The organism is Flavobacterium sp. AJR, assembly GCF_002156885.1.
GTDB lineage: Bacteria > Bacteroidota > Bacteroidia > Flavobacteriales > Flavobacteriaceae > Flavobacterium.
Window position 1 is genome coordinate 1 of the sequence record NZ_NCWQ01000027.1, and the last position, 42,779, is coordinate 42,779.

Annotated in this window: 38 protein-coding genes; 28 read left to right on the forward strand and 10 right to left on the reverse strand. The window is 32.2% G+C overall.

Going from position 1 to position 42,779, the window contains the following annotated elements; translation table 11 throughout:
* The 17 genes from B8T70_RS08730 to B8T70_RS08810 all read left to right on the forward strand — a co-directional run.
* Window positions 1-1,022: OmpA family protein (locus tag B8T70_RS08730; protein ID WP_165763199.1), on the forward strand; the 1,022-nt coding region annotated here is incomplete at its 5' end.
* A 257-nt stretch (window positions 1,023-1,279) separates the two neighbouring features.
* On the forward strand, window positions 1,280-1,705 hold the full coding sequence (locus B8T70_RS08735; RefSeq protein ID WP_039114892.1) for a CBS domain-containing protein: 426 nt from the start codon (window positions 1,280-1,282) through the stop codon (window positions 1,703-1,705).
* A gap of 180 nt (window positions 1,706-1,885) precedes the next feature.
* Window positions 1,886-4,177 (forward strand): NADP-dependent malic enzyme, encoded by a 2,292-nt coding sequence (locus tag B8T70_RS08740; RefSeq protein WP_039114890.1) that lies wholly within the window; start codon window positions 1,886-1,888, stop codon window positions 4,175-4,177.
* A gap of 82 nt (window positions 4,178-4,259) precedes the next feature.
* Entirely contained in the window at window positions 4,260-4,841 is a 582-nt protein-coding gene (ruvA, locus tag B8T70_RS08745) for a Holliday junction branch migration protein RuvA (RefSeq protein WP_035617819.1), read from the forward strand.
* A 30-nt stretch (window positions 4,842-4,871) separates the two neighbouring features.
* Entirely contained in the window at window positions 4,872-12,083 is a 7,212-nt protein-coding gene (gene sprA, locus B8T70_RS08750) for a cell surface protein SprA (RefSeq protein ID WP_086894627.1), read from the forward strand.
* An 87-nt stretch (window positions 12,084-12,170) separates the two neighbouring features.
* The gene (gcvH, locus tag B8T70_RS08755) at window positions 12,171-12,551 is read left to right on the forward strand and encodes a glycine cleavage system protein GcvH (RefSeq protein ID WP_086894628.1); all 381 of its coding nucleotides are present in this window, start codon (window positions 12,171-12,173) and stop codon (window positions 12,549-12,551) included.
* Window positions 12,544-12,930 (forward strand): VanZ family protein, encoded by a 387-nt coding sequence (locus tag B8T70_RS08760; RefSeq protein WP_242667446.1) that lies wholly within the window; start codon window positions 12,544-12,546, stop codon window positions 12,928-12,930. The genes gcvH and B8T70_RS08760 overlap by 8 nt, the downstream gene beginning before the upstream one ends.
* A 174-nt stretch (window positions 12,931-13,104) precedes the next feature.
* On the forward strand, window positions 13,105-13,848 hold the full coding sequence (deoC, locus tag B8T70_RS08765; protein ID WP_086894629.1) for a deoxyribose-phosphate aldolase: 744 nt from the start codon (window positions 13,105-13,107) through the stop codon (window positions 13,846-13,848).
* Between the two features lie 21 nt (window positions 13,849-13,869).
* Window positions 13,870-15,993 (forward strand): energy transducer TonB, encoded by a 2,124-nt coding sequence (locus B8T70_RS08770; protein WP_086894630.1) that lies wholly within the window; start codon window positions 13,870-13,872, stop codon window positions 15,991-15,993.
* 157 nt (window positions 15,994-16,150) lie between these two features.
* On the forward strand, window positions 16,151-17,053 hold the full coding sequence (gene cyoE, locus B8T70_RS08775; RefSeq protein WP_039118367.1) for a heme o synthase: 903 nt from the start codon (window positions 16,151-16,153) through the stop codon (window positions 17,051-17,053).
* Window positions 17,054-17,055: 2 nt separating this feature from the next.
* Window positions 17,056-17,643 (forward strand): cytochrome c oxidase subunit 3, encoded by a 588-nt coding sequence (locus B8T70_RS08780; RefSeq protein ID WP_039114879.1) that lies wholly within the window; start codon window positions 17,056-17,058, stop codon window positions 17,641-17,643.
* A 42-nt stretch (window positions 17,644-17,685) separates the two neighbouring features.
* Window positions 17,686-18,666, forward strand: coding sequence for a cytochrome c oxidase subunit 3 (locus B8T70_RS08785; protein ID WP_039114878.1), 981 nt, complete (start codon window positions 17,686-17,688; stop codon window positions 18,664-18,666).
* Between the two features lie 18 nt (window positions 18,667-18,684).
* Window positions 18,685-19,035 (forward strand): cytochrome C oxidase subunit IV family protein, encoded by a 351-nt coding sequence (locus B8T70_RS08790; protein ID WP_039114877.1) that lies wholly within the window; start codon window positions 18,685-18,687, stop codon window positions 19,033-19,035.
* 77 nt (window positions 19,036-19,112) lie between these two features.
* Complete coding sequence (locus tag B8T70_RS08795; protein WP_039114876.1) at window positions 19,113-19,754, forward strand: hypothetical protein; 642 nt, start codon at window positions 19,113-19,115, stop codon at window positions 19,752-19,754.
* Between the two features lie 12 nt (window positions 19,755-19,766).
* Window positions 19,767-20,456: an SCO family protein gene (locus B8T70_RS08800; protein ID WP_086894631.1), complete on the forward strand. Its 690-nt coding sequence runs from the start codon at window positions 19,767-19,769 to the stop codon at window positions 20,454-20,456.
* 1 nt (window position 20,457) lies between these two features.
* On the forward strand, window positions 20,458-20,997 hold the full coding sequence (locus B8T70_RS08805) for a DUF420 domain-containing protein (RefSeq protein ID WP_086894632.1): 540 nt from the start codon (window positions 20,458-20,460) through the stop codon (window positions 20,995-20,997).
* Window positions 20,990-21,256, forward strand: coding sequence for a hypothetical protein (locus tag B8T70_RS08810; protein WP_039114872.1), 267 nt, complete (start codon window positions 20,990-20,992; stop codon window positions 21,254-21,256). Before B8T70_RS08805 ends, B8T70_RS08810 begins: the two co-directional genes overlap by 8 nt.
* A gap of 8 nt (window positions 21,257-21,264) precedes the next feature.
* On the opposite strand, the gene B8T70_RS08815 is transcribed toward B8T70_RS08810, so the two are convergent.
* The gene (locus tag B8T70_RS08815) at window positions 21,265-22,674 is read right to left on the reverse strand and encodes a DUF4403 family protein (protein ID WP_086894633.1); all 1,410 of its coding nucleotides are present in this window, start codon (window positions 22,672-22,674) and stop codon (window positions 21,265-21,267) included.
* A 169-nt stretch (window positions 22,675-22,843) separates the two neighbouring features.
* On the opposite strand from B8T70_RS08815, the gene B8T70_RS08820 reads away from it, so the two are divergent.
* The 7 genes from B8T70_RS08820 to tsaB all read left to right on the forward strand — a co-directional run bounded on the left by B8T70_RS08820 (window position 22,844) and on the right by tsaB (window position 30,765).
* A complete protein-coding gene (locus B8T70_RS08820) occupies window positions 22,844-23,545 on the forward strand; it encodes an ABC transporter ATP-binding protein (protein WP_035617842.1) in 702 nt (233 codons plus the stop codon).
* Complete coding sequence (locus B8T70_RS08825) at window positions 23,538-24,782, forward strand: ABC transporter permease (protein WP_086894634.1); 1,245 nt, start codon at window positions 23,538-23,540, stop codon at window positions 24,780-24,782. The genes B8T70_RS08820 and B8T70_RS08825 overlap by 8 nt, the downstream gene beginning before the upstream one ends.
* A gap of 2 nt (window positions 24,783-24,784) precedes the next feature.
* The gene (locus B8T70_RS08830) at window positions 24,785-26,056 is read left to right on the forward strand and encodes an ABC transporter permease (RefSeq protein WP_039114867.1); all 1,272 of its coding nucleotides are present in this window, start codon (window positions 24,785-24,787) and stop codon (window positions 26,054-26,056) included.
* 40 nt (window positions 26,057-26,096) lie between these two features.
* Complete coding sequence (locus B8T70_RS08835) at window positions 26,097-27,212, forward strand: efflux RND transporter periplasmic adaptor subunit (RefSeq protein WP_039114865.1); 1,116 nt, start codon at window positions 26,097-26,099, stop codon at window positions 27,210-27,212.
* A gap of 84 nt (window positions 27,213-27,296) precedes the next feature.
* Window positions 27,297-28,733, forward strand: a complete 1,437-nt coding sequence (locus B8T70_RS08840; RefSeq protein ID WP_039114863.1) for a TolC family protein — start codon at window positions 27,297-27,299, stop codon at window positions 28,731-28,733.
* 6 nt (window positions 28,734-28,739) lie between these two features.
* Window positions 28,740-30,026 (forward strand): efflux RND transporter periplasmic adaptor subunit, encoded by a 1,287-nt coding sequence (locus B8T70_RS08845; protein WP_086894635.1) that lies wholly within the window; start codon window positions 28,740-28,742, stop codon window positions 30,024-30,026.
* Window positions 30,027-30,096: 70 nt separating this feature from the next.
* A complete protein-coding gene (gene tsaB / locus B8T70_RS08850; protein ID WP_086894636.1) occupies window positions 30,097-30,765 on the forward strand; it encodes a tRNA (adenosine(37)-N6)-threonylcarbamoyltransferase complex dimerization subunit type 1 TsaB in 669 nt (222 codons plus the stop codon).
* Between the two features lie 11 nt (window positions 30,766-30,776).
* Here tsaB and B8T70_RS08855 read toward each other — a convergent pair whose 3' ends face one another.
* The 3 genes from B8T70_RS08855 to B8T70_RS08865 form a co-directional block, all read right to left on the reverse strand.
* On the reverse strand, window positions 30,777-31,589 hold the full coding sequence (locus B8T70_RS08855; RefSeq protein WP_039114858.1) for a mechanosensitive ion channel family protein: 813 nt from the start codon (window positions 31,587-31,589) through the stop codon (window positions 30,777-30,779).
* A 103-nt stretch (window positions 31,590-31,692) separates the two neighbouring features.
* Window positions 31,693-32,139: a hypothetical protein gene (locus B8T70_RS08860; protein WP_086894637.1), complete on the reverse strand. Its 447-nt coding sequence runs from the start codon at window positions 32,137-32,139 to the stop codon at window positions 31,693-31,695.
* A 179-nt stretch (window positions 32,140-32,318) separates the two neighbouring features.
* Window positions 32,319-33,218 (reverse strand): NifU family protein, encoded by a 900-nt coding sequence (locus B8T70_RS08865; RefSeq protein ID WP_086894638.1) that lies wholly within the window; start codon window positions 33,216-33,218, stop codon window positions 32,319-32,321.
* Window positions 33,219-33,381: 163 nt separating this feature from the next.
* Here B8T70_RS08865 and B8T70_RS08870 point away from each other — a divergent pair, with 163 nt between their 5' ends.
* Window positions 33,382-34,371: a type IX secretion system membrane protein PorP/SprF gene (locus B8T70_RS08870; protein ID WP_039118374.1), complete on the forward strand. Its 990-nt coding sequence runs from the start codon at window positions 33,382-33,384 to the stop codon at window positions 34,369-34,371.
* 27 nt (window positions 34,372-34,398) lie between these two features.
* On the forward strand, window positions 34,399-34,914 hold the full coding sequence (locus B8T70_RS08875) for a gamma carbonic anhydrase family protein (RefSeq protein WP_039114849.1): 516 nt from the start codon (window positions 34,399-34,401) through the stop codon (window positions 34,912-34,914).
* 6 nt (window positions 34,915-34,920) lie between these two features.
* Here the strand turns inward: B8T70_RS08875 and B8T70_RS08880 are convergent, their stop codons facing one another.
* From B8T70_RS08880 to B8T70_RS08900, 5 genes are all read right to left on the reverse strand, one after another.
* Window positions 34,921-35,634: a LytTR family DNA-binding domain-containing protein gene (locus tag B8T70_RS08880; RefSeq protein ID WP_039114847.1), complete on the reverse strand. Its 714-nt coding sequence runs from the start codon at window positions 35,632-35,634 to the stop codon at window positions 34,921-34,923.
* Between the two features lie 131 nt (window positions 35,635-35,765).
* Window positions 35,766-36,875, reverse strand: a complete 1,110-nt coding sequence (locus B8T70_RS08885) for a sensor histidine kinase (RefSeq protein WP_039114845.1) — start codon at window positions 36,873-36,875, stop codon at window positions 35,766-35,768.
* Complete coding sequence (locus tag B8T70_RS08890; RefSeq protein ID WP_240474752.1) at window positions 36,876-37,235, reverse strand: DUF4907 domain-containing protein; 360 nt, start codon at window positions 37,233-37,235, stop codon at window positions 36,876-36,878. It abuts the gene before it with no gap.
* Window positions 37,219-38,214, reverse strand: coding sequence for a galactose oxidase (locus B8T70_RS08895; RefSeq protein WP_039114843.1), 996 nt, complete (start codon window positions 38,212-38,214; stop codon window positions 37,219-37,221). The genes B8T70_RS08890 and B8T70_RS08895 overlap by 17 nt, the downstream gene beginning before the upstream one ends.
* 15 nt (window positions 38,215-38,229) lie before the next feature.
* Window positions 38,230-39,075, reverse strand: a complete 846-nt coding sequence (locus B8T70_RS08900; protein ID WP_086894639.1) for a DUF6268 family outer membrane beta-barrel protein — start codon at window positions 39,073-39,075, stop codon at window positions 38,230-38,232.
* A 229-nt stretch (window positions 39,076-39,304) separates the two neighbouring features.
* Between B8T70_RS08900 and B8T70_RS08905 the strand changes: the two genes are divergently transcribed.
* Complete coding sequence (locus B8T70_RS08905; protein ID WP_086894640.1) at window positions 39,305-40,630, forward strand: DUF4270 family protein; 1,326 nt, start codon at window positions 39,305-39,307, stop codon at window positions 40,628-40,630.
* Window positions 40,631-41,869: an OmpP1/FadL family transporter gene (locus B8T70_RS08910; protein ID WP_086894641.1), complete on the forward strand. Its 1,239-nt coding sequence runs from the start codon at window positions 40,631-40,633 to the stop codon at window positions 41,867-41,869.
* Window positions 41,870-41,872: 3 nt separating this feature from the next.
* Here B8T70_RS08910 and murI read toward each other — a convergent pair whose 3' ends face one another.
* On the reverse strand, window positions 41,873-42,649 hold the full coding sequence (gene murI, locus B8T70_RS08915; RefSeq protein WP_039118380.1) for a glutamate racemase: 777 nt from the start codon (window positions 42,647-42,649) through the stop codon (window positions 41,873-41,875).
* Window positions 42,650-42,779 lie beyond the last annotated feature (130 nt).

The window sequence follows — 42,779 nt, forward strand, 5'->3', positions numbered from 1 at the left end:
ATTTGTATAGCGTAACGATAAACAGCGACAAAAGCTTTGGAAAACCAGAAAACCTAGGAAAAACAATCAATACCGAAGGCAGAGAAACCTTCCCGTTTATAGCAAACGACAACCAGCTATATTTTGCCAGCGACGGACGACCAGGACTAGGCGGACTCGATGTATACGTTACCAAAATCAATGATAACAACAACGATAACACCTTTACAACAGTACAAAACGTAGGCGCACCAATAAATAGCAAACAAGACGACTTTGCATTTATCATCGATAGCGAAACCCAAAAAGGATACTTTACCTCCAACAGAGAAGGCGGAAACGGCAACGATGATATTTACAAATTAACCCAAACAAGAAAACTAAACTGCGAGCAAACCCTAAAAGGAATAGTAAGCGACAAAGAAACCAACGCTATACTAGACAATGCCAAAGTAACCCTGCTCGACGAGCAATTTAAAACAATAGGCGAGATTACAACAGCAGCAAACGGAACATACAGTTTTAAAGTAGATTGTAACAAAACCTATCATGTACGAGCAGCCAAAGAAGATTATGAAACCATAGAAACTCCAGTAATCATAAAAGAGCAATCAGGAGAAACAGAGCTAAATATAAAATTAGAAAAACGCATCAAGCCAATCACAGTAGGAACCGATTTAGCCAAAACGCTAAACATACCTATCATCTATTTTGATTTAGATAAATCCATCATCCGCAAAGATGCCGCCTTCGAACTAGAGAAAATCCTGGCGGTAATGCAGCAATACCCAAAGATGAAAATCGATATCCGCTCCCATACCGATAGTCGTCAAACAGCCAAATACAATCTGGTATTATCAGACAGAAGAGCCAAATCAACCCAACAATGGTTGATAAAAAACGGAATTAAATCTAATCGATTAACCGCCAAAGGATATGGCGAGAGTCAGTTAGTAAACCACTGTTCCGATGGAGTTCCTTGCACCGAAGCCGAACACCAATTGAACAGAAGAAGTGAATTTATCATCATCTCGATGGAATAATATTCAGTACATCTAAATAATAAATACCATATTTAAAAGCAATGCTCTTTTTGAAATTTCAGAAAGGGCATTGTTTGTTTTTTATTCAGATGGTTGGTGTTGAGTAAATATTTACTAAATGTGTTATAAAAATAAATAAAATTCTTTGTTTCTCTAGTTTTGACAGCTGATTAAATAATTTTTTAAGTTAAAAAGATAAAATAATGTTATTCGTAACTTGTTTTTTTTTAAATTTATAGTTCTTAAAAATATCAGATATGACTGTTAATCAAATACTAAGCACGAAAGGAAAAGAAGTTTATTCAGTACTTTCATCGACTACCGTTTACGAGGCTTTAAAAGTAATGGGAGAAAAAAACATTGGTGCCATCTTAGTAATAGATGGAACAGAGCTAAAAGGTATATTGTCAGAAAGAGATTATGCACGAAAAATTGTCTTAAAGGATAAATCTTCAAAAGAGACATTTGTTCATGAAATCATGGAAAGCAATGTGATTACAATAAGTTTGTCGGATAATTTAGACTCCTGTATGGAGTTAATGAGTAGTAAAAGAATTAGACATTTGCCTGTTGTAGATAATGGTATTGTGGTAGGAATTATTTCTATAAGTGACGTTGTGAAATCAATAATAGAAATTCAAAAGGATACTATTAATCACTTAAATTCCTATATATCACAATAGAATATGGTGTGAAAGAATAGCAAAAAATAGCCTAATTAATTTCAGGTTATTTTTTTTGGATTAAAAATAAAGTTAGTTTTTTGAAAAAAGAGTAATATAAAAGAATAAAAGAATAATATAAAAGCTTCCTTTTTAAGCCAAGTCTTATATCTTTGTAAGCTAGAATAAAATCTAAAAACAATGAATAAAGATAGTAAAAGAAGCGAGGCGTTATTGTACCATTCAAAGCCTACTCCAGGTAAGATTCAAGTAGTTCCAACCAAAAAATATGCAACCCAAAGAGATTTATCTTTGGCATATTCACCAGGTGTTGCCGAACCATGTTTAGAAATTGCAAGAGATGTAAACGAAGTATATAAATACACTGCAAAAGGGAATCTTGTTGCTGTAATCACTAATGGAACCGCGGTTTTAGGCTTAGGAGATATTGGTCCTGAAGCATCAAAACCAGTAATGGAAGGGAAAGGATTGTTATTTAAAATATTTTCTGATATCGATGTTTTTGATATTGAAATTGGAACAAAAGATATTGAAGAATTCATTCAAACCGTAAAGAATATTGCTCCAACTTTTGGAGGTATTAACCTAGAAGATATTAAGGCACCAGAATCTTTTGAAATAGAAAGAAGATTGGTAGAAGAGCTTAATATTCCGGTAATGCACGATGATCAACACGGAACTGCAATTATATCTTCGGCAGCTTTGATAAATGCTTTAGAGTTAGCAGATAAAAAAGCAGAAGATGTAAAAATGGTAGTTTCAGGCGCAGGATCTGCTGCTTTGGCTTGTGCTGATTTGTATGTTTTATTAGGAGTAAAAATTGAGAATATCTTAATGTATAACAGTAAAGGGCTTTTAACTAAAAATAACCCTGCATTATCTGCTTTACAATTAAAGTATGCTAAAGATATTGAACCAATTGGTTTAGAAGAAGCTTTAAAAGGAGCGGATATATTTTTAGGATTATCGTCAGGAGATATTATGACAGCTGATATGTTATTAGGAATGGCTGAAAATCCAATCGTTTTTGCAATGGCAAATCCTGATCCGGAAATCAATTATAACCTAGCGATTACAACTCGTAAGGATGTTATTATGGCTACGGGACGTTCTGATTATCCTAACCAAGTAAATAATGTATTAGGATTTCCTTATATTTTTAGAGGAGCTCTTGATGTAAGAGCGACTAAAATTAACGAAGCAATGAAAATGGCTGCTGTTAGAGCGTTAGCTTCATTAGCAAAAGAGTCAGTTCCAGAGCAAGTAAATGTTGCTTACGGAGCGACTAAATTAGGATTCGGAAGGGAATATATAATCCCAAAACCTTTCGACCCAAGATTAATTACCGTAGTTGCGCCGGCAGTAGCCAAAGCAGCAATGGAGTCTGGAGTAGCTTTAAATCCAATAACTGATTGGGAAAAGTATGAAGAAGAACTTTTGGCTCGTTTAGGAAATGACAATAAAATGGTTCGTTTGATTACAAACAGAGCAAAAATGGATCCAAAAAGAATCGTTTTTGCCGAAGCAGACCATTTAAATGTATTAAAAGCGGCCCAAATTGTATATGAAGAAGGTATTGGTTTTCCAATCTTATTAGGAAATAAAGAAATCATTCTAGAGCTTAAAGCTGAATTAGGATTTGATGCAGATGTTGAGATTATTGATCCTAAAACGAAAGATCAAGAAGAAAGAAGAAACCAATTTGCATCTTCTTACTGGTCAACAAGAGAGAGACGCGGAATATCTTTGCTAGATGCTCAAAAATTAATGCGCGAAAGAAACTATTTTGCTGCAATGATGGTTAATGAAGGAGAGGCAGATGCATTGGTAACAGGTCATTCTAGAAGTTATCCATCGGTTGTAAAACCAATGTTACAGCTTATAGAGAAAGCACCAGGAGCTTCACTTGTAGCTACGGCAAACATGATGATGACGAATCGTGGGCCAATGTTCTTATCAGATACTGCGATTAATATCAATCCATCAGCAGATGATTTGGCTAAAATAGCTGTTATGACAGCTAAAACAGCTAAAATGTTTGGAGTAGAGCCTGTAATTGCAATGGTTTCATATTCTAATTTTGGTTCTTCGACAAATCCAGGAGCTGCCAAAGTGAGAGAAGCAGTAGCTTACTTGCATAAAAATCATCCTGAATTAGTTATCGACGGAGAAATTCAAGCTGATTTTGCTTTGAACCCAGAAATGCTACAGGAAAAATTTCCTTTTTCTAAATTAGCAGGAAAGAAAGTTAATACACTTATTTTTCCTAACTTAGAATCGGCAAATATTACTTATAAATTATTGAAAGAATTGAATAAAGTAGATTCAATAGGACCAATAATGTTAGGTATGGGTAAACCAGTACATATTTTCCAATTAGGGGCAAGTGTAGAAGAAATGGTTAATATGGCAGCTATTGCTGTTATTGATGCTCAGGAAAAAGAAATTAAAAAGAATAATTTGATTAAATAATTTCAGGTAAAAAAGTATTGTTTAAAAATTGTGGTATTTTTACTTCAAATTTTACTATATTTGGCGCTGTTAACATTATATTATGATTGCACATTTGCAAGGAAAATTAGTTGAAAAGACGCCTACCGAAGTTGTTATCGATTGTGGTGGAGTAGGATATCATGTAAATATATCTTTACACACTTATTCGTTAATACCAAATAGTGATTTTATAAAATTGTATACGCATCTTCAAATAAAAGAAGATGCGCATACATTATTTGGTTTTATAGAAAAATCCGAAAGAGAAATCTTCAGGATGTTGTTATCGGTATCAGGAATTGGAGCTAATATTGCCAGAACAATGTTATCTTCATTAGATCCGAAACAAATTATTAATGCAATAGCATCGGGAGATGTGGGTGTAATTCAATCAATAAAAGGAATTGGGAACAAAACTGCCCAACGAGTTATCCTTGATTTGAAAGAAAAAATTGTTAAATTGTACGATTTAGATGAAGTTTCAATGCTTCAAAACAATACAAACAGAGATGAAGCGTTATCTGCTTTAGAAGTTTTAGGATTTGTCAGAAAAACATCTGAAAAAGTGGTTGAAAAAATCATAAAAGAAGATCCTGAAGCGACTGTTGAGTCAATAATTAAGAAGGCTTTAAAAAGTTTATAAAAAAAACGTACTTTAAAACACACGGACTATATGCATAAAATTTGTATTTTTTTGCTGGTTTTATTTTGTGGGTTTGTATCGGAGGCTCAGGTAAAACAGGAAGCTCAAGATACAACTAAAACAGGGTATTCTGTTGGTAAAATACAAATAAAAGATCCACAAAGTATTCTTTCCGCATATACTTACGACCCTATTACAGATCGCTATATCTATACCAATAGCGTAGATGATTTTTCGATTAATTATCCCATTATTTTAACGCCAGAAGAATACGAAGCTTTAATATTAAAAGAGTCTAGAAGAGATTATTTTAAGAAAAAAGCAGATGCTATTGATGGTAAAAAAGATGGAAGTGAATTAGCCAAAAAAGATTTACTACCTAGATATTATATTAGATCTGGACTTTTCGAATCTATTTTTGGAAGTAATACCATCGATGTAAAACCAACTGGTTCTGTCGAAATAGATTTAGGAGTTCGTTATACCAAACAAGACAATCCTTCCTTTTCTCCTAGAAACAGATCAAATCTTTCTTTTGATTTTGATCAGCGTATCAGTATGAGTTTACAAGGGAAAGTAGGTACTCGATTAAATGTAAATGCTAATTATGATACACAATCAACATTTGCATTCCAAAATTTAATAAAATTAGAATACACACCATCAGAAGACGATATCATTCAGAAAATTGAGGTTGGTAACGTAAGTATGCCGCTTAATAGTACTTTAATAAGAGGAGCACAAAGTTTATTTGGGGTAAAAGCTCAATTACAATTTGGTAAAACTACAATTACGGGAGTTTTCTCAGAGCAAAAATCTCAAAGTAAAAGTGTAGTAGCCGAAGGTGGAGGTACAGTTCAGGATTTTGATTTGTATGCTTTAAATTATGATAATGACAGGCACTTCTTTTTATCTCAATACTTTAGAGGTAAATATGATTCGTCTTTAAGAAAATACCCTTTTATAGATAGTAGAGTTCAAATAACAAGATTAGAAGTTTGGATTACTAATAAACAAAATAGAGTAAGTACTACAAATAACAATTTAAGAAACGTTATAGCACTTCAGGATTTAGGTGAGGCACAATTATCAGGAGTTCCAGATAGTGAAGTTGTGGTGCTTAATCCTTCAGCGGGAATGTTTCTTAATCCAATAAATTCACCAGCGAATAATAGTAATAATAAATATGATCCAAAATTAATAGCAGGAGGAACAGGTTATTTGAATAGTAATATTCGTGAAATTGTTACTTCAAGCTCAGGATTTAATGGTATTACAGTAAGTGAAGGACAGGATTATTCGAAATTAGAAAATGCAAGAAAATTAAATTCTAATGAATATACTTTTAATCCACAATTAGGATATTTATCGTTACAACAACGATTGGCAAATGACGAGGTTTTGGCAGTTGCTTATGAATATACAATGGGAGATCAGGTATTCCAAGTAGGGGAATTTGGTAATGATGGTGTAGATGGTACAGTAGTAACAGGTAACAATCCTTCAAATCAAGCAATCATAACGCAAAGTTTGATTTTGAAAATGCTTAAAAGCAATTTGACAAATGTTAAGAATCCGGTTTGGAATTTGATGATGAAAAATATCTATCAAATTCCTGGAGCATATCAAATAAAACAAGAAGATTTCAGGTTTAATATTTTATATACAGATCCGTCTCCTATAAATTATATCACGCCAGTTTCAGGAACACCATTTCCCCCAAATCCTACACCAGATAATAAAGTAGAAGAAACACCTTTGCTTAAAGTGTTTAATTTGGATAAATTAAACTACAATAATGACCCACAAACGGGTGGTGATGGTTTTTTTGATTTCTTACCGGGATTAACAATGGATGCTCAAAATGGTAGAATTATATTTACAACTAAAGAGCCTTTTGGAGAATTGTTATTCTCTAAATTATCAAATAGTACAGGAGAAGACTATCGTAATACAAGTACTTATAATGCAAATCAAAGCAAGTATGTATTCCGTAATATGTATGCTAGTACACAATCTGCAGCTTTACAGGATAGTGATAAAAATAAATTCTTATTAAGAGGTAAGTATAAATCTACAGGAGGTGACGGAATTCCTATAGGAGCTTTTAATGTTCCTCAAGGTTCTGTAGTTGTTACTGCTGGAGGACGTGTTTTGGTTGAGGGGATTGATTATAGTGTAAACTATCAATTAGGAAGAGTTCAGATTTTGGATCCTTCGCTTCAGGCATCAAATACACCAATAGAGATTTCATTAGAGAATAATTCTATTTTCGGACAACAAACCCGAAGATTTATGGGAATAGATGTACAACATAAAATTTCAGAGAATTTTACTGTTGGAGGTACTTTTTTGCAAATGACAGAGAAACCGTTTACACAAAAATCGAGTTATGGACAGGAATCTGTAAATAATATGATTTATGGTTTCAATACAAACTTCTCTACCGAGATTCCTTTCTTTACCCGATTAGTAAATAAATTACCATTTATAGATACGGATGTTCCTTCTAATCTTTCGTTAAGAGGAGAAATAGCCTTCTTAAAACCAGGTACTCCAAAAGCAGATAATTTTGAAGGAGAATCAACTATTTACGTAGATGATTTTGAAGGGTCGCAATCAACAATAGATATGCGTTCGGCATATGCATGGAGTCTTGCATCTACGCCAGAGGAGAATGCTGTAAGTACCTATAATTTTAATGCCAAAGCCAATGATATGAGTTATGGTTTTAAAAGAGCAAAACTAGCATGGTACACAATTGATCCAGTTTTTTATTCTTCTAAACCATCAGGGATAAGTAATGATGATTTATCATTAAACTCGACCCGTAGAATTTATAGTGATGAGTTGTATCCATTAACTGATATTGCACAAGGACAATCGCAAGTGGTAAACACATTGGATTTAACTTACTATCCATCAGAAAGAGGACCTTATAATAATAATTTAAATTATGCCACAAACCCAAAAGATAATTTTGGAGGGATAATGCGTGCTTTGAGCTCAACCGATTTTGAACAAGGAAATGTTGAATATATTCAGTTTTGGGTATTAGATCCATTTGTGGGAGCAGGAGAAACAGATCAAACCAATACAGGTAAGGTTTACTTTAACTTAGGAGAGATTTCAGAAGATATTTTAAAAGATGGAAGAAAACAATATGAAAATGGTTTAGGACCAGGTCAGATTGTGGTTAATCCTCAGCCTATGTGGGGAGATGTTCCAGCATCGCAATCTTTAATTTACGCATTTGACAACGATAGCGGTAATAGAGCCAATCAGGATGTAGGTCTTGATGGTTTACCAGACGCTAGAGAAGGGGCAGTTTATAATAATTTTGCCTCAACAAATGACCCAGCTGCGGATAATTATACCTATTACTTAAATGCTGATGGTGGTGTTTTAGATCGTTACAAGAATTATAACGGTGTTGAAGGAAACTCGAATGTAAATATAAACGATGCAAATAGAGCTTCGACAACACTTCCTGATGTTGAGGATATCAACAGAGATAATACCATGAATACGATTAATGCTTATTATGAGTATAGCATCGATATTAAGCCAAATATGGAAATAGGGCAAAATTATATTACAGATATAAAAAATACCCAAGTGACTATGGTAAATGGAGCAGTAACTGCTGCTAGATGGATTCAGTTTAAAATTCCAGTTTCGCAACCTCAAAATACGATTGGTAATATATCAGATTTTAGATCAATCCGTTTCATGAGAATGTTTATGACAGGATTTGAAAGTGATGTTACAGTTCGTTTTGGAGCATTAGATTTGGTAAGAGGAGAGTGGAGAAGATACACAAATACATTAGATCCTGCTGATGTTAATGTAGAAGATGATAATACGACTTTCGATGTTTCTGCTGTAAATATTGAAGAAAATAGTACTAGATGTCCAGTAAATTATGTTTCTCCTCCAGGAGTAGCGCGTGAGCAATTATATAATAATAATACAATTATTAATCAAAACGAACAGGCATTAGCATTACGAGTTGCTGGAAATGGATTGCAACCAAAAGATTCCAGAGCTGTATTTAAAAACGTAAGTGTTGATATGCGTCAATACAACAGATTAAAAATGTTTTTGCATGCTGAATCATTACCAAATGAACAGGTGTTGCAAAATGGACAAATGGTAGGTTTTATCCGTTTTGGAAATGACTTTACTCAGAATTTCTATCAAATAGAAATTCCTTTAAAAGTTACTATTCCGGTTTCTACGTCAGGTTCAGATTGTTCTCCTTTAAGCCCTGAAGTTGTTTGGCCAGAAGAAAATAATATTGATTTGGCTTTGTCATTATTGACACAAATGAAAATTGAGGCGATGAAAATTGACCCAAATACACTTCCTCTTGATGGAATTTATTATCCGGATGATGATATAACCAAGCCAGATGGTGATGGAGATAGTACTTTGCGATTAGGGATAAAAGGAAATCCGAACTTTGGATTGGTTAGGAATTTAATGGTTGGTGTGAAGAATACAGAAACACATCAGGATATTAAAGGAGAAGTTTGGTTTAATGAATTGCGTCTTGCCGAGATGGACAATAAAGGAGGTATGGCCGCAATCTTAAATTTAGATACTAATTTTGCCGATTTTGCTACGGTTTCTGCAACAGGTAGAAAAAGTACTATAGGATTTGGATCTCTGGAACAAGGACCGAATGAAAGAAGTAGAGAAGATATACAACAATACAATATCGTAACTAATTTGAATTTAGGTAAGTTATTGCCGCCTAAATGGGGAATTAATTTACCATTTAATTACGCTGTTGGAGAAGAAGTAATTACGCCAGAATATGATCCGTTTAATGAAGATATTAAATTGAAACAGTTATTGGATGTAACGACAGATGCTGCCGAAAGAGATAATATAAAAAACCGTGCAATTGATTATACAAAGCGTAGAAGCATCAACTTTATTGGAGTTAGAAAAGATAGAGCGCCAGAGCAAAAACAACACGTTTATGACCCTGAAAACTTTACATTCTCGCAATCATATAATGAAGTGCAACGTCATGATTATGAAATTGCGAGTTACCGAGATCAACAGTCTAGTACAACTGTAAATTATGCATACAGCTTTCAGCCAAAGACAATTGAACCGCTTAAGAAAAATAAATTCTTTAAGAAGAGTGACTATTGGAAATTGTTAAGCGATTTTAATTTTAATTATTTGCCATCTAATATCTCGTTTAATACTAATATTATAAGACAATATAATCGTCAGGAATTTAGACAAGTAGAAAATGTTGAAGGTATTGGATTGGATCCAATGTATAGAAGAAACTTTGCTTTTAATTATCAGTATGGTTTTAATTTTAATCTTACGAAATCATTAAAAATAAATTATACAGCATCATCTAATAATATAGTTAAAAATTATATGAATGCAGATAATGAGCCAATTGAGAACTTTAGTATTTGGGATAGCTATTGGGACATGGGTACGCCAAATCAGCATATGCAACAATTGATTTTAAATTACGAAATTCCATTATATAAGATTCCTGTATTAGGATTCTTAAAAGCAAATTATTCCTATACGGGAGATTATAGTTGGCAACGTACTTCAGAGGCATTGTCTAGTTATGAGGATGGAAGTGGTAATTTTTATGATTTAGGGAATACAGTTCAGAATGCAAATTCGAATACATTTACGGCGACCATGAATATGAATACGCTTTATAAGTATTTGGGGCTTAATAATAAGGGGGGCGCAAAAGTTCCTAAGGCTAAACCAACTGTACCAAAACCAGGAGAGAAAGTAGTAAATACAAACCAACCATTGGTTGTAAATAGTGCATTTCATGATGGTTTAATGGGAGTACTAACTAGTATAAAAAATATTCAGGTAAACTATACTATTAATAGCGGAACTGTTTTACCAGGGTATACACCAAGCGTTGGATTCTTAGGTTCATCTCGACCATCTTTAGGTTTTATTTTCGGAAGTCAGGATGATGTACGTTATGAAGCTGCTAAAAATGGTTGGTTAACAAACTATCAGGATTTTAATCAGAACTTCTCGCAAGTAACAAACAAGATGTTTAAAGCTACTGCGAATATTGATTTATTGCCAGACTTAAAAATTGATTTGAGTGCAGATCGTGCCTATTCAGCAAATTTCTCTGAACAATATGATGTTGATGAAACTGGATTGTATCATGCAAGATCGCCATACAATTATGGTATTTTCTCAATCTCAACGATTTTAATTAAAACGTCATTTGCTACAAGCGATGAAAATTCATCATCGGCATTTGATGATTTTAGAAGCAATCGTTTGGTAATTGCAAATCGTTTGGCAGAGGGGTATTATGGTTCAGGAGTTGAAATTCCAAGATATGGAGATGCAAATAATCCTATTCCAGGGCCAACAGATCCAAAATATAATTTATTTGTTTCAAATCAAGGGTACCCAATAGGATATACAAAAAGTAATCAGGCAGTTTTGCTTCCTTCGTTTTTGGCAGCCTATTCAGGGGCAGATGCATCAAAAAGCTCGACAGGTATTTTTAGAAACTTTCCGCTTCCAAACTGGAGTATAAAATATAATGGATTGATGCGTTATAAATACTTTAAAGATAAATTTAAGCGTTTCTCTTTGCAGCATAATTATAGAGCATCTTATACGATTAACCAGTATCGTTCTAATTTTAAATATGATCAGAGTCCAGGAGGATTGGATCCGGATAGTGGTAATTTCTATAATGCGACAATCATGTCTAATGTCAATTTAGTAGAGCAATTTAGTCCGCTTATTAGAATGGATTTTGAGTTAAAAAGTTCGTTGAAAGTACTTACAGAAATTAAAAAAGACAGAGCATTATCTATGAGTTTCGATAACAATCTATTGACCGAAGTTAAAGGGATGGAGTATATAATAGGTTTAGGATATCGTATTAAAGATGTGATTTTTTCATCGACATTAGCTGATAGTCCTACAGGAGTTATAAAAAGTGATATTAATATAAAAGGAGATTTATCATATCGAAATAACCAAACGATGGTGCGTTATCTAGATTATGATAATAATCAACTTGCTGCAGGACAGAATATTTGGTCTGTAAAAATTACAGCAGATTATTCATTTAGCAAGAATCTAACGGCAATTTTTTATTACGATCATTCATTTTCTAAAGCAGTTATTTCGACTACGTATCCTTTAACGAATATTCGATCAGGATTTACAATTAGATATAATTTTGGAAATTAAATTTCAGATTCTAAAGTGGATTTGATTAGAAGATTGTTACATTTGCCCTATTAAAATTCAATTATCAATTATCAATAAGTATTTATTATGAATATACCAACAAATTTAAAGTACACAAAGGATCACGAATGGGTTAGCATTGAAGGTGACGTTGCAACAGTAGGAATTACTCATTTTGCTCAAAAAGAATTAGGAGACATTGTTTATGTTGAAGTAGAAACTTTAGATCAAACGCTTGATAAAGACGAAGTTTTTGGAACAGTTGAAGCTGTTAAAACAGTTTCGGATTTGTTTTTGCCATTATCAGGAGAGATTATTGCTTTTAATGACAGTTTAGAAAGTGCTCCAGAAACAGTAAATTCAGATCCTTACGGAGCTGGATGGATGATTAAAATTAAAATTTCTAACACATCAGAATTAGATTCTCTATTATCTGATGAAGCTTATAAAGAATTAATAGGTGCTTAAACAAATATTTTTTTTATGTTTGGCTTTATTGTGGACAGGGATTATCGTTTTTCTTTGTTTAACAGAGTCAAGTAATATCCCAACAATAAAAATTCCTTACATAGATAAATTAGTTCATTTTTGTTTTCATTTTGGTTTTACAATACTATGGTTTTTGTTTTTTAAAAAACAATTTAATAGCATAGATAATTATAAGCCGTTACTTGTTTCTTTTGTTTTTTCGATTTTTTTCGGACTTGCAATAGAGATTTTGCAAAGTAAATATACTTTAACAAGAAGTGCCGACATGATGGATTTTTTAGCGAATGCAATAGGAGCAACATCAGCAATAATTGCGGTGCTACTATTTAATAAGCTAATCTCTAAAATAGTAAATTAAAAAATCCCACTTCGGTGGGATTTTTTGTTTTTAATATTTTTGGTAATGTAATATTTATGTTAGTGATTGTACTTTGTTTAGGCTTAATTAAAAGTAACAGTTTATACCAAACTTATCTCAATATAAAATGTATTTTTGCCAACCAGGATTTAATACAATTAATTTATTATACCCATGAATATTAGACAATACTTAGATTCAACATATTTAAAAACTGCTGAGCAAGCTAATTTGACTGAAGCAGAAAATACACAGATAGTTAAAGATGCAATTGAAGAGGCTGTAACTGAGCGTTTCAAATTGATAATGATTCGTCCGGATAAAGTTAGTTTGGCGAAAGAAATGATCTCGAAGGCAGAATCAAATCTCTTGATAGGTACTGTGATCGATTTTCCTGAAGGGAAATCAAATTTAGAAGCAAAGCTTGCGGAAGCAAATGTAGTAATACAAAACGGAGCTGATGATTTAGATTTTGTATGTAATTATGAAGCTTTTAAAAACGGGGAAATTGATTTAGTAAAAAATGAGATTTTGCAATGTACACGTTTGGGATTGACCAATAAAAAAGTTGTGAAATGGATTATAGAAGTCGCAGCACTTAACGATACCGAAATTATACAGCTGTCGGCATTAATAAAAAACATAATCATTCAAAATTTTGATGAAAATGATTATTCTTCTGTTTTTGTAAAATCATCAACTGGCTTTTATAAAACAGAAAATAATTTGCCAAATGGAGCAACAGTTCCAACAATTATAATGATGCTTGAAAATGCTTCGCCGCTTCCTATAAAAGCTGCTGGTGGGGTAAGGTCATATAATGAGGCTGTCGAAATGATTAATCTTGGAGTGAAGCGTATAGGAACTTCAAATGCCAAAGCAATTGCAAACGGAGAAACTTCACAAAACCAATATTAAATTCACAACCAAAACCACCGTATGAACAAAGGTTTTTTGACTTTTATTATAGCATTTTACTCTTTAATGGCTGCTTCTCAAGAAGCAAATAATTTAACTGTTAAGTCTAGTTTTACTTCTGAAGAATTTCCAATTTTTCCAACTTGCGAGAATTTAAAATCGAAAGCTTTGGAAAATTGTTTCTATAGCGAGGTTCAGGATTTTGTATTTAAAAATTTTCAAATTCCTTCAAATTTAAAACAGAATAATTATAAAGGTGATGTAAAAGTCCTTTTTGAAGTGGACAGAAATGGAGAATTTAAGGTTATATATGTTAATGCTAATAATGATGAATTAGTTCAGGAAACAAAACGTGTTTTTGCCACATTTCCTAAAATTAAGCCGTCTACTTATGATGGAAAGCCAACGTATTCTAAATATACGATCGTAATTAATATACCATTAAAAACGGCAGGACAAATTTCTGAGGAAGCGATAGCAGCGTCAAAGATTATTAAACCTGATACTGCACCTATGACAGAATTGGATAGTATTGTTTATAAAAAATATACAAATCCAGAGTTTGACAGTAATTTAAATATTCCTTTTTCTCATAGTTATTACGCCCAATTTGATGGGGCTTTAAATAAAGTGGGGAGTAATAATCACACAGCTTCAAAGCCATATACGTATGCCGAAGTTTCAAAATATTATAATCTTAAAGCGGTGAATGAATCGCTTAAAAAGGATGTTTCTGGTTGGTGGGGACGTAAACTTTGGAATGAAAGTTTAGTCGAAATAGAAGGAGAGGGATATTGGTTTACATTAAATGCTATTGTGGATTTACAAGTAGGTAAGGATACAAAAAGTGATATTTCTTATACTTATGTAAATACAAGAGCGCTTAATTTTAGAGGTGGTCTAGGTAAGCATCTTAATTTTACTACGACAGTTTTTGAAAGTCAGGGAAGATTTGCTGATTATTATAATAGTTATGCTGAATCGATAAAGCCTTCGGGTGGAAATCCTGCTGTAATTCCTGGAATTGGAATTGCTAAAGCTTTTAAAACAGATGGCTATGATTTTCCTTCTGCGGAAGCAAATTTGACTTATAAGCCAGGTAAAATTTTTGATTTTCAATTAGGTTATGGAAGAAATTTCATAGGAGACGGATATCGTTCTTTATTAGAGAGCGATGGGGCAAGTCCGTATCCGTATTTTAAAATGAATACTACTTTTTGGAAAATAAAGTATACCAATACTTATATGTTTCTTAAGGATGTTAGACCCGATGCAACAGTAGATAAAACTTATGCCAGTAAATATATGGCAAACCATTATTTAAGTTTAAATGTTACAAATAGATTAAACTTAGGTTTCTTTGAGTCAGTAATCTGGACCAATAGCAATGACCGAGGTTTTGATATGGCTTTTGCTAATCCAATTATTTTTTACAGATCGGTTGAGTTTGCTTCTTCTTCTAGAAGCGGTAATGCTTTACTTGGTTTAACTGCAAAGTATAAATGGAATAATCAAATTAATTTGTATGGACAATTTCTTCTGGATGAATTTTCAGTTGGTGATATGGGAAGTGGAGAAAAAAGCTGGAAGAATAAATTTGGATATCAGTTAGGAGCTAAGTATTATAATGCATTTCATGTGCCTAATTTATTGATGCAATTAGAGTATAATCATGTGCGCCCGTATGTGTATTCTCATAGTGCTGTTATAACAAATTATGGTCATAATAATCAAAGTATTGGACATCAATGGGGAGGTAATTTTAGCGAATTTATAGCTATTGCTCGTTATCATAAAGGAAGGTATTTTGCAGATGCAAAAATTACGGTTGGAACCAGAGGTTTGGATTTTGATACTGCGGAAGATTCATTTAATTATGGATCGGATATTTATAAGAGTTATGATGTAAAAAGACCTTATAATACAGGTGTAGAAGTTGGGCAAGGGAATAAAACATCGGTTTTTATTACCGACATTCAGGCAGGTTATTTAGTTAATCCAGCTACAAACTTAAAATTCTTTGGAAGTTTAATTTATAGAAACTTTGATCCGACTAAAGATACTGCGGCAAATTTTAAGGAAAGTACAACATGGTTTACTTTAGGATTAAGAGCAGATGTCTTTAATTGGTATTTTGATTATTAAAATATTTAGTAAGATTTTTTGCAGATGATTCGGTTTTATCGTGAAATTGAAGCATGTTTAGTGCTTTCTATTGAAAAAATGTAATTTTATCGTCCTAAATTCTGCAATCTAATTTGTACATTTGCACCAGTTTTGAAAAAACCAAAATAACAACGCATTGGACGCAACACAAAATACACTTTCACTCAAATCTATTTTTAATGATTTCAAAGAAATCACAAAAGCAGGACTCGCCGTAAGTGTTTTGTTCTCTTCGATAGCTGGTTACCTACTTGGTTTTGATGATCAACATCCATTTCAATGGTCGGTACTTTTAGTTTTAGCAATTGGAGGATATTGTATGGTAGGAGCTTCAAATGCTTATAACCAAGTTATCGAGAAAGACCTTGATGCTTTAATGGACAGAACAAAGAATCGTCCAGTTCCTTCAGGAAGAATGTCGCCTAAAGTTGCTTTGCTTGTAGCGTCTTTACTTACAATTATTGGATTAACTTTACTTTATACAATCAATCCTAAAACAGCAATGTTTGGTGCGATTTCAATTTTTTTATATACCAGTGTTTACACACCATTAAAAACAGTGACTTCTTTGTCTGTTTTTGTAGGTGCTTTTCCAGGAGCGATACCATTTATGTTAGGATGGGTTGCAGCTACAGGAGATTTCGGTATTGAAGCAGGAACATTATTTTTAATTCAGTTTTTTTGGCAATTTCCTCATTTTTGGGCTATTGGTTGGTTCTTGTATGAGGATTACGAAAAAGCAGGATTTTTTATGCTTCCAACAGGGAAGAAAGACAAAGGAACTGCGTTACAGGTTATATTATATACGATTTGGCTTATTATAGCATCGCTTTTGCCATCTTTAGGGTATACAGGTAAATTGTTTATTACGCCAATAGCGGCAATTTTAGTGTTCTTATTAGGGCTTTGGATGTTGTTTTATGCAGTTCGTCTGTATAAATTAAGAACGGCTAAAGCAGCTAGAACATTGATGCTGGTAAGTGTTTCTTATATTACCTTGTTGCAGTTGATTTTTATATTTGATAAATTTTTAAGATAGTTATGGAAATGACAATGACAAAAGATGAAGATAGAGCAAGAAGCGCTAAGTCATCTAAATTGATTTTATTGTTCGCAATGGTTAGTATGACCATGATGTTTGCTGGGCTTACCAGTGCGTTTGTGGTTAGTAAGTCAAGAACCGACTGGTTGAAGGATTTTCAGCTGCCTTCAGCGTTTTATTATAGTACTTTAGTGATTATTGGTTGTAGTGTTACTTTTTATTTAGCTAAAAGAGCTATTCAAAAAGACAATAGAAAAGCGACAACTAACTTACTTTTGACTACTTTAGCATTAGGAATTTTATTTGTGGTTTTACAGTTTGCAGGATTTGAACAAATCGTTGCAGATGGCTATTATTTTACAGGAGCGGAGAGTTCTATAACGACTACTTTTCTTTATGTTGTAACGGTTACACACTTGTTTCACCTAGCTGGAGGGATTATTTCTCTTTTAGTTATTATTTATAATCATTTTAAACAGAAATACAATTCGACTCAAACTCTTGGAATAGAACTAGGTGCAATGTACTGGCACTTTCTTGATTTCTTGTGGGTCTATTTATTTTTATTTTTATATTTCTTTAAATAAGAAAAAAACGTAAATTTGGGAACTTTTTAACGAATATCTTTTATGGAAGCGACAGTTACTACTGCAAATAACGAAGAAAAAACTTGGGGAGGCGGCAATGAGCCATTAGGAGCAAGTTATGGTAAAATGATGATGTGGTTTTTTATCGTATCGGATGCCTTAACGTTCTCTGGATTTCTTGCGGCTTATGGTTTTTCTAGATTTAAATTTATTGAAACTTGGCCATTGGCTGATGAAGTGTTTACTCACTTCCCTTTTATGCATGGTGTTCCTGCACCTATGTATTATGTCGCATTAATGACATTTATTTTGATTTTTTCATCTGTAACAATGGTTTTGGCTGTTGATGCAGGACATCAAATGAAAAAAAGCAAAGTTGCAGTATATATGTTTTTAACTATTATTGGAGGTTTGATTTTCGTTGGGTCACAAGCTTGGGAATGGAAAAATTTTATCAAAGGTGAATACGGAGCTGTTGAAACAAAAGGAGGAAGTTTACTTCAGTTTGTTGATAAAGACGGGAAACGTGTTGCTCTTGCAGATTTTGCAGTAAAATTACCAGAAGGTAGAGAAGCATTAACTAGAGACAAAGGAAAATGGTTTATGAGTGATGCAGAAACATTGCCAACATATTCTGTTGCTGAAGTTCAAGCTGGTTTTAAAGCACATCCTGAATTGTTAGTAAGAACAGAAGTCCTTACTAAGGAAAAGAAAAAAACTGTTCTTTCTAGAGAAGAGTCTGAATTGAGATTAAGTCAGGCACATTACGTTGTAGAAGGTGCTAATTTGGTTAGAAACGAATACGGAAATAAATTATTTGCTGATTTCTTTTTCTTTATTACAGGTTTCCACGGATTTCACGTGATTTCTGGGATTATCATCAACATCATTATCTTTTTTAATGTATTGTTAGGTACTTATGAAAAAAGAAAGAGCTATGAAATGGTAGAGAAAGTTGGTTTATACTGGCACTTTGTCGATTTAGTTTGGGTATTTGTATTCACAGTTTTCTACTTAGTTTAATTTTAGATCTATATTATTATGTCACACGAATATGTATCACATACAAAAAGAATCTGGTTCGTTTTTGCACTACTATCAGCTGTAACAACAGTAGAGGTTATTTTAGGAATCTACAAGCCAGGAGTATTAGAGTTTAATCATTTTATAGGTTTAAATTTATTGAATTGGATATTTTATATCTTAACAATATATAAAGCTTATTATATAGTATGGGCATTTATGCACATGGAAGGTGAAAAAAGCAGCCTAAGATGGTCTGTGGTTTCAACGGTTATTTTCCTAGTTTTATATTTATTGTTTATTCTTTTAACTGAAGGACATTATATTTATGGGGTTTTTAAAGATTCTACTATTAAATGGAATTTTTAACATGATATTAATTCAAAAAGAGGGTACGCATTGCGTACCTTTTTTTATTTTTGTACTTTAAATTTTTCCCTTCTATAATGAAAAAAAATATAGTCCTTTTCGTTCTCTTCGTTTTGCCTATAGTTGCTTATCTCTTTTTTGCTTCTGGCGTGAATGGTTTTACTACTTTGCCTGTTATAACACCTAAAGTTGCCGACTTAGGAAACTGGGAATCCTTGAGAGGTGAAAAAGTAAGTCTGGATAACAAAATAACAATACTCGGTTTTTCTGGAACTGAGATTTTAAAAAATCGTGGAAATTATTTTAATTTAAACGAAAAAATTTACCAACGCTATCACACTTTTCAAGATTTACAATTTGTTGTAATTTGTCCTTTGGGAACTGAAGAAGATACTCGTAAAGTAGTAGATGCTTTAGCTGCTTTTACAGACGTATCACAATGGCATTTTGTTTTTGCTTCACCAGACGAAATCAATACGTATTATAATCAATTGCATTTAGTTGGAAAACTAGATCAGCATCTAGGTACGCCTAATGTCTTTATTGTTGATAAGGGACGTAATTTAAGAGGTAGAAAAGAAAAGAAAGATTACAAGGAAGGATATAATACTTTTCATCCATCTGAACTAAGTAACGAAATGCTCGATGATTTTAAGATAATCCTTTACGAGTATCGTGCGGCCCTTAAGAAGAATCATAATGCAACCAAACAACTTTAAAATTATATTGCCATGTTTAAAAACAAATCATATATCGGAATCTCATTTATAATATTGATTTTTGGTATTTATGCTATTCCTAAAATTATCGATAGAGTAAAAAATGATACTGTTGTAAAAGGGAGTCGTTTGGATAGTGTTAATTCAAAAGATGTCAAGGATGATGGTAAATTAGTAAAAATTGGACCAGCTCCTAAATTTGAATTAACAAATCAGGATAACGTTAAAATCTCAAATGAAACGTATAAAGGAAAAGTATATGTTTTAGAATTTTTCTTTACTACTTGTCCATCAATTTGTCCTAAGATGAATTTGAGTATGTTAGAAATCGAGAAAAAGTTTTTCGGGAATCCTAACTTCGGAATTGTATCTATAACTATTGACCCTGTTCATGATACGCCACAAGTATTAAAAGATCATGCTAAAATGCTAGGAGTTAAATCTTCTAATTGGAATTTTTTGACAGGAGATAAAAATGTTATCATGGATTTATCTAATAAAGGATTTAATCTATATGCTGGAGCAAATAGTAAAGTAAGCGGAGGATTTGAACATTCTGGTTTATTTGCTTTGATTGACAAAAATGGTAATATTCGTTGTCGTAAAGATGATTTTGGGAACCCAATTCTTTATTATGACGGATTAGATAAAAAAGGAGTTAGAGATATACAACAAGATATAAATATATTATTAGAAGAGTAAGATGGAGGATAATTCATTAGAAAAAAAATACAATAAGTACATCATACTTGTTTCAATCGTAATTCCAGTTGTAGTTGCTATTTTATTTGGAGTTAAACTTAAAGATTTTGGATATAATGTTGAGCCGCTTTCTTTCTTGCCGCCTATTTATGCTACAATAAATGGTATTACAGCATTAGTTTTGATTATTGCTGTAATGGCTATCAAAAAAGGAAATCGCAAGCTTCACGAACGCTTAATGACTACGGCAATTGCACTTTCGTTAGCGTTCCTGGTAATGTATATTGCATATCATATGACATCAGATTCTACCAAATTCGGCGGAGAAGGTGCAATTCGATATGTATATTTCTTTATTCTGATCTCACATATTTTATTATCTATTGCAATTGTTCCATTGGTTTTAATAACGTATGTTCGTGCAATCGCAAATACATTTGACAAGCACAGAAAAATTGCAAGAATCACATACCCGCTTTGGTTATATGTTGCTATTACCGGAGTAATTGTTTATTTAATGATTTCCCCTTATTATGTTTAATATAAATACAAACAACAAGAAACAAGGTGTTTCTAGACTAGCAAAGATTAGTTTCTTGTTGGTTATTTTTTTCTTTAATTTATCTGTCAATGCACAATGCGCAATGTGTCGCGCTGCTCTGGGCGGAGATGAAAATACTAAGCAAGCCGAAGCAGTAAATGATGGAATTGTTTACCTTATGGTAGTTCCTTATTTACTTGTTGCTGTAATTGGCTATTTGATTTTTAGAATGTATCAGTCTAAAAAGAAGAACGCGTAAACTAGGATTTATTTTAATCCGTTTACCGAAACATTCACTGTTCCATTAACTTTTATAAAAGCAATAATGGCTTGGTTTGTTAATTCCACTTTTTGAAATTCTATGTCATCCATCTTTCCATTTACGAAAACACCAGGCATAGGTGAATAATTTTTAAGATAATTAAGCATGCTCTGTTTGCCCTCTTCTAAATTTGGCTGAATAGAGTAACGGCAGCTTTCTTTCATTTTGTTTAAAATAAAACCTTGTAAAAGCCAGTTGGCAGTACGGGTTAGTCTGCTTTTTGTATCAAGAACATAGTCTAGTTGGTCAAAATAAAGTTCTTTAGTTTGCGGGTTGTATTTAGGGAAACCATTTAGATATAAAGTTCCATTTACAGCACCTAGAACATCTAAGGCAATAATCATTTTTCCGTCTTTATGCCAAATTTCAACATTCTTGACAGTGATTTTTTTGCTGCCAGTGCCAAACTCTTGCCCTGCAAAATTTTTAGTCATTATTTTAGATGCGTCTTTGTAACTAGACACGGCAGCGATATTAGCTGTAATTTGCTTGGGGATTTTAGATACTGGTTTTAAAACTATTTTAGAAGCACTAAATTTGGTTTCAGGTTGTTTGCCAATTATGGTCTCCATATTACATTTCATTCCCATTTCTAATAAAAAAGAATCATTTTTTAGCTTAGCGTCAGAAGAATATATTTCGATAGGTACAATTCTTAGCCAGCTGTCATATTCTTGATTCATCTGGAATGGAGTACATATTTTTTCTAAGGCAGCCAAAACATTTGGTTTAAAGTCCATAGACTTTTCTATTGCAGCATCGATACTTTTTTCTAATTTTGATTTGAAAATAGAAATGGCTGGATTTATAAGATAAGTTACAGGCATATTCTTTCCAAAAACACTCATAGTTGGGCTCTCATTCCAATCTAATGATTTTAATTCGGTTTTAGTGTTCAATTTCCAATTGGTCAGCCCCACTGAGCTAACTAATGTGATTACTCCATTTAAATTAAATTCTCTGGTATCGTATAGCTCTACGCCTAATTGTTTGGTTCCTATTCTATATTTTACAAGTGCTTTTAGAGGTAGAATAGTCTTGATTTTCTTGTCAGGATTTGCAGGATCATTCTCAATTCTTATAGGAGCCAATTTCCATATTTTGATTTCGATATCGTCATCTTCAATATTGTTGTCTTCGTAAATTAAACCAGTAAGTAAAGTATTAGTTTGGTTTTCAATGTCTTTTAGCTTTACGGTAATAGGCAAGTTTATGAATGAAGGAGTGTTGTCGTATATTAATGGGCTAGCATCATCGGGCTCAGGCTTTAATGTTGCTAATTTTTGAGAAGAAGAACAGCTAGTTATAAAAGTGATAACTATTGAGAGGGCTAGAAACGATATTAATTTCTTCATTATATTTTTTTTAAGATGCAAAATTAAGAAAACAAATATATTTTAAGATTAAAGTGTAACATTTTGATAGAGATTTAGTCTTATTAGTGTAATAGGTTAAAACTATTAACATTTCATTATATTGAATTACTTGGCAAAATAAGTATTATTGTTTTAAAATTAACAAACCATGATTGAAATTAAAGACTTGCATAAATCCTACAAAATGGGAAAATCTGAATTACATGTGTTGAAAGGAATTAATTTCAATATTAAAGAAGGAGAGTTGGTTGCTATAATGGGGTCATCTGGTTCGGGGAAATCAACATTGCTAAATATTTTAGGAATATTGGATGAAGCCGATTCGGGAGAATATATTCTGGATAATGTGCCAATTAAAAATCTTAATGAAACAATTGCATCTAGATACAGAAATAAATTTTTAGGTTTTGTTTTTCAATCCTTTAATTTAATTAATTATAAAACGGCATTAGACAATGTTGCTATGCCATTATATTATCAGGGTATAAAAAGAAAAGAACGTTATGAAATTGCCTTGGCTTATTTAAAAAAAGTTGGTTTGGATTCGCATTCACACCATTTACCAAGCGAACTTTCAGGAGGGCAAAAACAGCGTGTGGCAATAGCCAGAGCATTGGCTTCAAACCCTAAAGTATTATTGGCAGATGAACCAACCGGAGCTTTGGATACAAAAACATCATATGAAGTAATGGAACTGATTCAGGGAATCAATGACGAAGGAAAAACAATTTTGATTGTAACACACGAGCCAGATATTGCAGCAATGTGTAAAAGGAATGTAGTCTTGAAAGATGGACTAATTATCGATGATAAATACGTAGAACAAGTAAGAGCATCAGCTTATGTTTAATATTGAGCGTTGGCAGGAAATATTTGAAGCAATTTCCAAAAACAAATTAAGAACCTTTCTTACAGGGATTTCTGTTGCTTCAGGAATTTTTATATTGGTTATTCTTCTAGGTGCGGGTAAAGGACTTCAGAACGGAATCGAAAAACAATTCGAACGTGATGCTGCAGGTATTATAGAGGTTTGGACAGGTGTTACTACAAAACAATATAAAGGACTAAACCCAGGGAGACAAATTCAGTTTAGAAATAGCGATTATTCGCAATCAGTTCAAAAATTTGAAAATCAGTTGGATAAACGAGCTTCAACATATAATTTTTGGGGTGCGAGTGTAACTTATGGGAAAGAATCTTCAAGTTATCAGTTTAGAGGTGTAGATCCTGATTATTTAGGAATCGAAAATGCTACCATTGTAATGGGAAGATTCATAAATAGCAAAGATTTGGCTAATTATGAAAAAGTCGCAGTAATTGGGATGAAAATAAAAACAGACTTATTTAAGGATAAAAACCCGCTTGGAGAACAAATTTCTATAAACAATATCAATTTTAAAGTTGTTGGAGTTTTTACTGATCCGGCTGGAGAAAGAGAGGAAACCAGAGTTTATTTGCCAATGACTACAACTCAAAGAGCTTATGGAATTGGTGACAAAGTAAGTAATTTGTTTTTTACATTAAACAAAAAAGCTTCATATGAAGAAGCATTGGCAGAATCTGAAAAATTTACTGCCGATTTAAAACAGCTTTTAAAAACTAAAAATGTTGTATCTCCAGAAGATGATAATGGTATTGGGGTTTACAACTCAGTTAAAGATGCAAAACAAGTTTATGACTTGAATCTTTATATCAGATTGTTTTTTTGGTGGGTAGGAATTTGTACTATAATAGCCGGTGTTGTGGGAGTTAGTAATATTATGCTAATTATCGTAAAAGAAAGAACTAAAGAAATTGGGATAAGAAAAGCACTTGGAGCTTCGCCAATATCGATAGTTGGAATGATATTGCATGAGTCTATTTTTATTACTACAATTGCAGGTTTCATTGGTTTATTGGGAAGTTTATTATTGCTGGAAGTAGTAGGACCAATGATAAAAAGCGAATTCTTTTTAAATCCAGAAGTTGATTTTAATGTGGCGTTGACCACTTTAGTTTTGCTCGTATTTGCGGGAGCAATGGCTGGTTTTTTTCCAGCATACAGAGCAGCAAAAATAAGACCTATTGTAGCACTTAGAGATGAATAATTATGTTTGATAGAGATAATTGGGAAGAGATTTTAGAAGCTTTAACGGCTAATGTGTTTAGAACAGTGCTTACCGCTTTTGGTGTGTTTTGGGGAATATTTATTTTAGTAATCTTACTCGCAGCAGGAAATGGTTTAGAGAATGGTGTTAAAAAAGGATTTGATGGTATTGCAACAAATACCATGTTTATGTGGAGTCAAACTACATCAAAACCCTACAAGGGATTGCCTAAAACACGACGTTATGATTTTAAAAATAGTGATGTTGCAGCTTTAAAAGAGGCTTTGCCAGACTTACTATATGTGTCTCCTCGTAACCAATTAGGAGATTCTAATGATGGTGTTAATAATGTTGTTCGAGGTACAAAAACTTCTGCTTTTACTATTTTTGGTGATTATCCTGAGCTTATTAAACAACAGCCTATGGATATTATAAAAGGGCGTTTTATAAACCAACAAGATATTAAAGAAAATAGAAAAGTTGCCGTTATCGGGAAAGGAGTTATAAGTGGACTTTATGGAAAAGCCGAAGAAGTTATAGGAACATACATTAAAGTGAATGGTGTAAATTTTATGGTAGTAGGGGTTTATTATTCTAAAAATCAAAATAATGGAAACGCTGAAGCGGAACAAAAAAATATATTTGTTCCTTTTACAACCTTTCAGCAAGCCTTTAATTACGGAGATAAAGTAGGATGGATGGCGCTTACCGCAAATGATAAAGCCTCTATAACCGATTTAAAACCAAAGATCATAGAAATAATAAAAGAAAGACATTCTATTAATCCTATTGATGATAGAGCAGTTGGGAATTTCGATTTGTTTGAACGATTTAATCAAGTGCAAGGATTGTTTACAATCTTAACATTCATTGCTTATTTTGTAGGTACCTTAGTTTTAATTTCTGGAGTTATCGGAATTTCTAATATTATGCTTATCGTGGTAAAAGAGAGAACCAAAGAAATAGGAATTCGTAGAGCATTGGGAGCAACACCTGGAGCCATTCGCAGACAAATACTTTCGGAATCTATATTCTTAACTATTATATCTGGAATGTTAGGTATTGCTGTTGCAACTGGGGTTATTGCAATTCTTAATATGGTATTGGCTTCGATGCCTCAAGAAGGAGAAACGATGTTTGCGAATCCAACGGTAGATTTAAGAGTTGTTTTTGTGGCATTATTAATATTAGTAGGGTCAGGTTTGCTGGCAGGATTTATTCCGGCACAAACTGCAATAAATGTAAAGCCAGTAGATGCTTTGCGAGCAGAATAAATTATCAATCAATAAAATAATCGATTAAACAAAAAACAAAATGAAAAAAGGAGTAACCATAACCGTTTTAATTTTTATCGCAGTAGTTTTCTTCGGGGCTTTGTATTACTTGTATGCAAAAAATCAAGAGTCGCCAATTGTTTATCAAACAGAAAAAGCTGAGATAAAAACGATAGTTAAAAATACAATTGCGACAGGGAATATTCAGCCTGATGAAGAGGTACTTATCAAACCTAATATTTCGGGAATTATCGAAGCTGTTTATATAAAAGCAGGAGAGACTATAAAAGCAGGAGACATGATTGCTAAGATTAAAGTTGTTGCAAATGTTTCGAATGTAAGTAACACACAAAATCAAGTTCAGACAGCTAAGATTGCATTAGATAATCAAGAAAAATTATATCAAAGACAAAAAACATTGTTTGATAAAGGGGTAATTTCTGCAAATGATTTTGATGCTGCACAAGTGGCTTACAAACAAGCAAAACAAACTTATTTATCTTCTAAACAAAGTTTTGATATTGTAAAAACAGGAACTACATCTGGATTAGGAAATTATGCTAATACTTTAATTCGTTCAACAGTAACGGGAATGGTACTAGATGTACCTGTAAAAGTAGGTAATCAGGTTATCGAAAGTAATAATTTTAACGAAGGAACTACAATTGCGAGTGTGGCAGATGTGGGAAGAATGATTTTTGTTGGAAAAATTGATGAATCTGAAGTTGGAAAAATCAAAGAAAAAATGCCAATTGAAATTACCGTTGGAGCCATAGAAAACAAAAAATTTGATGCAATTTTACGTTATATTGCACCAAAAGGAGTGGTAGAAAATGGAGCGATTCAGTTTCAAATAAAAGGGTCGCTTGAAAATAGAGATGATACATTTATTAGAGCAGGTTTAAGTGCAAATGCATCGATTATATTAGATAAAGCAGAAAAAGTTTTGGCTATAAAAGAATCATTGGTACAATTTGATAAAAAAACTCAAAAGCCATATGTTGAAGTAGAAACTGCACCACAAAAATTCCAGAGAAAAGACCTTGTTTTAGGTGTTAGTGATGGAATTTATGTTCAGGTGAAAAGTGGTATTACAGCTACAGATAAAATAAAAATTTGGAATCAAGGCTTGATAAAAGAAGAAGAGAAAAAATAAGTAGCAGTTAGAAAAAAAGAATTTTTGGTTTTTAAAGAATGTTAAATTTGTATAGTATCTTTGCTATGCTTTGATTCAAAGTTTATGAAAAATAATAAATATATTTATTTTGTTTTTGTCTTGCTATTTGGAGCGTCAATTCAGGCGCAATCTAAAAAATGGACGTTAGAAGAATGCGTAAAGTATGCATTGGATAACAATATCTCGATTAAACAATCGGAATTAGATACCAGAAGTGCTACTATTGATAAAAAATCTGCTATAGGGAATTATTTGCCTACAGTAAATGCCAATGCTTCACACTCCTGGAACGTTGGTTTAAATCAGAATATTACAACGGGATTACTTGAAAATCAAACCACACAATACTCTTCTGTTGGAGCAAGTGTAGGAGTTGATATCTATAAAGGATTACAAAATCAGAATACATTACGAAAAGCTAATTTATCTATTGTAGCATCAAAATATCAATTGCAAAAAATGCAAGAAGATATTTCGCTTAATGTAGCAAATGCATTTTTGCAAGTACTTTTTAATAAAGAAAATTTAAAAGTACAACAAGAACAACTTGCAATTAGTGAGAAACAATATACACGTTCAGACGAATTGGTAAAAGCAGGAACAATCCCAAGAGGAGATTTATTAGATATTAAAGCTACTGTTGCAACTGGTAAACAAAATGTTATCATTGCAGAGAATACGTTGCTAATTTCTAAATTAAGTTTGGCACAGTTGTTACAACTAAAACAATTTGAAGATTTTGATGTTGTTGACGATACCAATATAAATGATGGAAATTCTATTTTGTCACAGTCGGCAAGTACAATTTATGAAAAAGCAAAAGAAGAAAGAACAGATTTAAAAATTGCTAAAACGAATCTGGAAATTGCAGAGAAAAATGTCTCTATTGCCAGAGGTGCTTATCAGCCTACTTTAAGTGCATTTTATAATTTTAATACCAGAGCAAGTTACTCAGATATTGTTACAGGGGCAGTTCCGGATGCAAATAATCCTACCAAGCAAATTGGTTTTGTACAAGGGACAAATCAAAGTGTATTGCAAAATAATTTTTCGCCAGTTTTAGGAAATGCAGCGCCAATTTTGGATCAGTTTAAAGATAATAAAGGACAGTCGTTTGGTTTCCAGTTATCAGTGCCAGTTTTTAATGGTTTCTCTGCAAGAAATAACGTAGAACGTTCAAAAGTAAGTTTAGAGAAATCTAAGATCGAATTAGAACAAAAAAACTTAGATTTACAGCGTAATGTTTATACTGCTTTTACAGATGCAAAAGGAGCGTTAAATGCACATGAAGCATCGGTTGTGGCATTAGAGTCAAGACAAGGAGCTTATGATTATGCTAAAGAAAAATTTGCAGTAGGATTAATGAATGCATTTGATTTTAATCAATCACAAACATTACTTACTAATGCACAGTCGGAAGTTATTAGAACGAAGTACGACTATATATTTAAAATTAAAATATTAGAATTCTATTTTGGAATTCCGATTGTTAAAAACTAGTTCATTATGTCAAAAAAAACAATTTATTTCTTATTAGGCGGCGTAATAGTTGTCATTGCAGCATTAGTTTGGTTTAAGAAAGAAGGTGTAATAGGAAATAAAGATGCTGGTACAGAAATAGAAGTTGCAAAAGTAATGGCATCGACTATTGTAGAAACTGTTTCGGCAACAGGAAAAATTCAGCCAGAAATTGAAGTGAAAATTTCATCAGAGGTTTCAGGAGAAATTATTGCGCTAAATGTAAAAGAAGGGCAAGTTGTTAAAAAAGGAGATTTATTGGTAAAAATAAATCCGGATTTATATACATCAAGTTATGATCGTACCGTTTCTAATTTGTCTGGAGCCAAAGCTGGTTTAAGTCAATCAGATGCTTCTTTTAAAGAGGCAAAGGCTAGTTATGAAAGAAATAAAAAGTTATTTGAAAAAGGAATTATTTCCAAGTCAGATTGGGATAAAGCAATAGCTTCTTTTGAAGTTGCCAAAGCAACCAAGCAAAATTCTTATTTTGCTGTACAAAGTGCTTCAGCATCTGTAAATGAAGCTAAAGATAATTTAAGACGTACTACTATTTATGCTCCTGCAGATGGAACAATTTCTGTGCTTAATGTAGAGCTTGGAGAGCGTGTTTTAGGAACCCAACAAATGGCTGGAACTGAAATTTTAAGAGTTGCCAACCTGAACAATATGGAAGTTGAAGTTGATGTAAACGAAAATGATATTGTAAAAATAAAAGTTGGAGACGAAGCAAATGTTGAAGTAGATGCTTATTTAAAAAAGCAATTTAAAGGTATCGTAACAAGTATCTCTAATTCAGCGAGCAGTACATTAACATCTGATCAGGTAACAAACTTTAAAGTTAAAGTAAGAATTTTAAAAGAATCGTATCAGGATTTATTGGAAGGGAAGCCAGAAGCATATTCGCCTTTTAGACCAGGAATGACAGCAACAGTTGATATTATAACAAACACAAAAAAGAATGTGTTGGCGGTGCCAATAAGTGCCGTAGTTGTAAAATCTGATACTACAGCAGTAAAAGAAATTAAAGTTGAAGACCCAAATGATAAAAAAGTAGCTCCTAAAAATGATAAAAAATTCGAATGTGTTTTTGTGAAAGAGGGAGATAAAGCTAAAATTAGAATCATTAAAACAGGAATTCAAGATGATACAAACATCGAAGTAATGTCTGGACTGAAAGCCGGAGATGTGGTAATTACAGGACCATACACAACAGTTTCGAAAGATTTGAATTCAGGAGATAAGGTTAGCCTTAAATCCGATAAAGAAAAAAAATAATAATGACAAGACAATCTAGTTCTATAGTAGAATTAGATTGTTTTTTGTTTCCATAAAATATAAAATTAGTTTGGCTTACATTCTTAATATTGAAACCGCTACAAAGAACTGTTCTGTTGCTTTAGCAAAAGAAGGAAAAATTATTCTGCACAAAGAAATCTCTGAAGAAGGCTATTCTCACGCCGAAAGATTACATGTTTTTATCGAAGAATGTATTCAGGAAGCAGGAATTACTTATAAGGATTTATCTGCAATTGCAGTTAGTCAGGGACCTGGATCTTACACAGGATTGCGTATAGGTGTTTCGGCTGCAAAAGGGTTATGTTTTGCCCTGAATATCCCATTAATAGCTGTAGATACATTACAAACATTAGCTTCTCAGGCAAATGTTACAAATGGTTTAATTGTTCCGATGCTAGATGCTAGACGAATGGAAGTGTATAGTGCTGTGTTTAACTCAAAGTTAGAAAAGCAAAGAGAAATTTTGGCTGAAATTATTACCGAAAACTCTTTTGAAGAATATACCGAAACAATTTATTTTGTTGGAGATTGTGCCGAAAAATGCAAACCAGTTTTAACAAAAGAAAATTTTATTTTTCTAGAAGAAGTTAAATACCCATCGGCAAAAGAAATGAGTACTATAAGTTTTGATAAATTCAAAATAAACGACATTGTAGATGTCGCTTATTTTGAACCTTACTATTTGAAAGATTTTATGGTTACAACTCCCAAAAAGTAATAAAAACTATTTTATTTTTGAAGAGTATAAGGCTGAACAGAAATTCCTGCTTCGTCTAAAGCAATTTTGCAATTTTCTAAAGTCTGAGAAATAACAGTTCCGAAATTTTCATTTTTTGCCCAAGGACGCACTGCAAATTCTACAGAACTAGTTGTTAGGTTTTTTACAAAAACTTCTGGCGCAGGATTCTTAAGCACATTAGGATTGTCTACTAATATTTTTTCAAGAATATCTTTTGCCTTTTTAATATCAGCATCATAAGCAATTGCAAATGTTAAGTCAGCTCTGCGTTGACCTTGCATAGAATAATTAATAATTGTGCCATTAGATAAAGCTCCATTTGGTACAAATACAGTTTGATTGTTTGCGGTAAGCAACTTAGTTACAAATATTTGTATTTCAGAAACGGTTGCAATAATACCTTGTGCTTCAATTGTGTCACCAACTTTAAAAGGTTTAAATACAATTATAAGCATACCTCCTGCAAAATTAGAAAGGGAACCTTGTAGTGACAAACCTACTGCAAGACCCATGGCACCTAGAATAGCTACAAATGAAGATGTTTCAATTCCTAGTTTAGAGATAAATGATACAAATAGTAATATTCGTAATGCCCACAATAAAATATCTGCAAGGAATTTAGATAAGGTAGGGTCGAGGTTACGTTTTACCATTATTCGACGCATTACTCTATTTACAACACGAATAATGTAGAGTCCTACAAATAAAATAAGAAAAGCTGAAATTAGTTTTGGAGAATAATCAACTAATATTTTTATAAATTGATTAACGTACTCACTAATTTGTTCTGGATTTAGATTCATTTTTTTTTAATATAAAAAAACCTTCTCATAGAGAAGGTTTGAATTAGTTTGACAAAGATAAAAATTAATTATTTTATTAATTAAAAATCGAGATCATCTTTAACTATTTATTTAATGCTTTATCCGAAGCTTCATCGGCATCGGCAGCAAGTGATTTTGTTTCTTCAGTAACAGTTTCAGCTGTTGTTGAAGCAGTTTCTTTAACCGAATCAACTGCTTTTTCGATAGCATCCGAAGCTTTTCCAGCATATTCGCTCACAGTATCTTTTGCTTGATTTACATAATCTTCAGCGCTGTCTAATATTGGGGCAGAAACTTCTTTAACCTTTTCGAAAGTTTCTCCAGCAAATGTTTCCGCTTTTTCAAGATATGGAGCCGATGCTTCTTTAACCTTGCCTATGGTTTCTTCGGCAAATGTTTCGGCTTTTTCAAGATAAGGAGCAGCAGCTTCTTTTGCTTGTTCAAATGTACTTTCGGCTTGGTCTGCTAATTCTGTAGCAGACTCCTTGGCAGTGCCGAACAAATTCTTAAAAAATGTTGATAATCCCATAATAGTTCTTGTTGATTAATTTAGATTACAATATTAATCTTTTTTTAAAGAAATATATTATTTACGGAGTAATAATTTATTGATAATAAGTAGTTTGTGTTTTTGGTTTCGTTTTTTTACGACAATAAAAAAGCGCTCCGATTGAAGCGCTTTTTTAAATTTTTTATAGAAATGAAGGGTTATGCATTTACAGCTTCTACTTTTATGTTATCGTCATTTAGCATACTTTTTAGCATATTTTCGATACCACTTTTAAGTGTAAACGTTGATGACGGACAACCGCTACAAGCTCCTTGTAAAATCACTTTTACAGTTTTATCCGTTTCATTATAAGAATCAAAAGCAATATTTCCACCATCGGCAGCTACCGCAGGTTTTACATACTCTTCTAATATATTGATAATTTGTTGTGATGTTGTATCCAGTTTATCAAAAGCTTCATCTTTAGTAACATCATTTTTAGTTGCTACTTCTATCAGACTTTCGTCTAAAACTGTTCCTCCGTTTTCAATATATTGTTTAATGAAAGTTCTTAGCTCAAGAGTAATTTCTTGCCAATCATTAATTTCATATTTAGTTACCGAAATATAATTTTCATCTATAAAAATCTCTTTTACATAAGGAAATTTAAATAATTCTTGTGCTAATGGAGAAGATGCAGTTTGGTCAATATTTTTGTATTCTATTGCATTTTTAGTCAACATTCTGCTTACTACAAATTTTAGGGCTGCAGGATTAGGAGTCGATTCACCATAAACAGTTATTGGCTGCTTTTTAGGTTTATTTTCGTCAATACTTATTATTACTCCACCATCGTTTACAAAAGCTTCGATTTGTTCAGCTACAGCATCTTTTACATCATCCCATTCAACAATGCTATATCTTTCGATAGCAATAAAATTACCTGAGATATATACGGTTTTTACAAATGGTAAATGAAAAAGTTTTTGAGCTAATGGAGAGTTTTTAGCTTCATCAATATTTTTAAATTCAAAGCTCTCATTCTTAGTTATAAAGTCAGGAAATTCGAATTTTAGTATAGTAGGATTTTGTGTTTCTTTTATAGTGAGTTTTGTCATGATTTAGTAATTTTTTACAAATTTACTAAAGTTATTTTCTACTAATAGTTATATTTGATATTTAATATGAAAATAGCGTATTATTTCCTCAATCTTAGGAATTTTTACCATATTTTAATACTAAAATAAAATTTTAACACCTACTTTAATAAACCTGCCCCCAATGTATAGTAAAATTAAATATTCAGTTTTTCTATTATTTATATTTTCTTATTCATACTCTCAAGAAGGGATTCCTGTTTATTCAGATTATTTATCGGATAATTATTATTTGATACATCCTTCGATGGCTGGTGCGGCAAATTGTGCAAAACTTAGATTAACAGCGCGTAAGCAATGGTTTGGTCAAGATGATGCGCCAACATTGCAAACATTAAGTTTTAATGGTCGAATTGGAGATAGTAGGTCAGGAGCTGGAATTATAGTTTTTAATGATAAAAATGGTTATCATTCTCAAAAAGGAGTTAAACTTACTTATGCATATCATATTCTTTTTTCTAGAGATGAAATAGATTTAAATCAGCTTTCATTTGGTATGAATGTAGGTGTAATTCAGAATCAGTTAGACGAAACAGCTTTTGAAGCATTTGATCCAATTGTTGTTGGAGATATTCAAAAGGATACTTATTTTAATGTAGATTTTGGAGCATCATATAACTATCTTAACTTTTATGCCCATGCCACAGTTCAAGGAGCTGTTGAATCAAGACGAGAAATATATACAGAATTTGAAAGTGATAATCTGAGAAAATATCTTTTGAGTGCAGGATATGTCTTTGGAAATAAAAAGAAATTATTGTGGGAACCTTCAGTTCTTTTTCAATTATTTGATAAAACCAAAGAGAAGTTAGTCGATTTTAATCTGAAAGCATATAAGAATATGGATTTTGGTAGTCTTTGGGCTGGGTTATCATATAGAAGAAGTTTTGATGGAGCCCAATATTATAATGGTTCCGGAATATCTACTCAAAAATTACAATACATAACTCCTATTTTAGGGGTTAATTATAAAAACTTCATGTTTGCTTACACATATTCGCAAGTTACGGGTAATGTAAAGTTTGATAACGGTGCATACCATCAAATTACTTTGGGACTTAACTTATTCTGTAAGCGTGAACGATATGATTGCGATTGTCCTGCAATAAACTAATTATAATTCATTTTAAAAATAAATTTCATGTTGATAAAATCTGTAAACGGAAAAACACCTAATATTCCAGAGGATTGTTATGTAGCCGAAAATGCAACGATTGTAGGAGATGTTTCTTTTGGAGATTCATGCAGCGTTTGGTTTAATGCTGTGATTAGAGGAGATGTAAATTTTATTAAAATCGGGAATAAAGTAAATATTCAGGATGGTGCTGTTATTCATTGTACTTACCAAAAGCATCCAACGATTATAGGAAATAATGTTTCTATAGGGCATAATGCAATTGTACATGGTTGTACGATACATGATAATGTATTAATAGGAATGGGAGCAATCGTAATGGATAATTGCGTTGTCGAGAGCAATGCTATTGTAGCTGCTGGCGCTGTAGTAACACAAAATACAGTTGTAACTTCTGGTAGTATTTATGCTGGAGTTCCTGCAAAGAAAGTAAAAGATATAGACCAATCTGATTTTGCTGGCGAAATAGAACGTATTTCTAATAATTACGTAATGTATTCCAGCTGGTTTAAAGAAGAGTAGAGGTAGTTACAAATTTATTTTTTCGAAGAAAGCATTTTTATAGCTTTCGCTGATAGGAATTCTTTTATCTCCAATCAAAGCTTTATTTTTTTGAATTGATTTTACGTGTTTGATATTAATAATGTACGATCGGTGAATTCTGGAAAAACCTTTATTCGAAAGTAAATTTTCAAGCTTTATAAGGCTTATTAATGTTAAGGTGTACTTATTGTCTGTGGTATAAATTTTTACATAATCTTTTAATCCTTCGATAAATAAAATATCCGAAAAGTTTAGTTTTACATTCTCATATTCGGCTCTTACAAACATGAAATCATGGTTGATTTCGGGAGCCGAAATAGGATTTACACTTGCAGGAATATGCAACGGATTAAATAATTGTTGTGCTCTTACAACCGATTTTAAAAAACGATGAAACGGAATTGGTTTTACTAAATAATCTACAGCACCAAGATTAAATCCTTCAACAGCATAATCAGAATAAGCTGTTGTAAAAATGACTAAAGGTTTCTTTTCGATAGCATTTAAAAAATCTATTCCTGAAAAATGAGGCATTTCAATATCCAGAAATATCAAATCAATACTCGTTTGATTTATAATAGAAATAGCATCAATTGCGTTATTGAAAGTACTTACTAACTCTAAAGAATCGACTTTACTCACAAAATCCTTAAGTAACTCGACTGCCAGAGGTTCATCATCTATAATTACACATTTCATTTGTCGTCTTTTTTAGATAAATTTATGATACGAAAATATAACTTGACCACTAAAGACAAGTTAAAATTAGATTTTCAATAGTTAATTTCCTGTTATAGTTTATTGCTATCTAGACCATTATTAACTTAATCTTAAGTGATAGCAGTTTGTATTTCGTCTAGTTTTAAGTTGAGATGTACGTTGTAAAATTTCTTTGTTTCGGTTATTTTAAGTTCGTGTGCATCTGGATAAAGAAGGTTTAGTCGACTTTGAATATTAGTTAATCCAATTCCAGAATTTTCAGGGTCTTTTTTATAGTTTTCTACTTTATTTTCTACCCAAAAATCCAAGCTGTTTTGTCCGATAACTATTCTAATTTTTACAAAAGCAGCTCCTTTATAATCTGTTCCATATTTAAAAGCATTCTCTACAAATGAGATTAACAATAACGGTTCTATAAATTTGTTTTTAGGTTCACCATGTACATTAATAGTAATGTTCTCGATGTTGTTTAGTCTTAATTTTTGTAACTCAATGTAATTCTGAATGTAGTTTATCTCTTTCTCGAGAGCTACCGTTTTATTGTCAGTCTCATACAACATATAGCGCATCAATTCAGACAATGTTACGATTGCATCTGGAACTAAATCAGATTTTTTATGTGCTAGAGAATAAATACTATTTAATGAATTGAACAAAAAATGAGGATTTGTCTGTTTTCGCAAATAAATCAACTCAGTAGTTGTACGATGTGTCTCAGCTATTAATTTATTTTGTTGGTTATTATAAAATTCTGATAATGTCTTAATAATAGCACTTATAGTTACTATTAAAATATAAAAAAACGAAGGAGCTATTTTAAAAAACAAGGGCTGAGTAACCATTGTAGTTCTAAATTTAATATTCTTAAAATGGACAGGAGGTCCTTCACTAGGAACTGTTTTCATCGGAGGCATTCTCCTGGCTAGTTGTATATCGGGTATGAAATAACTATCCCGAATGATTATAAAAGTGACAATTAGAGCTATAATAAATACGGAATAGAGCCAGTACTTTTTTTGTAAAAGCAATGCTGGAACTAAATAGAAATAGTTTAGATAAAATAATATAATTCCAGTAATCCATTGAACATAAAAATCAGGCGTTATCTGGAACGGGCTTTCGTAAAATTGAATCAATGAGGTTAGGATAAAGAAAGTCCATATAACACTATGAAATAGTATTTTGTTAGAACTAGTATTCTTGATTATTTCGACGTTCATTTAGATAGTTATATCTAATAAAATTAAATCTTTTTTTGTTACCGTTGGTGATAAATTAGCTTCAAGCTTTTTTACTACCAAATTCCCAGTTTTTAAGGCTTCTTTTTCGGTAGTAAAGCTCTTGTTATTATCAATAACAGGAATTATGGTTTGCTTGATTATGATTTTTTCATCATTAGCAATTGTGTATCCCCAACCAGTAGCGGTTTTTATAGATTCTACATGATATTTCTCTTTTTTATTGCAAGCTACAAGTAATAAAATAGTAATTACTGCAATGATTTTTGAGACCGAAGAATAAGAATTCTTCTGGATTTTTGCCCAGAAGAATCGATTTTTGATATTAATTGTCATCATCATTTTGTTCTTCCAGAGGTTTAAATTCCCATGCATCATCATAATAAGACGAACCAGATCTGCCTAATAAAACAAACCCTCTATCATTAATAGCGAAACCAACAGCGTCAGTTCTTGAGGCACCTTCTAGCGAGGTTCTTTCTTGCCATAAATCAGTAATTGGGTTGTATTCCCAGATTGTTTTTGAGCCTTCTCCACAAACAATATATCCTAAGCCATTCATAGTAAAACTAGAGGAATTTGAGCGCATTATTGAGTATGTTTCATGGTCATCTTCGCTATCGTCGAGATTTCTTTTTTTAGTCCAAAGATCAGTGCTTGGATCAAACTGCCAGAAATCATTTTGATTCGAACCGCTATTTACACCAGTCCCTAAATATGCTTTGTTATTAATTACAAAAACGGTTGCATTTCTTCTTTTGTTTCCACTAAAGCCATTTACCTGAGTCCAGGTATTAGAGTTTTGATTGTACTGATAAAAATCTTTTAGATAATTACCATCGTAACCTGTGCCGAAATAGGCTTTTCCGCCAACTTGAAATCCTACGGCCGAATAACGTGCCGTACCTGCAAATTCTGCTTTTTGTTCCCAAACATTCGTTGCGGGGTTGTACTCATAAAAGTCTTTTAATTTATTAGTACCATCATAACCAAGACCAATGTAGCCTTTTCCGTTTAACTCAAAAGCAGATGCAGAGCTTCTGGCAACTCCTGGAAATTGTGCTTTTTGCTCCCAATAATCACCTATAGAATTGTACACCCAAAGATCTTTTAGATACTCATCTCCAGTATATCCTGTTGCGACATAAGCATATGCTCCAATTACAAAACTTGCAGCACTAGATCTTGCAGGACCATCAAAAGCAGATTTTTTGATCCAGTTTCCCATCAATTCATCATCGGAATTATCATTACTACAGCCTACAAAAGAGAGACTCGTAATAAATGTTGCGAATAATATTCCTTTTTTTAAACTATTCATAATGTATTATATTTATTAGTGTTTGTATTTTATACCAATGTTAAGAATGTAGCTGTTGCCGATATTAAAATCATAAACGTTATCGTTATCATGATTTGATAATTGGTATTTTTTATTAAAATCATACCCGGCTTTAAAATTCACAAACCAATTTCCATCCATGTTTCTCTCATATTCTAATGCAGTAGTAATTTGAGATAAACTCGCTTTTGTGGCTGTATTACCGTCTAAATATTTAGTGTTATCCAGATTAAAAAAATCTCCATTAAAACTATTTGTCAGCCTAAATACATTTCTTTCATTGTTAGAATATGTTATTGCTGAATTAGGAAAACCAATAGTCATTGTAGCAGCGTCACTTATTTTATGATAAAAAGAAAATGTGGGAGTTATTTTGGGTAATCCTAAGGCATTCGTCCTTTTTACTCCAATATTTATTGTGTTGTTTTTATCTATAATCTTATTAATCTCTAATCCTCCTAAAACCGATAAATCTGAAAGATTAAGGTTTTGCTGAAAATTTAATGTTGGTTCTATTTCTAGGTTCAACGTTGTTTTTTGTGTTAATAGATGTGTAACTACTAATGTGTTTTTAATACTGTTATATGGATTATAATTGTACTTAAAATCATAGTTTTCTATGTCATACTTAACTCTGATATTTTTGTATTGTAATGTATTTGTAATCTTGTTTTTGGTATCGATGTTTTTATAAGCCGAAATTCCGATGCTTGTTTCGTTTAATGTGATTTTATCTGCAGGTTCTGTCTTTATGTTCAAATCCACGCTATAGCCATTTTGAGCATAAATTGTAAACATCGGAACCATAATAAGTAAGGATAGTAAAGTTTTTATTTTCATTATTTATTTATTGGTTCAAAAGTAGTTATGATATTATTTTTAAAAAAAGAAGATATATATATCGGCACTTCCAATAGACTAAATGGCAAATTTTAGTGCTGAATGATGTATTTGTTATCGCTTAGTGTTTATAGATTGTTTTGTTCTATTTATAGATACAAAAGCCTAGACTGTATATGTTGTGATGTTCTCTAGAAAAGTGCATTTTATATTTGTTCAAAAAATATTTATGTACAAGTTATTGTTACCGCTGTTTCTGGGAGTTTTTATGACTTCCTGTAATTCGGATAGAGATGCCGGAGAATTTGTTGTTGGTTCGGATTATTTATCGGTAGGGAATAAAGTAATCTTGATTGATACTTTAACAGTTGATATGTCTACTATCAATTTTGATTCATTGGTTACATCTAGTCAAAAAAGGATTTTGGTAGGAAACTATGTAGATCCTATTTTTGGGAAGGTAAAATCGGATAGTTACCTCCAATTAATTGCAAATAATTATAACTTAAATACAGGAGGTTCAGATACGAATTTGCCAAATTATGTTTTTGATTCCATTGCAATGGTTCTGAGATATGATAACTATTTTTTTGGAGATACAACCCAAACTCAGACATTCGATATTCATCGATTAACTCAAAAAGTAAAGCCAAATAAGGAGGATAAAAATTTCTACAATAATTCGACTCTAACTTATGCTCCTGAAAGTTTGGGGATGATTTCATATAAACCCCGACCAACTGAAAAAGATTCTATTAATATAAGAATGAGTGATGTTTTTGGTTCAGAGCTCTTTCAGAAATTAAAGAAAAAGGAAGTTACCAATTTTGATGAATTTACAGAATACTTAAAAGGAATGGTTCTTACATCATCTACCGCAAATTCATCGAGTGTTATCGGGTTTAATCAAGCAACAAGTGTAGTGCGGCTTTATTACTCAATACATCAAGGGCAATCTGAAACTTCTCTAATAAAAGATTTTTCTATTCTGGATGCTTCCAGGCAGTTTAATAATATCTCATTAGACAGGACAGGTACACTTATTCAGAACTTGCCAGTTTCATCGAGTAAATTACCAAGTTCCCAAACAGAGAATAAGGGGTTTATTCAGTCAGGAACAGGAATTGCTTGTAGGATTGATTTTCCAGGTATAAAGAAACTTAAATATATAGCCGAAAAAGGAGCAATTGTAGACGCTCAATTGATAATAAAACCAGTTGCCAATTCTTATTCTAAGATATATCCATTGGCTGATTCATTACGTGTGTATGTAGGAGATAATTTAAACAGAATTAGTGGTACGCTTAATAATTCGTCGGGTGCAGCCATGTATGCCTTATTAAATAAAGCTAGTGATGAGTTTGATGAAAATGTAGCATACAAAATTGCGATAGGAGGTTTTTTGCAAAAAGAAATGTTGAAACAGTCTGATCTGAAATCCTCATTAATCATTACACAGCCTAATATAAATAAAGCAGTTAATCGACTTGTTTTGGGAAATCAGAAATTACAAAGCAATAAAATGGAATTGAAAATTTATTACATCACTTATTAAATGAAAAATAAAATAGCGTTTGCAAGTTTACTAGTTTTAATGTCGTTGACATCGTTTTCTCAAAGTATTTCTAGTTCTCCATATTCACTTTACGGATTGGGTAGTTTATATGATTCAGATTTTGGGCCAATTCCTTCTATTGGCTCTTCGGGAATTGCATTACCATCTAATGAATTTATTAATAATCTTAATCCAGCTTCATTAGGATTTATGTATCAAAACCATTTTTTGTTTGATGTTGGAGGTAAATTTATCGAAACCACATATCAAAATAATTCAAAATCTGAGAACCGTAATAATGCTCAGTTTTCTCATATTGCATTTGCTTTTCCAGTTACACAAAAGTCGGCTTTTAGTGTTGCTTTACGGCCTTATTCGAGTGGAGCATTTAAAATTTCAAATTTAAAAATTCCAATAGAAAACAGTCAGGATAAGTATAATTTAGATGTAACAGGAACTGGAGGTTTAAATAATTTTGATTTCTCGTACGCCTACAAAATCAATAAAAAACTGTCTTTGGGACTTTCTGCGGCTGTACTTTTTGGTAGCACTACAGATGATAGGTATTATACGGTAATGAACTCTATTACTAACATTAACAAAAAAACTAATTACAACGGGCTAAGACCAACTCTTGGAGTTCAATATCAAATAGATTCTACATTAACAATTGGCTCAACGTTTAAATCACCATCAAGAATAAAAGCTTCTAAAGTACAAAGTGTAACAATTGTAGGAGATTCGGGCACGATAACCACAGATTCTGATACAGCTTCAGACGTCGATGATTTTTATTTGCCTACAGAAATTGGAGTAGGGGTTAGCAAGGTTTTTAAAAATAATTTGACCATGTCTTTTGATTATGAAAAGAGCCTTTGGAACGACACTAAGCAATCAGAATTGTATGGAGATTTTGTAAATCAAGACCGATTTGCATTCGGAGTTTCTTATAAGAGTAAAAAGAATGCTCGTAAATACGTAGATCGTATTGGGTATGGAACGGGAATAAATTATGATACTGGTTATCTGGAAGTCGACAATCAGAGGGTTAAAAACGTGTCTTTTTCGCTTGGATTAACGCTTCCTTTAGAGAGTAACTCTTTTTCTACTTTAAATATTTCGTACTCTTACGGACAAAAAGGGAAAATTGGCGATGGACTTATAAAAGAGAATTACCATAAAATATCTCTCAATTTATCATTGGATGGTTTATGGTTTGTTAAGAGAAAAATTGATTAATAGTTAAAAATTTTTCTCTTCAACTTTGTATTTATTCTCTAGTATATCCGATAAAACTTTTGGATTACCATTAGTGTAAAAAATTGGTTCATCTACAGGGCCATTATTAAATCCTGTTTTTTCGCGTAATATATTTTGCGTTTGTTTTGCAACAGCTTCACCTGAATCTATAATATGAATGTGTTCGGGTAATATTTTTTTTATCTGAGGTATTAAATATGGATAATGACTACATCCTAATACCAAATAATCAATATTAGCCTCAATCATTGGTCTGAGGTAAGATTCAAGAAGTTGAGCCATCTCAGGAGAATTTAAATCTCCATTTTCAATTAATTGTACTAAACCATGACCTACTTGTTCAATAATTTTGGTGTCTTGGTACATTTCGGTTGCTTTGTTAAAAAGCTCACTGTTTAAAGTACCTTGAGTAGCCAGGATTCCAATAGTCTGCGTTTTTGAATTTGTTGCAGCTGGTTTTATTGCAGGTTCTATTCCTATAAATGGAACAGTGTATTGTTCTCTTAATTCTTTAATAGCATTTGTAGTTGCGGTATTGCATGCAACAACAATTAGTTTACAACCCATATCTAGTAAAAAATCTACATTTTTTTTACTTAAGTCCACTATTTCCTGTTTGGTCTTTTGACCATAAGGAGCATTTTTAGTATCTGCTAAATAGATTGTCTTTTCGTTAGGAAGTAACTGATGAATTGCAGTCCAAATAGAAGTGCCACCAATGCCTGAATCGAAAACGCCTATGGGATTATTGTTTGTCATAAAAACAAAGTTAAGTATTTTTTGGAATCAAAAAAAAGCCTTTAACTAGGATTTTTGAGTGGAATAAAATTAATTTTTATGTATAAAAAAAAACTGCTCGAACCATTTTATTGGCGAGCAGTTTTTTATT

What these genes read in the sequence shown, in the direction of transcription:
- B8T70_RS08735 (WP_039114892.1), top strand. Translation starts at nt 1,280, where the DNA reads ATGACTGTTAATCAAATACTAAGCACGAAAGGAAAAGAAGTTTATTCA.
- B8T70_RS08740 (WP_039114890.1), top strand. Translation starts at nt 1,886, where the DNA reads ATGAATAAAGATAGTAAAAGAAGCGAGGCGTTATTGTACCATTCAAAG.
- ruvA (WP_035617819.1), top strand. Translation starts at nt 4,260, where the DNA reads ATGATTGCACATTTGCAAGGAAAATTAGTTGAAAAGACGCCTACCGAA.
- sprA (WP_086894627.1), top strand. Translation starts at nt 4,872, where the DNA reads ATGCATAAAATTTGTATTTTTTTGCTGGTTTTATTTTGTGGGTTTGTA.
- gcvH (WP_086894628.1), top strand. Translation starts at nt 12,171, where the DNA reads ATGAATATACCAACAAATTTAAAGTACACAAAGGATCACGAATGGGTT.
- deoC (WP_086894629.1), top strand. Translation starts at nt 13,105, where the DNA reads ATGAATATTAGACAATACTTAGATTCAACATATTTAAAAACTGCTGAG.
- B8T70_RS08770 (WP_086894630.1), top strand. Translation starts at nt 13,870, where the DNA reads ATGAACAAAGGTTTTTTGACTTTTATTATAGCATTTTACTCTTTAATG.
- B8T70_RS08780 (WP_039114879.1), top strand. Translation starts at nt 17,056, where the DNA reads ATGGAAATGACAATGACAAAAGATGAAGATAGAGCAAGAAGCGCTAAG.
- B8T70_RS08785 (WP_039114878.1), top strand. Translation starts at nt 17,686, where the DNA reads ATGGAAGCGACAGTTACTACTGCAAATAACGAAGAAAAAACTTGGGGA.
- B8T70_RS08790 (WP_039114877.1), top strand. Translation starts at nt 18,685, where the DNA reads ATGTCACACGAATATGTATCACATACAAAAAGAATCTGGTTCGTTTTT.
- B8T70_RS08795 (WP_039114876.1), top strand. Translation starts at nt 19,113, where the DNA reads ATGAAAAAAAATATAGTCCTTTTCGTTCTCTTCGTTTTGCCTATAGTT.
- B8T70_RS08800 (WP_086894631.1), top strand. Translation starts at nt 19,767, where the DNA reads ATGTTTAAAAACAAATCATATATCGGAATCTCATTTATAATATTGATT.
- B8T70_RS08805 (WP_086894632.1), top strand. Translation starts at nt 20,458, where the DNA reads ATGGAGGATAATTCATTAGAAAAAAAATACAATAAGTACATCATACTT.
- B8T70_RS08810 (WP_039114872.1), top strand. Translation starts at nt 20,990, where the DNA reads ATGTTTAATATAAATACAAACAACAAGAAACAAGGTGTTTCTAGACTA.
- B8T70_RS08815 (WP_086894633.1), bottom strand. Translation starts at nt 22,674, where the DNA reads ATGAAGAAATTAATATCGTTTCTAGCCCTCTCAATAGTTATCACTTTT.
- B8T70_RS08820 (WP_035617842.1), top strand. Translation starts at nt 22,844, where the DNA reads ATGATTGAAATTAAAGACTTGCATAAATCCTACAAAATGGGAAAATCT.
- B8T70_RS08825 (WP_086894634.1), top strand. Translation starts at nt 23,538, where the DNA reads ATGTTTAATATTGAGCGTTGGCAGGAAATATTTGAAGCAATTTCCAAA.
- B8T70_RS08830 (WP_039114867.1), top strand. Translation starts at nt 24,785, where the DNA reads ATGTTTGATAGAGATAATTGGGAAGAGATTTTAGAAGCTTTAACGGCT.
- B8T70_RS08835 (WP_039114865.1), top strand. Translation starts at nt 26,097, where the DNA reads ATGAAAAAAGGAGTAACCATAACCGTTTTAATTTTTATCGCAGTAGTT.
- B8T70_RS08840 (WP_039114863.1), top strand. Translation starts at nt 27,297, where the DNA reads ATGAAAAATAATAAATATATTTATTTTGTTTTTGTCTTGCTATTTGGA.
- B8T70_RS08845 (WP_086894635.1), top strand. Translation starts at nt 28,740, where the DNA reads ATGTCAAAAAAAACAATTTATTTCTTATTAGGCGGCGTAATAGTTGTC.
- B8T70_RS08855 (WP_039114858.1), bottom strand. Translation starts at nt 31,589, where the DNA reads ATGAATCTAAATCCAGAACAAATTAGTGAGTACGTTAATCAATTTATA.
- B8T70_RS08860 (WP_086894637.1), bottom strand. Translation starts at nt 32,139, where the DNA reads ATGGGATTATCAACATTTTTTAAGAATTTGTTCGGCACTGCCAAGGAG.
- B8T70_RS08865 (WP_086894638.1), bottom strand. Translation starts at nt 33,218, where the DNA reads ATGACAAAACTCACTATAAAAGAAACACAAAATCCTACTATACTAAAA.
- B8T70_RS08870 (WP_039118374.1), top strand. Translation starts at nt 33,382, where the DNA reads ATGTATAGTAAAATTAAATATTCAGTTTTTCTATTATTTATATTTTCT.
- B8T70_RS08875 (WP_039114849.1), top strand. Translation starts at nt 34,399, where the DNA reads ATGTTGATAAAATCTGTAAACGGAAAAACACCTAATATTCCAGAGGAT.
- B8T70_RS08880 (WP_039114847.1), bottom strand. Translation starts at nt 35,634, where the DNA reads ATGAAATGTGTAATTATAGATGATGAACCTCTGGCAGTCGAGTTACTT.
- B8T70_RS08885 (WP_039114845.1), bottom strand. Translation starts at nt 36,875, where the DNA reads ATGAACGTCGAAATAATCAAGAATACTAGTTCTAACAAAATACTATTT.
- B8T70_RS08890 (WP_240474752.1), bottom strand. Translation starts at nt 37,235, where the DNA reads ATGATGATGACAATTAATATCAAAAATCGATTCTTCTGGGCAAAAATC.
- B8T70_RS08895 (WP_039114843.1), bottom strand. Translation starts at nt 38,214, where the DNA reads ATGAATAGTTTAAAAAAAGGAATATTATTCGCAACATTTATTACGAGT.
- B8T70_RS08900 (WP_086894639.1), bottom strand. Translation starts at nt 39,075, where the DNA reads ATGAAAATAAAAACTTTACTATCCTTACTTATTATGGTTCCGATGTTT.
- B8T70_RS08905 (WP_086894640.1), top strand. Translation starts at nt 39,305, where the DNA reads ATGTACAAGTTATTGTTACCGCTGTTTCTGGGAGTTTTTATGACTTCC.
- B8T70_RS08910 (WP_086894641.1), top strand. Translation starts at nt 40,631, where the DNA reads ATGAAAAATAAAATAGCGTTTGCAAGTTTACTAGTTTTAATGTCGTTG.
- murI (WP_039118380.1), bottom strand. Translation starts at nt 42,649, where the DNA reads ATGACAAACAATAATCCCATAGGCGTTTTCGATTCAGGCATTGGTGGC.